At 72.8% G+C, this 55,523-nt stretch carries 53 protein-coding genes, 1 tRNA gene and 1 pseudogene (1 of these 55 running past the window's edge); 31 read left to right on the top strand and 24 right to left on the bottom strand.

What is annotated here, in order from left to right; genetic code table 11:
* The 3 genes in view from AC3ET3_RS25420 to AC3ET3_RS25410 are tightly spaced (at most 36 nt apart) and all read right to left on the bottom strand, a layout consistent with a single transcriptional unit that may run on beyond the window.
* Positions 1 to 127, bottom strand: the 5' end (the start) of a protein-coding gene (locus tag AC3ET3_RS25420; protein WP_432133502.1) for a Dps family protein. Its footprint begins 356 nt before the window's first position; the window shows 127 of its 483 coding nt (coding positions 1–127); its start codon is at positions 125 to 127; the stop codon falls past the left edge of the window.
* The gene (locus AC3ET3_RS25415; RefSeq protein ID WP_432133501.1) at positions 124 to 399 is read right to left on the bottom strand and encodes a WhiB family transcriptional regulator; all 276 of its coding nucleotides are present in this window, start codon (positions 397 to 399) and stop codon (positions 124 to 126) included. The genes AC3ET3_RS25420 and AC3ET3_RS25415 overlap by 4 nt, the downstream gene beginning before the upstream one ends.
* A gap of 36 nt (positions 400 to 435) precedes the next feature.
* On the bottom strand, positions 436 to 1,263 hold the full coding sequence (locus AC3ET3_RS25410) for an alpha/beta hydrolase (RefSeq protein ID WP_432158253.1): 828 nt from the start codon (positions 1,261 to 1,263) through the stop codon (positions 436 to 438).
* A 141-nt stretch (positions 1,264 to 1,404) separates the two neighbouring features.
* Here AC3ET3_RS25410 and AC3ET3_RS25405 point away from each other — a divergent pair, with 141 nt between their 5' ends.
* Positions 1,405 to 2,592, top strand: a complete 1,188-nt coding sequence (locus tag AC3ET3_RS25405) for a thiolase family protein (RefSeq protein ID WP_432158252.1) — start codon at positions 1,405 to 1,407, stop codon at positions 2,590 to 2,592.
* Between the two features lie 219 nt (positions 2,593 to 2,811).
* Complete coding sequence (locus AC3ET3_RS25400; RefSeq protein ID WP_435612958.1) at positions 2,812 to 3,585, top strand: sulfite exporter TauE/SafE family protein; 774 nt, start codon at positions 2,812 to 2,814, stop codon at positions 3,583 to 3,585.
* Between the two features lie 21 nt (positions 3,586 to 3,606).
* Here AC3ET3_RS25400 and AC3ET3_RS25395 read toward each other — a convergent pair whose 3' ends face one another.
* Together AC3ET3_RS25395 and AC3ET3_RS25390 are read right to left on the bottom strand one after the other, a co-directional pair.
* Complete coding sequence (locus AC3ET3_RS25395; protein WP_432158251.1) at positions 3,607 to 4,392, bottom strand: HAD-IIA family hydrolase; 786 nt, start codon at positions 4,390 to 4,392, stop codon at positions 3,607 to 3,609.
* 120 nt (positions 4,393 to 4,512) lie between these two features.
* A complete protein-coding gene (locus AC3ET3_RS25390) occupies positions 4,513 to 5,400 on the bottom strand; it encodes a methylenetetrahydrofolate reductase (RefSeq protein ID WP_432133496.1) in 888 nt (295 codons plus the stop codon).
* A gap of 140 nt (positions 5,401 to 5,540) precedes the next feature.
* Here AC3ET3_RS25390 and AC3ET3_RS25385 point away from each other — a divergent pair, with 140 nt between their 5' ends.
* Positions 5,541 to 6,281: a cobalt-precorrin-6A reductase gene (locus AC3ET3_RS25385; RefSeq protein ID WP_432158249.1), complete on the top strand. Its 741-nt coding sequence runs from the start codon at positions 5,541 to 5,543 to the stop codon at positions 6,279 to 6,281.
* A gap of 57 nt (positions 6,282 to 6,338) precedes the next feature.
* Here the strand turns inward: AC3ET3_RS25385 and cobF are convergent, their stop codons facing one another.
* Positions 6,339 to 7,112, bottom strand: coding sequence for a precorrin-6A synthase (deacetylating) (gene cobF, locus AC3ET3_RS25380; protein ID WP_432133494.1), 774 nt, complete (start codon positions 7,110 to 7,112; stop codon positions 6,339 to 6,341).
* 55 nt (positions 7,113 to 7,167) lie between these two features.
* The gene (locus AC3ET3_RS25375; RefSeq protein ID WP_432158248.1) at positions 7,168 to 7,683 is read right to left on the bottom strand and encodes a DUF309 domain-containing protein; all 516 of its coding nucleotides are present in this window, start codon (positions 7,681 to 7,683) and stop codon (positions 7,168 to 7,170) included.
* A 98-nt stretch (positions 7,684 to 7,781) separates the two neighbouring features.
* On the opposite strand from AC3ET3_RS25375, the gene AC3ET3_RS25370 reads away from it, so the two are divergent.
* Positions 7,782 to 7,855 (top strand) — tRNA-Pro (locus tag AC3ET3_RS25370).
* Between the two features lie 56 nt (positions 7,856 to 7,911).
* Here the strand turns inward: AC3ET3_RS25370 and AC3ET3_RS25365 are convergent.
* A complete protein-coding gene (locus AC3ET3_RS25365; RefSeq protein ID WP_432158247.1) occupies positions 7,912 to 8,328 on the bottom strand; it encodes a hypothetical protein in 417 nt (138 codons plus the stop codon).
* Between the two features lie 574 nt (positions 8,329 to 8,902).
* Between AC3ET3_RS25365 and AC3ET3_RS25360 the strand changes: the two genes are divergently transcribed.
* From AC3ET3_RS25360 to AC3ET3_RS25320, 9 genes are all read left to right on the top strand, one after another.
* A complete protein-coding gene (locus AC3ET3_RS25360; RefSeq protein WP_432158246.1) occupies positions 8,903 to 9,205 on the top strand; it encodes a chorismate mutase family protein in 303 nt (100 codons plus the stop codon).
* Entirely contained in the window at positions 9,202 to 11,358 is a 2,157-nt protein-coding gene (gene pabB, locus AC3ET3_RS25355; protein ID WP_432158245.1) for an aminodeoxychorismate synthase component I, read from the top strand. The genes AC3ET3_RS25360 and pabB overlap by 4 nt, the downstream gene beginning before the upstream one ends.
* A complete protein-coding gene (locus tag AC3ET3_RS25350) occupies positions 11,355 to 12,233 on the top strand; it encodes a prephenate dehydrogenase/arogenate dehydrogenase family protein (protein ID WP_432133489.1) in 879 nt (292 codons plus the stop codon). Before pabB ends, AC3ET3_RS25350 begins: the two co-directional genes overlap by 4 nt.
* A gap of 92 nt (positions 12,234 to 12,325) precedes the next feature.
* On the top strand, positions 12,326 to 14,008 hold the full coding sequence (locus tag AC3ET3_RS25345) for a class I adenylate-forming enzyme family protein (protein ID WP_432133488.1): 1,683 nt from the start codon (positions 12,326 to 12,328) through the stop codon (positions 14,006 to 14,008).
* A complete protein-coding gene (locus tag AC3ET3_RS25340; protein ID WP_432133487.1) occupies positions 14,005 to 14,670 on the top strand; it encodes a mycothiol-dependent nitroreductase Rv2466c family protein in 666 nt (221 codons plus the stop codon). The genes AC3ET3_RS25345 and AC3ET3_RS25340 overlap by 4 nt, the downstream gene beginning before the upstream one ends.
* A gap of 112 nt (positions 14,671 to 14,782) precedes the next feature.
* Positions 14,783 to 17,398, top strand: a complete 2,616-nt coding sequence (locus tag AC3ET3_RS25335) for an ATP-grasp domain-containing protein (protein ID WP_488191839.1) — start codon at positions 14,783 to 14,785, stop codon at positions 17,396 to 17,398.
* Positions 17,395 to 18,657, top strand: a complete 1,263-nt coding sequence (locus AC3ET3_RS25330) for an MFS transporter (protein WP_432133485.1) — start codon at positions 17,395 to 17,397, stop codon at positions 18,655 to 18,657. Before AC3ET3_RS25335 ends, AC3ET3_RS25330 begins: the two co-directional genes overlap by 4 nt.
* Positions 18,654 to 19,937, top strand: coding sequence for an ATP-grasp domain-containing protein (locus AC3ET3_RS25325; protein ID WP_435612956.1), 1,284 nt, complete (start codon positions 18,654 to 18,656; stop codon positions 19,935 to 19,937). Before AC3ET3_RS25330 ends, AC3ET3_RS25325 begins: the two co-directional genes overlap by 4 nt.
* Positions 19,938 to 20,188: 251 nt before the next feature.
* Positions 20,189 to 21,469, top strand: a complete 1,281-nt coding sequence (locus AC3ET3_RS25320; RefSeq protein ID WP_432158242.1) for an MFS transporter — start codon at positions 20,189 to 20,191, stop codon at positions 21,467 to 21,469.
* Positions 21,470 to 21,689: 220 nt separating this feature from the next.
* On the opposite strand, the gene AC3ET3_RS25315 is transcribed toward AC3ET3_RS25320, so the two are convergent.
* Both AC3ET3_RS25315 and AC3ET3_RS25310 read right to left on the bottom strand, forming a co-directional pair.
* Entirely contained in the window at positions 21,690 to 22,811 is a 1,122-nt protein-coding gene (locus AC3ET3_RS25315; RefSeq protein WP_435612955.1) for a histidinol-phosphate transaminase, read from the bottom strand.
* 17 nt (positions 22,812 to 22,828) lie between these two features.
* On the bottom strand, positions 22,829 to 23,773 hold the full coding sequence (locus AC3ET3_RS25310; RefSeq protein WP_435612954.1) for a LuxR family transcriptional regulator: 945 nt from the start codon (positions 23,771 to 23,773) through the stop codon (positions 22,829 to 22,831).
* Between the two features lie 168 nt (positions 23,774 to 23,941).
* Between AC3ET3_RS25310 and AC3ET3_RS25305 the strand changes: the two genes are divergently transcribed.
* The 5 genes from AC3ET3_RS25305 to AC3ET3_RS25285 all read left to right on the top strand — a co-directional run bounded on the left by AC3ET3_RS25305 (position 23,942) and on the right by AC3ET3_RS25285 (position 28,919).
* On the top strand, positions 23,942 to 24,118 hold the full coding sequence (locus AC3ET3_RS25305) for a hypothetical protein (protein WP_432158240.1): 177 nt from the start codon (positions 23,942 to 23,944) through the stop codon (positions 24,116 to 24,118).
* A 208-nt stretch (positions 24,119 to 24,326) separates the two neighbouring features.
* Positions 24,327 to 24,572, top strand: a complete 246-nt coding sequence (locus AC3ET3_RS25300) for a hypothetical protein (RefSeq protein WP_432133480.1) — start codon at positions 24,327 to 24,329, stop codon at positions 24,570 to 24,572.
* 3 nt (positions 24,573 to 24,575) lie between these two features.
* Positions 24,576 to 26,630, top strand: coding sequence for an FAD/NAD(P)-binding protein (locus tag AC3ET3_RS25295; RefSeq protein WP_432133479.1), 2,055 nt, complete (start codon positions 24,576 to 24,578; stop codon positions 26,628 to 26,630).
* On the top strand, positions 26,627 to 28,027 hold the full coding sequence (locus tag AC3ET3_RS25290) for a nitrosuccinate lyase (protein WP_435612953.1): 1,401 nt from the start codon (positions 26,627 to 26,629) through the stop codon (positions 28,025 to 28,027). Before AC3ET3_RS25295 ends, AC3ET3_RS25290 begins: the two co-directional genes overlap by 4 nt.
* A gap of 148 nt (positions 28,028 to 28,175) precedes the next feature.
* Positions 28,176 to 28,919, top strand: coding sequence for an isocitrate lyase/PEP mutase family protein (locus tag AC3ET3_RS25285; protein ID WP_432133477.1), 744 nt, complete (start codon positions 28,176 to 28,178; stop codon positions 28,917 to 28,919).
* A 51-nt stretch (positions 28,920 to 28,970) separates the two neighbouring features.
* Here AC3ET3_RS25285 and metK read toward each other — a convergent pair whose 3' ends face one another.
* The 5 genes from metK to AC3ET3_RS25260 all read right to left on the bottom strand — a co-directional run bounded on the left by metK (position 28,971) and on the right by AC3ET3_RS25260 (position 34,298).
* Positions 28,971 to 30,161, bottom strand: a complete 1,191-nt coding sequence (gene metK, locus AC3ET3_RS25280; RefSeq protein WP_432133476.1) for a methionine adenosyltransferase — start codon at positions 30,159 to 30,161, stop codon at positions 28,971 to 28,973.
* 160 nt (positions 30,162 to 30,321) lie between these two features.
* On the bottom strand, positions 30,322 to 31,293 hold the full coding sequence (locus AC3ET3_RS25275) for an aldo/keto reductase (protein ID WP_432133475.1): 972 nt from the start codon (positions 31,291 to 31,293) through the stop codon (positions 30,322 to 30,324).
* An 81-nt stretch (positions 31,294 to 31,374) separates the two neighbouring features.
* Positions 31,375 to 32,229: an SDR family oxidoreductase gene (locus AC3ET3_RS25270; protein WP_435612952.1), complete on the bottom strand. Its 855-nt coding sequence runs from the start codon at positions 32,227 to 32,229 to the stop codon at positions 31,375 to 31,377.
* An 84-nt stretch (positions 32,230 to 32,313) separates the two neighbouring features.
* Entirely contained in the window at positions 32,314 to 33,288 is a 975-nt protein-coding gene (locus AC3ET3_RS25265) for a ParB/RepB/Spo0J family partition protein (RefSeq protein WP_432133473.1), read from the bottom strand.
* A gap of 644 nt (positions 33,289 to 33,932) precedes the next feature.
* On the bottom strand, positions 33,933 to 34,298 hold the full coding sequence (locus AC3ET3_RS25260; protein WP_432133472.1) for a YybH family protein: 366 nt from the start codon (positions 34,296 to 34,298) through the stop codon (positions 33,933 to 33,935).
* A gap of 102 nt (positions 34,299 to 34,400) precedes the next feature.
* Between AC3ET3_RS25260 and AC3ET3_RS25255 the strand changes: the two genes are divergently transcribed.
* Positions 34,401 to 35,318 carry a LysR family transcriptional regulator gene (locus AC3ET3_RS25255; protein ID WP_432133471.1) on the top strand — a complete coding sequence of 306 codons (918 nt, stop codon included), beginning with the start codon at positions 34,401 to 34,403 and terminating at the stop codon, positions 35,316 to 35,318.
* Positions 35,319 to 35,323: 5 nt separating this feature from the next.
* Here AC3ET3_RS25255 and AC3ET3_RS25250 read toward each other — a convergent pair.
* The 9 genes and pseudogenes from AC3ET3_RS25250 to AC3ET3_RS25210 all read right to left on the bottom strand — a co-directional run.
* Positions 35,324 to 35,686: pseudogene (locus AC3ET3_RS25250) on the bottom strand (IS701 family transposase); the annotation flags it as partial.
* Between the two features lie 192 nt (positions 35,687 to 35,878).
* Positions 35,879 to 37,447: an MFS transporter gene (locus AC3ET3_RS25245; RefSeq protein WP_435612951.1), complete on the bottom strand. Its 1,569-nt coding sequence runs from the start codon at positions 37,445 to 37,447 to the stop codon at positions 35,879 to 35,881.
* Between the two features lie 36 nt (positions 37,448 to 37,483).
* Entirely contained in the window at positions 37,484 to 38,854 is a 1,371-nt protein-coding gene (locus tag AC3ET3_RS25240; RefSeq protein ID WP_435612950.1) for an FAD-binding oxidoreductase, read from the bottom strand.
* A 148-nt stretch (positions 38,855 to 39,002) separates the two neighbouring features.
* Positions 39,003 to 39,629: a 4'-phosphopantetheinyl transferase superfamily protein gene (locus tag AC3ET3_RS25235; protein WP_432133468.1), complete on the bottom strand. Its 627-nt coding sequence runs from the start codon at positions 39,627 to 39,629 to the stop codon at positions 39,003 to 39,005.
* A gap of 94 nt (positions 39,630 to 39,723) precedes the next feature.
* On the bottom strand, positions 39,724 to 40,575 hold the full coding sequence (locus AC3ET3_RS25230; RefSeq protein ID WP_432133467.1) for an alpha/beta fold hydrolase: 852 nt from the start codon (positions 40,573 to 40,575) through the stop codon (positions 39,724 to 39,726).
* Between the two features lie 110 nt (positions 40,576 to 40,685).
* Positions 40,686 to 41,525, bottom strand: a complete 840-nt coding sequence (locus tag AC3ET3_RS25225; protein WP_432133466.1) for a class-II aminoacyl-tRNA synthetase family protein — start codon at positions 41,523 to 41,525, stop codon at positions 40,686 to 40,688.
* On the bottom strand, positions 41,525 to 41,770 hold the full coding sequence (locus AC3ET3_RS25220; protein ID WP_432133465.1) for an acyl carrier protein: 246 nt from the start codon (positions 41,768 to 41,770) through the stop codon (positions 41,525 to 41,527). Before AC3ET3_RS25220 ends, AC3ET3_RS25225 begins: the two co-directional genes overlap by 1 nt.
* A complete protein-coding gene (locus AC3ET3_RS25215; protein WP_432133464.1) occupies positions 41,767 to 42,645 on the bottom strand; it encodes a diiron oxygenase in 879 nt (292 codons plus the stop codon). Before AC3ET3_RS25215 ends, AC3ET3_RS25220 begins: the two co-directional genes overlap by 4 nt.
* Before the next feature lie 88 nt (positions 42,646 to 42,733).
* Positions 42,734 to 43,444, bottom strand: a complete 711-nt coding sequence (locus tag AC3ET3_RS25210) for a class I SAM-dependent methyltransferase (protein WP_432133463.1) — start codon at positions 43,442 to 43,444, stop codon at positions 42,734 to 42,736.
* Between the two features lie 435 nt (positions 43,445 to 43,879).
* On the opposite strand from AC3ET3_RS25210, the gene AC3ET3_RS25205 reads away from it, so the two are divergent.
* The 12 genes from AC3ET3_RS25205 (at position 43,880) to AC3ET3_RS25150 (ending at position 55,356) form a co-directional block, all read left to right on the top strand.
* Positions 43,880 to 45,031, top strand: a complete 1,152-nt coding sequence (locus tag AC3ET3_RS25205) for an acyl-CoA dehydrogenase family protein (protein WP_432133462.1) — start codon at positions 43,880 to 43,882, stop codon at positions 45,029 to 45,031.
* A gap of 194 nt (positions 45,032 to 45,225) precedes the next feature.
* Entirely contained in the window at positions 45,226 to 45,687 is a 462-nt protein-coding gene (locus tag AC3ET3_RS25200) for a PhzA/PhzB family protein (RefSeq protein ID WP_432133461.1), read from the top strand.
* 50 nt (positions 45,688 to 45,737) lie between these two features.
* Complete coding sequence (locus tag AC3ET3_RS25195) at positions 45,738 to 46,910, top strand: 3-deoxy-7-phosphoheptulonate synthase (protein WP_432133460.1); 1,173 nt, start codon at positions 45,738 to 45,740, stop codon at positions 46,908 to 46,910.
* Between the two features lie 107 nt (positions 46,911 to 47,017).
* Positions 47,018 to 47,641, top strand: a complete 624-nt coding sequence (locus AC3ET3_RS25190) for an isochorismatase family protein (protein WP_432133459.1) — start codon at positions 47,018 to 47,020, stop codon at positions 47,639 to 47,641.
* A complete protein-coding gene (locus AC3ET3_RS25185) occupies positions 47,638 to 49,557 on the top strand; it encodes an anthranilate synthase family protein (RefSeq protein WP_432133458.1) in 1,920 nt (639 codons plus the stop codon). The genes AC3ET3_RS25190 and AC3ET3_RS25185 overlap by 4 nt, the downstream gene beginning before the upstream one ends.
* Positions 49,554 to 49,889 (top strand): hypothetical protein, encoded by a 336-nt coding sequence (locus AC3ET3_RS25180; RefSeq protein WP_432133457.1) that lies wholly within the window; start codon positions 49,554 to 49,556, stop codon positions 49,887 to 49,889. The genes AC3ET3_RS25185 and AC3ET3_RS25180 overlap by 4 nt, the downstream gene beginning before the upstream one ends.
* A gap of 34 nt (positions 49,890 to 49,923) precedes the next feature.
* Entirely contained in the window at positions 49,924 to 50,757 is an 834-nt protein-coding gene (locus AC3ET3_RS25175; protein ID WP_432133456.1) for a PhzF family phenazine biosynthesis protein, read from the top strand.
* 38 nt (positions 50,758 to 50,795) lie between these two features.
* Positions 50,796 to 51,434: a phenazine biosynthesis FMN-dependent oxidase PhzG gene (gene phzG / locus AC3ET3_RS25170; protein ID WP_432133455.1), complete on the top strand. Its 639-nt coding sequence runs from the start codon at positions 50,796 to 50,798 to the stop codon at positions 51,432 to 51,434.
* A 67-nt stretch (positions 51,435 to 51,501) separates the two neighbouring features.
* Positions 51,502 to 51,885: a VOC family protein gene (locus tag AC3ET3_RS25165; protein WP_432133454.1), complete on the top strand. Its 384-nt coding sequence runs from the start codon at positions 51,502 to 51,504 to the stop codon at positions 51,883 to 51,885.
* 24 nt (positions 51,886 to 51,909) lie between these two features.
* The gene (locus tag AC3ET3_RS25160; RefSeq protein WP_432133453.1) at positions 51,910 to 53,019 is read left to right on the top strand and encodes a phenazine antibiotic biosynthesis protein; all 1,110 of its coding nucleotides are present in this window, start codon (positions 51,910 to 51,912) and stop codon (positions 53,017 to 53,019) included.
* Entirely contained in the window at positions 53,019 to 54,470 is a 1,452-nt protein-coding gene (locus AC3ET3_RS25155) for an aldehyde dehydrogenase family protein (RefSeq protein WP_435612949.1), read from the top strand. The genes AC3ET3_RS25160 and AC3ET3_RS25155 overlap by 1 nt, the downstream gene beginning before the upstream one ends.
* Positions 54,471 to 54,531: 61 nt before the next feature.
* Positions 54,532 to 55,356: a class I SAM-dependent methyltransferase gene (locus tag AC3ET3_RS25150; RefSeq protein WP_432133451.1), complete on the top strand. Its 825-nt coding sequence runs from the start codon at positions 54,532 to 54,534 to the stop codon at positions 55,354 to 55,356.
* Positions 55,357 to 55,523: the final 167 nt, after the last annotated feature.

The following is a 55,523-nucleotide window of genomic DNA, read 5'->3' as shown; positions in this document are numbered from 1 at the left end:
CGACGATGTTCCAGTGCGCCTGCTTCCCGACCAGCGACAGTCCGATCAGGTCCACCAGCGTGCTCTGCAGGGCGTCGAAGGTGACCTGGCGGGCCGACTCGGGCAGCGGACTCTTCACGACAGTCATACGGTGCCTTTCCTTCTCACACGGTCCCGGGGGGTGCGGAGCAGACGCGCGCGCTCCTCCTCGCAGGTCCCGCCCCACACCCCCGAGCGCTGACCGCTGGTGAGGGCGTAGGCGAGGCACTCCGCGGTGACCGGGCAGCGGGCGCAGACCTGTTTGGCGGCCGCGATGTCCCGCAGGGCCGGTCCGGTCGTGCCCACGGGGAAGAACAGTTCGGGATCCTCGTCCAGGCAGGCGGCACGGCGCATCCACTCCATGAGCGCGCGGGTGCCCATGGCCGACCGGGGCAAACACGGCGCCCGGCGGCGGGATCAGCAGCCCGACACCCGGTCCAGAAAGCGCGTGAGCTCCGCGAACACCTCCGCTCTGACCGTCTCGTGGAACAGCTCGTGCCGGGCCCCGGGCCAGACCCGCTCGGTCAGGTCCACCCCGCTCAGCCGCTCCACGCCGACCCGGCTGCCCGGCAGCGGGACCAGCCGGTCGTCGTCGCCGTGCAGCCACAGCACCGGCAGCCGGCCGACGTCGCCGCCCTCGTCGACCGCCGCCAGCGCGCGGACGAACGCCTCCAGCGTCGGCCGCTTCATCGGCCCGTGCCACACCAGCGGATCGGCCGCGTACGCCGCGCCGACGGCGGGGTCGCGGGAGAGTGCCGCGGGGCTGATCGGGATGTCCGGGATCTCCTCGTGGGAGAGGAGCCGGGCCGGTGTCTCCCAGGCGCCGATCACCGGTCCGGACAGCACCAGGGCGGCGAGTCCGTCGCCGTACCGCTGGGCGTAGCGCGCGGCGATCAGCCCGCCCATCGAGTGGCCGACGAGCACCAGCGGCAGCCCGGGATGTCCGGCCCGCGCGCGGTCCGCGACGGTGTGCAGGTCCGTGACGACGTCCTCGAAGTCCTCGATCACCACCCGTTCACCGCCGGACCGGCCGTGCCCGATGTGGTCGGGGCCGAGGACGGCCGCGCCGTGCGCTGCGAGGACGGCGGCGAGTTCCTCGTAGCGGCCGGTGTGCTCGCCGTAGCCGTGCACGAGGAGGACGATGGAGCGGGCGCGGTCGCCGGGCCACTCGCGGACGAAGACCCGGCCCCGGGTGCCGGTGAAGACGTACTCACGCTGCTCACGGTGTGCGTAGGCGTCGGCCATCGGTTACCTCCGGCTGCGTCGGCTGCGGCTCGCGCCGATCTTCCCAGGGGCGCGGGGAACTTCCCAGCGGGCCGGGCAGGGGCTATAGTCCGAGGACCAAAACTAGCAGTGGTAATTAACGCGTCGGTCAGGAGTTCTGTCGTGCGTCCCGTCCACTTCGCGGCCGCTCGCCGCACCCCCATCGGCAGACTGCGCGGAGCACTGTCCTCCGTACGGCCCGACGACCTCGCCGCCACCGTGATCCGCGGCCTGGTCGCCGATGTGCCCGCGCTCGACCCGGCCCGCGTGGACGACGTCTACTGGGGGGCAGCCAACCAGGCCGGCGAGGACAACCGCAACGTCGCCCGGATGGCCGCCCTCCTCGCCGGCCTGCCCGAGTCGGTTCCCGGCGCCACGGTCAACCGCCTGTGCGCCTCCGGCCTGGAGGCCGTCACCACCGCGGCCCGCGCCATCGCGGCCGGCGAGGCGGACATCGTGGTGGCCGGCGGCAGCGAGTCGATGAGCCGCGCGCCCTTCGTCCTGCCCCGGCCCGACGACGCCCTGCCGCACCGCATGGAGACCTTCGACACCCGGCTCGGCTGGCGCCTGGTGAATCCGGCGATGAAGGAGCTGCACGGTCTGCTCTCGATGGGGGAGACGGCCGAGGAGGTCGCCGAGCGGTACGGCATCGAGCGGGAGCGGCAGGACCACTTCGCGCTGCGCAGCCACCGACGCGCCGCCCTCGCCCGCAAGAACGGTCACTTCGACGACGAGATCCTGCCCGTCGAGCGCCCCGACGGCGTGGTCGTCGACAGCGACGAGTCCATCCGCGAGGACACCTCCTACGACAGACTCGCCGCCCTCAAGCCGGTCTTCCGCCAGGGTGGCACCGTCACCGCGGGGAACGCCTCGCCGATGAACGACGGTGCCGCCGGGCTCCTTCTCGTCAGCGAGGAGGCCCTCAACGAGCTGGGGCTGGAGTCCCTGGGCCGCTACGTCGCCGGCGCCTCCGCCGGAGTCCATCCCGACGTCATGGGCATCGGACCGGTCCCCGCCACCCGCAAGGCGCTCGCCCGCGCCGAGTGGACGATCGGCGACCTCCAGGAGGCCGAGTTCAACGAGGCGTTCGCCGCGCAGGCCCTGGCGTGCGTGGACCAGCTGGGCATCGACCCCGAGCTGGTCAACCCCAGCGGCGGCGCCATCGCCCTCGGCCACCCCCTCGGCAGCTCCGGCGCCCGCATCCTCACCACCCTCCTGCACCGCATGCGCCGCACCGGCGCGGAACGCGGCCTCGCGACGATGTGCGTCGGGGTGGGGCAGGGGAGCGCGGTGCTGGTGGAGCGGCACTGAGCGGCAGGCCGGCCGGGCGGCGCCGCGCCCGAACCCGCCCGACGGACCCGCACGGCGTGGCGGGCTCACAAGGCGTGACGTCCCCAGGGCGTGGCGGGCCCACGAGGTGGGACGCCGCGTGACGTCCCAAGAGCACGGCGGGCACGCAGGCTATGACGGGCCCAGCAGGCGAGACGGTGCTGACCGGGGCGGGCGCGGGCGCATAGCATCGGCGTCCGCATGAACACCACGACCCTCTGGCACATCACCGGCTGGGAGTTCGCCGCCCTCGCCTTCGCGGCCCTGCTCGTCGGTTTCTCGAAAACGGCCGTGAGCGGGGCCAACACCGTCAGCCTCGCCGTCTTCGCAGCCGTCCTGCCCGCCCGCGCCTCCACCGGAGTGCTGCTGCCGATCCTGATCGCCGGAGACGTCCTCGCCGTCCTCACCTACCGCCGCCACGCCCACTGGCCCACGCTGTGGCGGCTGTTCCCGGCGGTCGCGGCCGGCGTCGTCGCCGGGACCCTGTTCCTGATGTGGGCCGACGACACGACCGTCCGGACCTCGATCGGCGCCATCCTGCTGCTGATGGCGGGCGTCACCCTGTGGCGGCGGCGCGCGGCCGACCGGACCGACGAGCCCGACGCCGTCGTCACCCACGCCGGCCGGATCAAGGCGCGCTCCTACGGTGTGCTCGGCGGCTTCACCACGATGGTCGCCAACGCGGGCGGCCCCGTGATGTCGCTGTACCTGCTCTCCGCCGGCTTCCGCAAACTCGGCTTCCTCGGGACCTCGGCGTTCTTCTTCCTCATCGTCAACGTCTCGAAGGTGCCGTTCAGCGCGGGCCTCGGCCTGATCGACGGCCGCTCGCTCCTCCTGGACGCCGCCCTGGTCGTGTTCGTCGTCCCCGGCGCACTGCTCGGCGCCTGGGCCGTCCACCGCATCAACCAGCGCCTGTTCGAGCAACTCGTCATCGCGGCGACGGTGCTCGGCGCACTCCAACTGCTCCTGCGTTGAGGCGTTGCGCACGGCGATCCGTCAGCAGGGCCGCAGCCCCGGCAAGCCCGGGACGTCCGCGAACGAGTCGACCACGTGGTCGGGCGTGCCGCTCGCCGACTCCAGCGTCTCCGGCAGGAACTTCCCGGTCCGCACCAGCACCCCGGTCAGCCCCGCCCGCTGCGCCGCCAGGACGTCCGACTCGACGTCGTCGCCCACCATCAGCGCCTGTCCCGCCTCCACCGCGAGGTGCCGCAGGGCCGCCGCGAAGAACGCCGGTGACGGCTTGCCCGTCACCTCCGCCGTCACCCCCGCCGCCGCCTCCAGACCGGCCACGAACGCGCCCGCGTCCAGCCGCAGTCCGTCCTCGGTACGCCAGTACAGGTTGCGGTGCATCGCCACCAGCCGCGCCCCCCGCCGCAGCCGGCCGAAGGCCCGGTCCAGCGCCGCGTAGCCGAACTCCGGCCCGGCCCCGCCGAGCAGGACCACGTCGACGTCACCGTCCTCCACCACCGTCACACCGGTGAGGTCCTCGCGTACGTCACCGCTGTTCAGCAGCGCGCACCGCGCACCTGGGTAGCGCGCGGCCAGGTGCGCCGCGGTGGCGGCGGGCGCGGTGAGGATGTCGTCGGCCGTCACCGGAAACCCCGACCCGGCCAGCGTCCGCGCGATCGAAGCGCGGGTGCGGGACGTCGTGTTGGTCACCAGGACCACCCCGAGTCCGGCCTCCCGCACCGCACGCAGCGCCTCCACCGCGCCCGGCAGCGGCCGCCAGGAGACGGTCAGCACTCCGTCGATGTCGATCAGCACGCCACGCACCGCGCCCATACCGCCGACTGTAACGACCCTGTCCGGGCGCCGCCGCCTGACCGCCGGCCGTCAGCCGCCGGCCGTCAGCTGTCAGCCACCTGGCCGTCGGCCGCCTGGCCGTCGGCAGTCCGCCGTCAGTCAGTCGTCAGCCGGCCGTTCCGACCGGAAGGCGGTGGCCCAGTCCGACGCGGCACGCAGGCCGCCGAAGGTGTACAGGTGCAGGCCCAGATCGCCGTGGCGCGTCACGTCGTGGCGCTCGGCCAGGGCGCGCACGAACCGGTCGGGGCCCGCCGTCCCCATCAGGTTGGTGAGCGAGAAGCCGTACTTCCTCGCGATGCCCGCGCTGGTGCCGACGCCGAAGCGGCGCGCGTAGCCGAGCAGCCGCCGGACCCCCGCCGGGCCCGGCACCCCGACCCGCACCGGCAGGTCCACCCCCCGCTCGCGCGCGGACTCGACCCACCTCAGCACCGCGTCGACGTCGAAGCCGAACTGGGTGATGACACTGCCCCGCAGGCCCTCCGCGCGCAGCACGGCGGCCTTCTCCTCCAGCGCCGACCACAGCACCGGCTCGCCGATCGCCGGATGGCCCTCCGGGTAGCCGCCGACCCCGACGTGCCGTACGCCGTACTCGTGCAGCAGCCCGGAGCGCAGCACGGCGAGCGAGTCCTCGTACGGGCCGAGCGGCGCCGCCGGATCGCCGGCGACGACGAACACCTCGCGCACCGCGTCCGCCTCCCGCAGGGCGGCCAGGAACTCCGCCAGCTCCCCCCGGGAACGCAGCCGCCGCGCGGAGAGGTGCGGCACCGGCACGAAGCCGAGCCGCCGCACGGCACGGGCCGCCGCCACCCGCGTCTCCAGGTCCTCGTTGCCGAGGAAGGTGACGTTGACCCGGGTGCCGGCGGGGATCGCACCGTGCGCCTCTTCGAGGCCGGCGACATCCTTGCCGGTCATCTCCAGCGAGAAGCCGTCGAGCAGTCCGGGCCGGTCCTCCGGGGGTGTGACGGGCAGGGCGGGGACGAGATCCATGGGGTGCGGTGCCTGCCTCTCGTATGCCTGTGTTCCCTGCGAGCCTTGGAAATGAAGGCGTGAGCCGGATGGCCGGCGACAAGCCATGGTAGACGGGGCTCGGGGCCGGTCGGGAGCGGGGGCTCTCGTACCCTCGACGCATGTCCCGCCACGTCCTCGTCCTCGGCGGCACCGCCGAGGCCCGCGAGCTGGCCGCCGCCCTGGCGGCCCGGCCGGGCGTCCACGTCACCAGCTCGCTCGCCGGCCGGGTCTCCCGCCCCGGGGCGCTCGCCGGGGACGTACGGGTCGGCGGCTTCGGCGGGGCCGACGGGCTGGCGGGGTGGCTGCGGGAGCACGACGTGGCCGCGACGGTGGACGCCACCCACCCCTTCGCCGCCGGCATCACCGCCAACGCGGCGCGGGCGGCGGACGCCACCGGGGTTCCGCTGGTGGTGCTGCGCCGGCCCGGCTGGAGCGCCGGTCCCGGCGACCGGTGGCACGAGGTGCCCTCGCTGGACGCGGCGGCCCGGCTGCTGCCGTCCGTCGGCAGCCGTGTCTTCCTCACCACCGGCCGTCTGGGTCTGGCCGCCTTCGCCGGGCTGACGGACCTGCACTTCGTCGTGCGGTCGGTCGAACCGCCGGAGCCGCCGATGCCGCCGGACGCGGAACTCCTCCTCGCCCGCGGCCCCTTCACCGTCGCCGACGAGATCGCGCTGCTGCGCGAACACCGGCTCGACGTCCTGGTCACCAAGGACAGCGGGGGAGCGGCGACGGAGGCGAAGCTCACCGCCGCCCGCCGCCTCGGCCTGCCGGTGCTGCTGGTACGACGCCCCCCGCTGCCCCCGGGCGTCACCCCGGTCCCCGACGTGGCGAGCGCGCTGGCCCGGCTGGGGCTCGCCTAGCGTCCGCCGCGCCCGCGCCCGCGTCCACGCCCTGTCCGGCGGGTGTCCCCCGGCCTCTCAGGCGTTCTTCGGGTGGCGTCGCAGCAAGTACGTGTCCATGATCCAGCCCTTGCGCTCCCGGGCCTCGGCGCGCAGCCGCTCGATGCGGGGGCCGGCCTCGGCGATCGGGCCGGAGACGAGGATCTCGTCCGGGGTGCCGAGGTAGGCGCCCCAGTAGATGTCCACGTCCTGGTCGGCGTAGCGCCGGAAGGCCTGGTGGGCGTCCAGCATCACCACCACGTCGTCCACGTCGTCCGGGAAACCCTCCGCCAGCCGCCGGCCGGTGGTGATCTGGACCGGCCGGGCCACCCGGTTCAGCCCGGTGCGGTGCCGGGCGGCGAGCGCGGAGACGCTGCTGATGCCGGGCACCACCTCGTACTCGAACGCCACGGTGCCCCGCGCCAGCACCTCCCGCAGGATGCCGAGCGTGCTGTCGTACAACGCCGGGTCCCCCCACACGAGGAACGCACCGGTGCCGTCCTCGCCCAACTCCTCGCCGATCAGCCGCTCGTAGATGTCGGCGCGGGCGCTGCGCCAGTCGTCCACGGCGGGCGAGTACGCCGCGCCCGCCGCCCGGCGGTCCCGCTCCGGGTCGCCGGCCTCGACCACGCGGTAGCCGCCCTCCGGTATGTGGGTGCGGAGCATGTCGTGGCGCAGCCGCGTCAGGTCGCTCTTCACCTCGCCCTTGTCGAGGACGAAGAACACGTCCGTGCTCCGCAGCGCCCTGACCGCCTGCAGGGTCAGCTGGTCCGGGTCGCCCGCGCCGATGCCGATGACATGAATCTTTCGCACCCCACGAGTCTGCCGCACCCCACCGGCAGCGACGGCACCGGCACCGGGAGCACGCTCAGAGTCGGGGCGCGCGGGCGCCCGGATCAACGGGGGAGGTGTCCCGTTCGACCTCGTCCGCCAGATCCCGCGCCCACGCGGCCAGAGCGGCGACGTCCATGCCGTAGGGCCGCCACCGGCCGGTCACGGCCGCCCACTCCTCGGTGGCCCCGGCACCCCGGCGCAGCAGCCGGGGGCCGCCCGTGGTGTTGCCGCGCGCCGCGTGGGTGAGGCCGACGGCGAGCTGGGCCAGCCCGCGCCACAGCGGGCGCTCCTCCCGTGGGCCCGACTTCCAGGCGTCCTCGAACACCTCGTGCGCGTGGAACGGCTTGCCCGCCGCGAGCAGCGCCCGCGCCTCGGCGACGGTGTCCTGCGGCGAGCGCACCACACCCTCCGGCTGCCGCGCCACGCCCGGCGTGCCGTGGGGCAGCGGCCGCCCCAGCCCGTCCCGGGGCCGCGCGTTGCGCGCCCGCCCCTCGTCGTCCCGGTCCCGTCCGGCCGCCGCACGGTCGCTCTCCCGCCCACTGCTGCCCATACGGCGATTGTCCCGCGGGGGTGCCCTTTCGGCGCACCGCCCGGTGTGCGGTAGAGTTCTGCACGCACGATCACGCGGGGCACCGCACGGTCGGGCACCGGGACGTGGCGCAGCTTGGTAGCGCACTTGACTGGGGGTCAAGGGGTCGCAGGTTCAAATCCTGTCGTCCCGACTGGAGACAGTCGCAGGTCAGGGCCGGTTTCGGAGGCATCCGAAACCGGCCCTTGATCATTTTTGGGGACCAGCGGGGGACCGGCGCCCGTGACCGGGGTCACCGCGCTGGACGACGAAGTCGCTGCGCGGGACGGCGGTGGAGACGCGTCCACCGCGCGGGCCGGTGAACAGGCGGGCACCGGGATTCGGGCCGGCGGACAGGGCACACGGAGCGACTGGGGGACGGATCTCCTCGACGATGGGAGCCCTGCGAGCCCGCTCGCCCTTGGAGCCCTTGTCGGTCGGCCCGCCGGGCGCCGGTGCGGTCCGGCCCCGTACCGTCCGGATCCACTGGTCGGCGTCGATGTCCCCTACGCGGCAGCCTGAGACCTCGCCGATCCACGCGGCAGTGCACGCGGCGAGTACGACCACGTCTCCCCAGCCGCGGGACCGGTGGTGGGAGGCGGCGACGAGCGCGTCGGCCACCTGCAACGCAGACGGATGCACCGGTGGGGAGCTGTCGGGATCTGTGGCCTTGCTCGGCGCCGGAGCCGGTGAGGCGCGACGAGCGGGGCCGGCGGGGAGCGCGGAGCGTGCGGCACGCTCAGGCGCGCCGAGAGCGCCGCGCCGGCGGGCCGGTGATCGTGTGCACCGGGGCGGCCGGTGGAGGCGGTGCACCGCTGGCTGGATGCGGTGGCGAGCGAAGTGCCCGTGGCGGACGTCCGGGCTGGACGAGGCGCCGACGCCAGTATGTGCGCCGCCGTTCGAGACGACCGCCGGCCGACCCCGTCGCCCCCCTCCCGCACCGCCGTACCGGCGATTTCGGCCGTGCCGCCACCCGCGTGTTCCAGCCACGCGACCGCTACCGAGTGTTTCGGCCACCCGCGTGCTCGACGACCGCCGCGCAGCCGGACCCTGGCTGAATGTCAGCCGTCGGAATGTCCCGCTTGTCCGCGTATCGATCCCCGCATTGTCTGCACTGCGTTGATACGAGCTATCGGGCATGTGGCGGCGCGAGGGAGCGGACGGGCACATTCGAACGGTGAACAGGCGGGGAGGGACAGCCATGGGGGACAGGCCGACGACCGGCGTCACCATCGAGGACCTTCGAGCGGAACTCGACGCGATCGACGAAAGACTGCTGGAACAACTGCGCGCCCGCATCGAGAAGTGCGTGGAGATCGGGCACTTCAAACGGGAGCACGACGTGCCGATGATGCAGCCGCACCGCATCGGCGTCGTGCACGAACGTGCCGCCCGGTACGGCGAGCGGCACGGCATCGACCAGACGTTCCTGCGCAGGCTCTACGACCTCGTCATCGAGGAGACGTGCCGGGTAGAGGACCAGGTGATCGGGAGGTCCTCGTGAGGACCTTGCTCATCGACAACTACGACTCGTTCACCTTCAACCTCTACCAGTTGCTCGGCGAGGTGAACGGACAGCCACCGGTCGTCGTCAGAAACGCCGCCGACTGGTCGTCGCTGCGGCTCGACGAGTTCGACGCCATCGTCATCTCGCCCGGTCCCGGCCGCCCCGACCGCGAGCGGGACTTCGGCATCAGCGCCCGGGCCATCCTGGACAGCGGACTGCCCGTCCTCGGCGTGTGCCTCGGCCACCAGGGCATCACCCATCTGTTCGGCGGTACCGTCGGGCTGGCCGCCGAACCCATGCACGGGCGGATCTCCGCCGTGCACCACAACGGCGCCGACCTGTTCGCCGGGCTGCCGAGCCCGTTCGACGTGGTGCGCTACCACTCCCTCGCCGCCGTCAGCCTCCCCGAAGAACTGGAGGCCGTCGCCTGGACCGAGGACGGCGTCATCATGGGCGTTCAGCACGTGTCCCGGCCGATCTGGGGGGTCCAGTTCCACCCCGAGTCGATCAGCAGCGAGTACGGGCGCGAACTGCTGGAGAACTTCCGCCGCTTGGCCCTCGCTCACGGCGCCGCCGACCGCTCGCGCTACACCGTGCACGTGCGCCGGGTGGACGTCGAGCCCGACACCGAGACCGCCTACCGCACCCTCTTCGACGGGGGCACCCACGGCTTCTGGCTGGACAGTGGCGCGGTCATCGAGGGCCTGTCCCGCTTCTCCTTCCTCGGCGACGGCAGGGGCCCCCTGGCCGAGTACGTCAGCTACCGGGTGTCGGACGGCGGCGTCACCGTGCGCAGCCCCGGCCGCGACGGCGACGAGGGCGAGATCGTCGAGCAGGGCTTCTTCGAGTACCTCGACCGGCAGATCCGCTCGCGTGCCGTGCCGGTGCCGCACGGCCTGCCGTTCGAGTTCAACCTCGGCTACGTCGGCTACCTCGGCTACGAACTCAAGGCCGAGACGGGCGGGCAGGCGGTGCACAAGTCGGCCACCCCGGACGCGGCGGTGCTCTTCGCCGACCGCATGCTCGCCGTCGACCACGCCGAGGGCGTCAGCTATCTGCTGGCCCTGTCCGCCGACGGCGACGACCACGACGCCCTGCGCTGGCTGACGGAGACCGAGAACCGGCTGCGCGCCCTGCCCGTCCCGGACGCCGGGCGGCCGGAGACGGCCCCCTTCCGCGGCGTCGGCATGATCGACCCGGTCGCCGCCGGTGTCGTCCGCCTCCGCCACGACAAGGACGCCTACCTCGACCGGATCCGGCAGTGCCTGGAGGAGATACGCCAGGGCGAGACCTACGAGGTCTGCCTGACCAACTCCGTCGTCATGGACGTCCGCATCGACCCGCTGACCACCTATGCCCAACTGCGCCGGCTGAGCCCCGTGCCTTACGGCGCGCTGCTCGACTTCCCGGGCGTCGCCGTGCTCAGCGCCTCCCCGGAGCGGTTCGTCACGGTCGGCACCGACCGGGTCACCGAGTCCAAGCCGATCAAGGGCACCCGGCCGCGCGGGGCGACTCCCGAGGAGGACGAGGCGCTGCGCCAGGACCTCCTCAGCCAGGAGAAGGACCGGTCCGAGAACCTGATGATCGTCGACCTGATCCGCAACGACCTCAATGTCGTCTCCGAGGTCGGGTCCGTGCACGTGCCGAGCCTGTTCCAGGTGGAGACCTACGCGCCCGTCCATCAGCTGGTGTCCACCATCCGCGGCACGCTGCGACCCCAGGAGACTGCCGTCTCCTGCGTCCGGGCAGCCTTCCCCGGCGGCTCGATGACCGGGGCGCCCAAGCTGCGCACCATGGAGATCATCGACCGGCTCGAGGAGGGACCGCGAGGCGTCTACTCCGGGTCCCTGGGCTGGTTCGCGCTCAGCGGGGCCGCCGACCTCAACATCGTCATCCGTACCCTGGTCGCCACCCCCGACCGCGTCGCCTTCGGCGTCGGCGGGGCCATCGTGGCACTGTCCGACGCCGAGGAGGAGTTCGAGGAGACCGTCGTCAAGTCCCGCGCGATGGTCACCGCGGTCCTCGCCACCGCGCTCGAACCCGACCTGACGCCACCGACGGGTTACCCGGCCCCGACGGGCGGCGCGACCGCCCCGGCCTCGTCGGCTTCCCCGGGTTCGTTCGCCGCACCGGTCGGGGGCCTGCCGTGATCGGGCGCGCCGTCGTCGTCGGCGGTGCCGGAGCCGTGGGCCGGTTGTTCACCGAGCGGCTGATCGGCGCGGACGTCGAGGTGACCGTCGTGGACCCCGCCCTCGGTCCCGGCGCCGAGCCGGAAGCGGCCCGCCGGGTGCAGGGCGACATCACCGCCGTGGACCCGGCGCTCGCCGCCGAACTCGGCCGGGCCGACCTGGTCGTCCTCGCGGTCCCCGAACCGGTGGCGCTCGCCGCGCTGCCCGGCCTGGCCGTGGCACTGCGGCCCGGCGCGGTGCTCGCCGACACGCTGTCCGTGAAACAGGCCGTGGCCCGGGCCGTACGCGAACACGCCCCCGGCGTGCAGGCGGTCGGCCTCAACCCGATGTTCGCCCCCGCGCTCGGCTTCACCGGCCGGCCCGTGGCCGCCGTCGTCGTCCACGACGGACCCGGCGTCACCGAACTGCTCGGGCTGGTCGAGGACTGGGGCGCCACCGTGGAGCGCGTCGACGCGGCCCAGCACGACCGGCTGGCCGCCGCTTCCCAGGCGCTGACCCACGCCGCCGTGCTCGGCTTCGGGCTCGCCCTGGCCGGGACGGGCGTACCGGCCGCGGAGCTTCGCCCCATCGCACCGCCGCCCGCGACCACCCTGCTGGCGCTGCTCGCCCGCGTCGTCGGCGGGACCCCGGAGGTGTACTGGGACGTCCAGTACGCCAACGCCGAGGCGCCCGCGGCCCGCAAGGCACTGGCCGCCGCCATCCACCGGCTCGCCGAGACAGTGGAGCACGGCACCGAGGCCGGCTTCGCCGCCCTCCTCGGCGAACTGCGGGACTACCTGGGCGACGACCTCGCTCACCACCAGGACGCCTGCGCCCGGCTCTTCGCACGGGACTGACGCGTCATACGCGATCGGCCGGCCGCGGCCGGGAGACACCGACGGCGGCGATCCCACCGCACACTGCCCGACCCCTGTCCGAGAGGCTGCCCATGACCACCTTCGCCCCCACCGTCCTCACCCCCGAGCAGCGCTCCGCGCTCGCCGCCGATCCCACCGTGGGCGGGGGGAACCTGCTGCGTTCGGCGCTCGCCGCCAACCCGCACCCCGACCTGCCGTTCCTGCGCTCCAGCCGTCCGATAGCCACGCCGGACGGCGAGTTGCGGGAGGAGTTCAGCCTTGCCGAGTTCGACGCGCTGGCGCAGAGCTGGTCGGCCTGGTACCTGGCGCAGGGCGTGCAGACCCGGGACCGTGTCGCCGTCTGGTTCGAGGACTCCCTCGGCTACTCCCTGCACTTCTACGCGCTCGCCCAGATCGGCGCGGTGGCCCTGCTGATCAACTCCAACGCCTCGCAGGCCATCGCGACGTCGCTGATCCAGCAGACCACGCCGGTCGGCCTGTACGCCGACCAGGCCCGCCTCGACCGTCTCGGCTCCACCGCCGACCTCGGCCTGAGCTGGACCGTCAGCGTCGAGGAGCTGCCCGCCCCGCCCGCGGCGACCCTGCCGTCCGACGCCTACTGGCACCACCACGACGACGACCCGGTCACCATCCTGCACTCGTCCGGGACCACCGGCCGTCCCAAGCCCACCATCCACACCCACAAGTCGATCGTCTCCGGGCCCAAGTTCCGCCTGGTCGACCACACCGAGCACCCCGGCGCGCTGATGATGACGGCGCTGCCCCAGTCGCACCTCGGCTGCATCGCGTACACCGTCTACGCGGTGCTCGGCGGCACTCCGATCGTCGCGCTCAGCGACCGCAGCGGACCCGGTCTCGCCGGTGCGGTGGCGAAGTACCGGCCGACCTCCGTGATGTCCTTCGCCCACGCCTATGCCGAACTCGCCAACATCGAACCGGAGCCCGGCACGCTGGACTCCGTCCAGGCCTGGGTGTCCATCGGCGACGCCGTGCACCAGGCGCACATCACCAAGGTGCTGTCCATGCGCAGCCCGGGCCTGGCACCCGCCGCCTTCCTGGACCGCCTCGGCACCACCGAACTCGGCTGGGGCGTCCTGCTGAAGGCCCGCACCCTGGACAGCAAGCGCAACGACCGCTGTGCCGGCAAGCCGGTCGGCGTCGCCGAGGTCACCATCCTCCGCAAGGACGGCAGCCACGCGGACGACGGCGAGGTCGGCTACCTGGCCGCCAAGGGACCCGCGATCACGCCCGGTTACTGGGGTGACTCCGAGACCACCTACCGCTTCCGGCTGTCCGGCTACTGGATGCCCGGCGACATGGCCTACCGCGACGCCGAAGGCGACTTCTTCCTGGTCGACCGCGCCGCCGACGCGATCGAGACGGAGCAGGGCACCGGCTACTCCGTCTTCATGGAGGAGGTCATCCTCAACGAGGTGCCGGACACCGGGGACGTCGCCGTGGTGGCGGGCCGCCGCGACGGCAAGGCGGTGCCCGTGGCCGTCGTCACCGTCGCACAGTCCGTCGCCGACCCCGACCCGGAGAAGCTGCTCCGCCAGGCCAACGACGCCCTCCGGGCCGCAGGCCACCCGCTGCTCGGACTGCTGGAGATCGTTCCGGAGGAGCCCGGTCTGCCCGTGGGAGTCACCGGTAAGGTCCTCAAGCGGCAACTGCGCGAGCAGTACGCCGACTTGACCGCCTACGTCCGGGACGGCGACGGCGCGTCCGTCGCGGTCCACGAGGAGCCCACCGCATGACCGCACAGACGCCCGCCACCGCGAGCACCCCCACCGTGCCGGCCTCCGGCGCAGGTACGGACACCGCCAAGGTCGACTTCTACTTCGATCCGGCCTGTCCCTTCGCCTGGATCACCTCGCGCTGGATCCTGGAGGTGCAGCAGCACCGCCCGCTCGACCTGCGGTTCCGGCTGATGAGCCTGTTCGTCCTCAACGAGGGACGGGAACTGCCCGACTGGTACCGCACCATGGTGGACAACTCGCTCGCCCTCAACCGGATCTGCGCCGCGTCGGCGCACCACCACGGCGAAGAGGTCTACCCCGCCCTGTACCAGGAGATGGGCACGAGGATCCACAACGGCGGCAACAAGGACTACCTCGCCGTCGCCGCGGAGGCGCTCGCCGCCTGCGGCCTGCCCGACACGCTGCTGGCCGCCGCCGACACCGACATCTACGACGAGGAACTGCGCAAGAGCCATCACGAGGGCATGGACCCGGTCGGGGAGGACGTCGGCACGCCCACCATCCACATCGACGGCGTCGCCTTCTTCGGCCCGGTGCTCAACTCCATCCCGCGCGGCGAGGAGGCCGCTCGGATCTTCGACGGAGCCCGCGCACTCGCCAACTACCCGGACTTCTTCGAGCTGAAGAGGACCCGGACGGGCAGTCTCCGCTTCGACTGAGACGCCCCGCGCGGCCTTGGGCCGCTCCCGTCGGTGCGGGAGCGGCCCGGCCGCCGCCGGACGCGTGCCGCCCAGGCACCCACATCGTGAACAACACTCGGGGGAGACGGAGATGGACGACCCGCAGCACGGAAGACAGAGACCGGCCGCCTTTGTACTGGCGGGATCATTCCTGGTCGTGTGCCGGTCACCCGCCTATCTGGACGAGCTGGTCCGTCGAGGCCTGAAGATCCTTCTCATCACGCCCGCGGCCGGACGGGAAGAGGCCCTGGCGAAGGCCGCCGAGGCCGGCCATCCCGCCACCGCCATCGACGACTTCGCGTTCGTCGACGGCGACCCCGCCGTCGACAACTCCTTCCTGCCGGGCGCCGTGGCCGCCGCCCGCCGCTGGCGCGAGGAGTACGACATCGTCGGCGCCTGCGCCGTCGGCGAGACCCAGGTCGAGCCGATCGGGCTGCTCGCGGACGCCCTCGGCGTGCCCAGCCCCGGACTGCGCGCCACCCGTGCCTGCCGCAGCAAGTACCTCCAGCGCTGGTACCTGCCCGAGTGCAGCCCGGCGGCCGTCATCGTGCCGCCCGGCGAACGGGACCGCGTCGACGCGACGGCCCTGCGCTATCCGGTCGTGTTCAAGCCGGCCGGACGGCACTCCAGCTCCGGGGTGGAGAGCGTCGCCGGCCCCGGCCGGCTCCGCGACCTGCTGGCCGGACATCCCCCGCACGAGACCGTACTGATCGAGGAGCAGGCCACCGGGCAGGAGTATTCGGTGGAGTCCCTGGTCCAGGACGGCGGGATCGTCTTCGCCTCCGTCACCCGCAAGGACACCACGGACACACACGCCGCCACCTTCGTCGAGCTGTCCCACACCGTGCCAGCTGACCGCCCGGCCGACGAGGCGGCGCTGCTGGCCGCCAACGCGAGGATGCTGCGGACGCTGGGCTTCCGAGACGGCGTCGCGCACGCCGAGTGGCGGGTCGGCGAGGACCACCGGCCCGTGCTGATGGAGGTCGCCGCACGGCCCCCGGGCGACGGCCTGTGCGTGCTGTACGAGCTGGCCAGCGGGGCCTCGCTGGAGCGGCAGATCATCCGGATCGCGCTCGGCGAGCCCGCCGCCTATCCCGCTCCGGTGCGCGTCGCCCGGCAGGTGTACCTGGAGCACACACCCGGCGTCCTGCGCGACGTCACCGTGACGGGCTTCGACGTCGCGCCCGCCTGGGTCGGCGAACGCGGCCTGTGGCCGCGCACCGAGCCCGGCGCCGCCGACGACCCGCCCACCCTGCGCGCGATCCTGGTCCACCAGGACCGGGGCGCCCGCCTGGGCGCACTGCGCAGCTCCGAGGACCGGGCCGTGTCCTTCCTCGTCGACGCGCCGACCGTGGCGGAACTGGACGTTCTGGAGGCCGAGGTGCGCGCCGCCGTCAGCATCGACACCGTTCCCGACGAGTCCCCGGTGCCCGGCTCCGTCACCCATGTCCTCGTGGGCCACAGCCCCGTCATGCTCGGCAAGCTGGACGGCCTGCTGCCGGCCGACTCCGTGCTGGTCCTGGAGGAGCCCGAGGTCATCGCGGCCCGGGAACTCGCCGGGCTCGCCGAGCGGCACGCCTGCGTGGCCGCCCTGCTGCCCGCCGCCACCCAGGACGAGACGCACCCCGAGCGCGTCGTGGCGGCCGTCCCGCGCCCGCCACAGGTCCGCGCGGTCGTCCCGGTCGTCGAGTACGCGGTGGTCACCGCCGCGGCGCTCGCCGAGGAGTGGGGACTGCCCGGCGCGGGCACCAAGGCGGCCGTCGTCCTGCGCGACAAAGCCCTGCTGCGGGCCACTGTGGCCGGCGCCGACATCGCCCAGCCGGCCTGGGCGAGCGCCGACGGCCCCGACGACGTGACCGCCTTCCGCGCCGCGCACGGCGGCGAGGTCGTCCTCAAACCCGCGAACCGGCAGGCCAGTCTGGGCGTGCAGCTCCTCGGCCCGGACGACGACGTGACCGCGGCGTGGGCGCACACCACGGCGGCCGACGAGCCGACCTTGCGCGCCCACCACGGTGAGCCCGCCCGCCACCTCGTCGAACAGCGGCTGCGCGGGCCCGAGGTGAGCGTCGAGGCCGTCGTCCACGAAGGGATCGTCGGCTTCGTCAACGTCACCGCCAAGTACTCCCAGGAAACCCGCCATCCGGTCGAGACCGGCCACACCGTGCCCGCCCCGCTGCCCGAGACCACCACGTCCGCGCTGCGCGACGTGCTCGTCCGGCTCGCCGAGACCGTTGGCTTCCGCTCCGGGATCCTGCACTCGGAATGGATCCTCGCGGAGCCCGACGGCCGCCCGCACCTGATCGAGTGCGCGGGCCGGATGCCCGGCGGCGGCATCACCGTACTGATCGACGAGGCGTACGGCATCGACATCCTCGGCTGCCTGCTGCACGTACTGGAGGGCCGTGGCCCGGTCGAGCCGCGGCAGGCCCGCCGTGGTGCCGCCGTAAGGTTCCTGACCCCGCCGCCCGGAAGGGTCACGGCGGTGCCGGGCATCGACAGGGCGCGCACCGCCCACGGCGTGCTCCAGGTGCACCTCGCCGTAGCGCCGGGCGCCACCGTCCGCCCCGTCACCAGTTCCTGGGAACGGGCCGGCTTCGTCATCGCCACCGCCGAGGACGCGCCGACCGCCGCACGACAGGCGAAGGACGCGGCCGGCCTGATCGACGTCATCACCGTGGCCGAACCGCCGACGGGGGCGGAGCGATGACCCGCTCCGTGTGGCGCGCCTACATACCGGCCACCGCCAACGGCCGTGCCTTCGCGGTGATCTCACTGGTCAACGCCATCGGCACCGGCCTGTATCTGGCAGCGTCCGCGGTGTTCTTCGTGCGCTCCGTGGGGCTGACGGCTGCCGAGGTCGGCACCGGGCTCGCCATCTCCGGTGTGGTCGGGTTCCTGACCACCGTGCCGATCGGCGCGGCCGGGGACCGCTTCGGCGCCCGGCGCACGCTCATCGCCCTCCAGGCGTGGCGGGCCGGCGGCTTCGCCGTACTCTGTCTCGTCCACGGCCTGGTGGGGTTCACCCTCGTCTCCTGCGCACTGGCCGCCGCGGAGGCGGCGACCCAGCCGATGACCCAGGCGGTGGCGTCCGCAACGGTCGCGGGCACCGACCGCACCCGCACCATGGCCATCATCCGCACCGTGCGCAACGCCGGTTTCTCCGTGGGGGCGTTGCTGGCCGCGCCGCTGTTGACCGCCGACAGCGTGTGGCCGTACCGCGTCATCGTCCTCGGCACGGCGGCCGCCTTCCTCGTCTCGGCCCTCATGCTGACCCGGCTGCGACTGGACGGCGCCGACACCGTCCAGCGCAAGGTCGGTCCGCTCAGCGCGGTACGCCGGTTCCGGGACTGGCGCTACGGACTGCTGACCGTCCTCAACGGCGTCCTCAACCTGCATGTGACGATCCTGTCGGTGGGACTCCCGCTGTGGGCTCTCGAAGCCACCGAGATGCCCGCCGGGGCGCTGCCCTTCCTGGTGCTGGTCAACACCCTGATGTCGATCGCACTGCAGGTCCCGATCGCCCGGATCGCCGAGCGGGAGGACGGCGCCGCCCGCTCCTTGCGCCTCGGCGGCATCGCGCTCGCCCTGTGCTGTCTCGCCCTGGCGGCGGCCGGCGGCCCCGGCTCACCCTGGGCCGCCGCGGCCGTCCTCGCCGTGGGCTGCGTCCTGCTGACGCTCGGGGAGATGTGGCAGGCCACCGGCGGCTGGGAGTTGAGCTACGCCTGGGCCCCCGAGGACCGGAAGGGCGTCTACCTCTCGGTGTTCAGCCTCGGCGGCACCGGTCAGCGCATAGTCGGCCCGGCGCTGATCGCCTCCGTGGTGATCGCCGCGGGACCGGCCGGCTGGGTCGGTCTCGCTGCGGCGTTCTGCCTGGCCGCCCTGCTCGTCACACCCGTCACCCGCCTGCTGCGCACAGCCCCGCCCGCCGCCGAACCGGCGGCACCCGCCGAGAGGATCCGCCCGTGAGCGCCGAGCCCGCCGTCCCGGCCTCCGCCGCCGCACCGCAGCCCGCGGAACTGCTGTTGGCCGGCGTCGGCACGATGGGCCGCCCCTACCTGGAGGCCGCCGCCCGGCTGGGCCTGCGGGCCCGCGCCGTGGAGTCCGGGGCCACCTGGGACAACCGGCCGACGGACCTCGCCGAGCGCTTCCACCGAGTGGCCGGTGACCGCGAGGAGTCCTGGGCCGGCTCGGTCGCGGCCGCCGTCGCCGAGCGGGTGCCCGACGGCCTGATCGGCTTCGCCGAACCGCAGGTCGTCGCGGCGGCTTTGGCCCAGGAGCGGTACGGCCTGCGCGGGCCGTCCCTGCACGCGGCCGTCGTCTCCCGCAACAAGGCACTGCAACGCTCCCTGTTCGGCGCGCACGGTGTGCCTCAGCCCGCCCATCGGCACGTGGCCCGGATCGGCGACGCGCGCGCGTGGATGCTCGAACGGCTGCCGGTGGTGGTCAAACCGCTGAACCTGTCGGGCAGTGAAGGCGTGGAACTGGTCCGCACCCCCGAGGCCGTCGAGGAGGTCGTCGCCCGCCGCGCCGGTGAGGGCCAGCTCCTGGTCGAGGAGGCGGTGGACGGCCCCGAGTACAGTTGGGAGGCGCTGGTCCGCGAGGGCGAGGTGCTCTTCGAGAACCTCACCGCCAAGGAGACAACACCGCCCCCGTACTTCGTCGAGCTCGTCCACCGTTGCGGCCACGACCCGGACCCCGCGGCGGCGGCCCGGATCCGCGAGCTGACGTCGGGGGTCCTGCGCGCCATCGGTATGCGCACCGGCCTGGTGCACCTGGAGTTCCGGATGAGCACGACGGGCCCGGTGCTCATGGAGGTCGCGGTGCGCACCCCGGGCGACTACCTGCCCGACGCGATCGGGCTGACCTACGGCTTCGACCTGTACGAGGCCGTGGTGCGGCTGTCGCTCGGGCTGCCGCTGCCGGACCTGCCGCGACGGCCCGTGTCCTACGCGGCCACGGTCTTTCCCACCGCCCCGCCCGGCACCATCACCGGCATCACCGGCACGGAACGGGTCACCGCCCATCCGGCGGTGGTCCGGGTCCGGCTGCGCAGGCGGCCGGGCGACACGGTGCGCCCGCTCACCTCGTCCGGACAGCGCATGGGCCATGTCCTGATCGCCGCGGGCTCCCCGGTCGAACGGGACGACGCGGTGCGCTTCGTCCGCGAGACCTTGCGCGTCGAGGTCATACCCGCCGGGCCCGTCCCTTCGGGCCGGCCGGAACTGTTCGACGGAAAGGGCGCCTGAGCCGTTCGCCGGCCGGTTCCGGCCGAGTGCCTCGCCGTGCGCGGTCTGCTTCCCGGCCGTTCGGGCGCGGACCGCGGCAGCCGCTTCGTCAACTTCCGGCGTCTTTGCCTCCTTATGTGATCCTTCCCAAGTCGGCAGCTCCCAGACACGAACCCTCGTCGGGGTGGTGCGGCACCCGCGAGCCGGAAAGACTTCGGTGAGTACGCCATCGGGGTGCCTGTGCCGGACACGGGCCGCGCGGAAGGAAGCGAATGGGCCTCGGCAGGATCATCCCCCCTCAAGGGCCCCCACGGACCCTGGCTCTGGCACAGCTGACCAACTCGGTGGGGGACGGCGCCTACTACGTCTGTTCCGTGCTGTACTTCAGCCGCGTCATCGGGCTGTCGCCGACGCAGATCGGCGCGGCGCTCACCGTCGGCTGGGCGCTCGGCGCGGTCGCCGGCGTCCCGGTCGGCCATCTCGCCGACCGGCGCGGACCGCGCGGCATCGCCATCATCATGTCGCTGGCGACGGGAGCCGCCATCGCCTCCCTCCTCTTCGTCCGCGGCTACCCCGCGTTCCTGGCCGCGGTGTGCCTGTACACGTGCTGCCAGTGCGGTCTCGCGGCGGCCCGGCAGGCCCTGCTGGCAGCGCTGGTGGAGCCCGCCCGGCGCACCGAGACGCGGGCGTACCTGCAGTCGACGGTCAACGCGGGCCTGGCGCTCGGAGCGGCGCTCGGCGGCATCGCGCTGGAGCTCGACAGCGAGGCCGCGTATCTGACCGCGCTGGCGGTGGACGCGCTGTCCTTCGTCCTGGCGGCCGGTGTGCTGTTGCGGCTGCCGGTGCCGACCGGGCGGACCGGGACCGACGACCGCCCGGCGGGTTCCGGTCTGACCGTGCTGCGGGACCGCCCCTACGCTCTGGTCTCGCTGCTCAACATGGTCATGCTGCTGTACATGCCGCTGCTGAGCGTCGTACTGCCGTTGTGGATCGTGGAGCGCACCGCGGCACCGGGCTGGACCGTGTCCGCCCTGCTCGTGCTCAACACGCTCGCCGTGGTCCTCTTCCAGGTGCGTATGGCGTCCCGTGTCTCCGGCCTCCGGTCGGCGTCACGCGCGGTGCGGCACGCGGGCGTCGTGATGCTGCTTGCCTGCCTGTGCTTCGCGCTGTCCGCGGCCGGCGGATCGGCCTGGCTGCCGCTGCTGGTGCTGCTGGTCGCGGCGTGCGCGCAGGTCTTCGGCGAGATGCTGCTGGGCTCGGGTTCCTGGGAAATCGGCTTCGCGCTCGCCCCGGCCGACCAACAGGGGCAGTACCAGGGCTTCTACGGCGCCGGAACGGCTGTGGCGCGGCTCATCGGACCGCTGCTGCTGACCGCCCTCGTCCTGTCCTGGGGCACCGGCGGCTGGCTGGTTCTCGGTGCGCTGTTCCTCGCCGCGGGAGTCGCGATGGAACCGGCCGTCCGATGGGCGGCGGCCGGCCGCGTGGACGGGTCCGGGAAGCTCACGGGCACCGAGCCGTGGCCGGCGCGAGGGAAGAGCCGGATCGGCGACTGAGCCGCGACGGCACCGTGCGCACCTGTTGCACTCGCCTTGCGGATGCCGGTGCGGGCCGGCTGTCGGTGCCGGTGCCGCCCGGGTCCACCGAGTGCCGCCCGGGCCCACCCGGGCGCAGGACGGTTTCGCTGTCCGGCACCCCGGTGCCGGACAGCGCGGGCGCCCGGTCGGACGGGTCCGCCAGGCCCGTACCCTGGCGCCCGGCGGCCGAGCCGACCCGTCAGCGCGCCTTGGGCACGAACCGTGCCGCGATCCGCAGGACGGCGTCGTTCGCCTCCGGCTCGCCCACCGTGATCCGCGTTCCCTCGCCGGGAAAGGCGCGCACGGCCGCCCCCGCCGCGGCACATGCCTCGGCGAACGCCGTCGTGCGCTCGCCCAGCCGCAGCCAGACGAAGTTGGCCTCCGACGTCGCCACGGGCACGTCAGGTCCCAGGGCGCGCAGCGCGCCGGTCAGCCGGTCGCGTTCCTTGACGACGGCCTCCACCCGCTCCAGCAGCTCGTCCTCGGCGGCCAGCGACGCGAGCGCGGCCGACTGGGCGAGCCCGTTCACCCCGAACGGCACCGCGGCGTGCCGGATCCGGGCTGCCTGCTCCTCCTGCGCCACGGCGTAGCCGACCCGCAGACCGGCCAGGCCGTACGCCTTGGAGAAGGTCCGCAGCACGATCAGCCCCGGCCGGTTCCGGTACAGCTCGATGCCGTCCGGGACCTCGGGATCGCGTACGAACTCCCGGTATGCCTCGTCCAGCAGCACCGGGACGCCGTCCGGCACCCGGTCCAGGAAGGACTCCAACTCCGCGGCGGTCACGGCGGTGCCGGTGGGGTTGTTGGGATTGCAGACGATCACCAGCGCGGTGCGCGGGGTGATCGCGTCGGCCATCGCCGCCAGGTCGTGCCGCTCCGCCCGCAGCGGCACCCGCACGGACGTGCCCCGGCACAACTCGGTGAGATGCGGATACGCCTCGAACGACGGCCACGCGTAGACCACTTCGTCGCCCTCGCGCAGCGCGGAGTGCAACAGGTGCTGGGTCACCCCGACCGACCCGGCACCCGTCGCGATGTGCTCGGACGGTACGCCGTGCCGGGCGGCGATCGCCGCGGTCAGCGCGGCGACCGAACGGTCCGGATAACGGTTGACCGTGCCGCTCGCCGCCGCGAGTGCCGCGCGTACCGACGGCAGGGGCGGGAAGGGGTTCTCGTTCGCGGCGAGCGCGTAGCGTGACATGGGCGTGCTTCTCCTGGGAATTCGGTGCCGCGCGGCGAAGGGGCGGCCAAAGTGAAACGGTGAGCAGCTGCTCGGTGACGGTTCCGCCCACGGTGCGCGCCGCCTCCAGCCCCGCGGCACATTCCGGTTTCCAGGCGCTAGGAATCACCGGAACCCGGCTCGCCCGGCATTTGGTCGCTCAGCGCCATGAGATACCCGAGCTGGAGCCGGTGCTGCGCCCCGTAATCGTCCTTAAAACGCGCCACATGCGTCTGGAGCGAACGCAGGCTCAATCCGAGCCGACGGGCGATCTCCTTGTCCGAGCGCCCTTCGATGAGCAGTTTCCGGATCGTTTCGCGCATGTCCGGCATGACGTCCCCGGCTGCTTCCGCGGCCCGCACCGGAACGAACGGAAAAGGCTCGGCCCGGTCCCACTGCCGTGTGAAGACGTCGGTGAGGAAGCCGACCAGTGCCGGTTCCCGGACCAGCACGGCGGTCCTGCGGTCCCGGCTGCCCGGAATGAACGCGACCGTCCGGTCGATGATGATGAGCCGCTCGAAGAACTCGGGCAGCGTGCGCACCTGGACACCGAACTCCGTCACCGCCTTGACGTATTGCTTGGTCGGTTCGTCGAACCGCGTGCTGTGCTGGTAGAGCGTCCGCATGGCCACGCCGGCGGCCAGCTGCCGGCGCACCGCGGCGAGTGCGTCCCGCAGCACGGCGTGCGGGCGCGATCCGTCCGGCTGGGCGGTGAGGATCTCGCTGCGGGCCCCGTCCAGCTCATTCTGTATCGCGCTATTGATGTCCGGAAGGCCGTACAGATAGCGAAAAGCGGAATGTGCGGTGCCGCTTCCCGTGGGGAGGGGGCGGACGCCGGGTTCCGGTCGCGGGGCCGTCGGTGCCCAGTCCGCCTGCTCCGCGACCGCGCGCGACAGGCCGCTGAGCGCCTCGGCGACATTCCGCATGGTGGTGCGGTAGTCCGCGCCTTTATGTGTGAGCCTGTCCGAACAGGCGGCTATTGCCTCCTCGATCGCGTTGACCCCCTTCGGCCGCGAGGTCATCCCTGCGATTCCCGTGCCCGTTTTACGCTGAGCTGTTTCCATTTCAATCCTTCGCTTCACGGCAGTGCGCCGACCCGAAGCATGTTAGGTCTTCTTTGTTCCCTTCCGGGCCGCGACGGTTGTTCTGTCGGGGGACCGGCGGGGCATGCGCTTGCTCGCCCAGTTCCGTAATCCGTGTTGTCCGATGTCTTTAGGTAGTGGAGGCGAGTCATGTACGGCGGCATTACCGGTTGCCACACCCTGACGGAGGCCCGGCCCGGCTCTTCGCGGCCGGCCGCCACCGAACCGCTGCGGGACGACGACGTCGGCTGGAACCGGTTCGGCACGGCCCCCACGGCCGGGCCCGGCCGGCCCGGCTCCGGTCCGCGAGTGCTCGCTCTGGCCTGACGGGAGGCCATGCGAGTCCGCTCCTCCTGGCCGGCGCGGACCGTCGGGCCCGCTCCTGCCAGGAGTACCCGGGGGCTGCCGACGGCCGTACCCGGCCGACCGCGGCGGGACTGACCCCGTGGGCCGAGGTCCGGCACTCCGGACCGCACGATCTCGGCCGCGCCCCGCCCCTCGTCGACCTCCCCCGCTCGACTGCCGCCCGGAGCCGATGTTGCCCGCGCTCGCCGTCCTGGAACGGCGGATGCGGCCCGGCGTGATCGTCCTCGCCCTGGGCTCCACGGGCCCCTGCCCCGACCGGGTTTCCGACGGCGAGGACCACTACTCGGTGCCCCTGCCGGTCGGCTCGGGGCGGGAAGTCTCCATCCGCCTCACCCCGGCCCCCGGCAGTTCCCGGCCCGGCACGCCTCCCGCCGCCGGCCCCGCCACGCCCACGCCACAGTCCAGCGGAGAGTGACCCTTGAACAGCACACACTCGGAGATCTGCGTCGTCGGGGCGGGACCCCGCAGCGTGTCCGTCCTGGAACGGCTGCTCGCCCAGGAACGCAAGTCGCCCTCACGGGAGCGCATCACCGTGCACGTCGTCGACCCCTCGCCGCCCGGACCGGGACGGGTCTGGCGCACCACGCAGTCCGAGCACCTGCTCATGAACACGGTGGCATCCCAGGTCACCGTGTTCACCGACAGCAGCGTCAGCATCTCCGGCCCGGTCGAGGACGGCCCCAGCCTGTACGAGTGGGCGCGCCGCCTCGCGGACGCCACCCTCACCCCGCCCGTTCCCGACGGCCCGGACGAGCGGATCCTCGCCGAGGCACGCGCGCTGGGACCGGACTCCTACCCCACCCGCGCCTTCTACGGCCACTACCTGCGCTGGGTTTTCCGGCTGCTGGTCGCCACCGCCCCGGACCACATCACCGTCCGCGTGCACATCGCGCTGGCCGTCGCCCTCGACGACGCCGGTCCCGGCCCGGACGCACCGCAGACCGTGCTGCTCGACGACGGCACCCGGCTGACCGGACTGGACGCCGTGGTGCTGGCCCAGGGGCACCTGCCCGAGCTGCCCACCGCCGAGACACGGCGGTTCGCCGACTTCGCCGCCACGCACGGGCTGACGTATCTCGGACCCGCCAACCCCGCCGACCACGACCTGTCCGGCATCGCCCCCGGCCGGCCCGTGCTGCTGCGCGGCCTCGGCCTCAACTTCTTCGACCACCTGGCCCTGTTCACGCTCGGCCGCGGCGGTTCCTTCACCCGGGTCGACGGCCGGCTCGTCTACACCGCGTCCGGCGAGGAGCCCCGGCTCTTCGCCGGCTCCCGGCGCGGCGTGCCCTACCACGCCCGCGGCGAGAACGAGAAGGGGCCCCACGGCCGCCACGAGCCCCGGCTTCTCGACCCGTTGCGGGTCGCGGCGCTGCGCGAACGCGCACGGCGCGGCGACCGGGTCTCCTTCCGAACCGACTTGTGGCCCCTCGTCGCCAGGGAGGTGCAGGGCGTCTACTACGCGGCCCTGCTGGCCGCCCGCGGAGAGGACCCGACGGCGTTCGCCGACGCCTACGCGCGCCTCGCCGACGACCAGGAGGAGGAGTTCCTGAGCGCCGCGGGCATCGGGCAGGGGGACCGCTGGGACTGGGAGCGCATCTCCCGGCCCTACGGCGACCGCGAGTTCACCTCCGTGGCCGACTACCGCGCCTGGCTGCTCGGGCATCTGCGCCGGGACGTGGCCGAGGCCAGGGCGGGCAACGTCAGCGGGCCGCTGAAGGCCGCCCTCGACGTGCTGCGCGACCTGCGCAACGAGATCCGGCTCGTGGTGGACCACGCCGGCATCGAGGGCAACTCCTACCGGGACGACCTGCAGGGCTGGTACACCCCGCTCAACGCCTTCCTGTCCATCGGGCCGCCCGTCTCCCGCATCGAGGAGCTGATCGCCCTCGTCGAGGCCGGCGTCGTCGAGATCCTGCCGCCGGGGCTGCGGGTGGACGCCGTGGCCGACGGGCCGGCCGGTCCCGCCTTCGTGGTGGGCGCCGGGCCGGCGGCGGGCGGGACTCCGCCGTTCACCGCGCTCGTCGAGGCCCGGCTGCCCGAGCCCGACCTGCGCCGCACCGGCGACCCCCTGCTGCGCCACCTGCTGCGCACCGGCCAGTGCCGCCCGCACCGGATACCCGGCGCCGGGGGAACCGGCTACGAGACCGGCGGACTCGACGTCACGGAGCGCCCGTACCGTCTCGTGGACGCCGCCGGCCGGGCCCACCCGCGGCGCTTCGCCTACGGCGTGCCCACCGAGGCCGTGCACTGGGTGACGGCGGCCGGTATCCGTCCGGGCGTGGGCTCGGTGACCCTGGAGGACGCCGACGCCATCGCCCACGCCGTACTGTCGCTGCCGGCCCGGACCGCGGACGCGACGCCGCGAGTGGCCGACGGGGGACCGGTGGAGGTGGCGCCGCAAGTGACCGGCGCGGGACCGGCGGACGCGACCGCGCGGGTAGCCGGCGCGGGACCGGCGGAGGTGACCGCATGACGCGCGGCGCCCTCGGCCTCGACTGCGGCCTGCTGTCCCCGGTGCGGGCCGGCACCCCGGTGGAGGAGGCGACCGGGGACCGGGCCTGGCTGCAGGCCATGCTGGACGCGGAGGCCGCGCTGGCGCGGGCCCAGGCCGGGCTTGGGGCCCTGCCCGCCGCGGCCGCCGCCGCCATCACCGAGGCAGCCGACGCCGACCTGCTCGATGCCCGCGCGCTCGCTCTGGCGGCCCGCGAGACGGCCAACCCGGTGGTCGGACTGGTACGCGCGTTCACCGCCGTGGTGGCCGAGGCGGACCCGGCCGCCGCCGAGTACGTGCACCGCGGATCCACCAGCCAGGACATCCTGGACACCGGGACCATGCTGGTCGCGGCCCGCGCGCTGGGCCTCGTCGTCGCCGATCTGCGCACCACCGCCGAGGAGTTGGGCCGCCTCGCCGGGGCGCACCGGAACACCGTCATGGCCGGCCGCACCCTGGCCCTGCACGCGGTGCCCACCACGTTCGGGCTCAAGGCGGCGGGCTGGCGGTCCCTGGTCCTGGACGCCGCCGAACGGCTTGAGCGGATCCTGGACCACGGGCTCCCGGTGGCGCTGGGCGGCGCCGCAGGCACCCTCGCCGGATACTTGGAGTACGCCCACCTGGACGGTGCGCCGGGGGCCGCCGACCCGGGCGGCTACGCCGACGCGCTGGCCGCCGCCTTCGCGGAGGAGACCGGTCTGGCCCGGCCGGTGCTGCCCTGGCACGCGCTGCGCACCCCGGTCGCCGACCTCGGTAACGCGCTCGCGCACACCGCGGCCGGCCTCGGCAAGATGGCGGCGGACGTGCAGGTGCTGACTCGTACCGAGATCGGCGAGGTGGCCGAGCCCGCCCCGGCCGGCCGGGGCGCCTCCTCCGCGATGCCGCACAAGCGCAACCCGGTGCTCGCCACCCTGATCCGTTCGGCCGCCCTCCAGGTCCCGGTGCTGGCCGCCGGGCTGACCCAGTGCCTGACCACCGAGGACGAGCGGTCCGCCGGTGCCTGGCACGCCGAGTGGACTCTGCTGCGGGAGGCCCTGCGCCTGGCGGGTGGCGCCGCGCACACGGCGGTGGATCTCGCCCGCCGCCTGACCGTGCACGCCGACCGGATGCGGGCCAATCTCGACCTGACGGGCGGCCAGATCGTCTCCGAGCGGCTCGCCGCGGTCCTCGCGCCCCGGCTAGGCAAGGCACCGGCCCGGCAACTGCTGACCGACGCCTCCGCGCGGGCCGCGGCCGACGGAACACCACTCGCCGACGTCCTGGCGACCCTGCCGGAGCTGGCCGGGGTCCTCGGCCCGGACGAACTGACCGCGCTCCTCGACCCGGCCCACTACACCGGTGCCGCGGCCGACTTGGTGAGCCGTGCTCTGAAACGCTAGAACACCCACGGACCGGCCCCGGCCGGTCCGGGCCGCCCGCGCGGCCACCGTACCCACCCCGCCGACCGCCGGGTGGACGCGTCTTTCCCGTCGCCCCGGGCCGGACAGCCCGGCGCGGCGGCCTTCACCCAGCCCCAGGAGACAGCCCATGACCACCCCCACCACCCGTACCGACCTCTTCCGCGACCTGCACGAGCGGACCGACCCGGCCGATCCCTTGGTGATCCCCAACGTCTGGGACGCGGTGAGCGCCCGCGTGTTCGCGGAGGCCGGGTACGCGGCGCTGGCCAGCTCCAGCGCCGCGGTCGCCGCCGTGCTCGGGTACCGCGACGGCGGCGAGACCCCGGCCGGCGAGATGTTCGACGCGCTCGCCCGGGTCGTGCGTGCCGTCGACGTCCCGGTCACCGTGGACGTCGAGGACGGGTACGGGCTGCCGCCCGCGGAACTGGTGGAGCGGCTGCTCGCCGTCGGAGCCGTCGGCTGCAACCTGGAGGACACCGACCACCGCACGGGCACGCTCAAGGACGCCCGCGCGCACGCCGACTGGCTGGCGGAGGTCACGGCCGTGGCCGGCGGCCGGCTCGTGGTCAACGCCCGGGTGGACAGCTACCTGCACGGCGACCAGGGCACCGAGCAGGCGATCGGCCGCGCCCTGCTGTACACGGAGGCCGGCGCGGACGTGGTGTACCCGATCCTGGCCCCGGTGCCGCTGCTGCCCGAACTCGCCGGCGCCGTCGCCGTCCCGCTCAACGCCCTGCACCGGCCCGGCGGTCCGGACCCCGCCGAACTGGGCCGGCTCGGCGTCACGCGCGTCACCTTCGGAGAGGGACTGCACCGGCGCGCCACCGCCGCCCTGCACGACATCGCCCGGTCCCTGACCGGTAACGGCTGAGCGGCCGTCCCGGGCACGCACCGCGTGCCCGGGACGGCCGCTCAGGCCGTGTCACAGTCCGACGAGGGCCCGCAGGTCGGCGGCGCGGTCGGTGCGTTCCCAGGTGAACTCGGGCAGTTCCCGGCCGAAGTGGCCGTACGCGGCGGTCCGGGCGTAGATCGGGCGGAGCAGGTCGAGGTCGCGGATGATCGCGGCCGGGCGCAGGTCGAAGACCTCGTCGATCGCCTTCCCGATCACCTCGGGGCCGACCGTGTGGGTGCCGAAGGTCTCGATGAACAGGCCGACGGGCTCGGCCTTGCCGATCGCGTACGCGACCTGGACCTCGCAGCGCGTGGCCAGCCCCGCCGCCACGACGTTCTTCGCGACCCAGCGCATCGCGTACGCGGCCGAGCGGTCCACCTTGGAGGGGTCCTTGCCGGAGAACGCGCCGCCGCCGTGCCGGGCCATGCCCCCGTACGTATCGATGATGATCTTCCGGCCGGTCAGCCCCGCGTCGCCCATCGGACCTCCGATGTGGAACCGGCCGGTGGGGTTGACCAGCAACCGGCACCCGTCCGTGTCGATGCCGATGCCGTCCTCGGCCAGCCGCGCCAGCTCCACGTCGACGACGTTCCGGCGAATCTCGGGCACCAGCAGGTCCATGGCGACGTCCGACGCGTGCTGCGCGGAGACCACGACCGTGTCGAGGCGGACCGCGCGGTCGCCGTCGTACTCGACGGTGACCTGCGTCTTGCCGTCCGGCCGCAGGTAGGGCATGTTCCCGTCGCGGCGGACCCCGGCCAGGCGCTGGGCCAGCCGGTGGGCGAGCCGGATCGGCAGCGGCATCAGTTCCGGTGTCTCGTCCGTCGCGTATCCGAACATCAGGCCCTGGTCGCCGGCGCCCTGTGCGGCCAGCGGATCGGCGTCCGCGTCCTCGGTGTCGACACCGCGCGCGATGTCGGGGGACTGGGCGCCGATGGAGACCGAGATACCGCAGGAGGCACCGTCGAAGCCCTTCGCCGACGCGTCGTAGCCGATGTCGAGCACGGCGTCGCGGACGAGGCCGGGCACGTCCGCGTAGGCGCTGCTGGTCACTTCACCGGCCACGTGCACCTGGCCGGTGGTGAGAAGCGTCTCCACGGCCACGCGCGAGCGCGGGTCCCGCGCCAGGAGCGCGTCGAGGACCGCGTCGCTGATCCGGTCGGCCATCTTGTCGGGATGGCCCTCGGTGACGGACTCCGAAGTGAACAGGCGGCGGGGCATGGGACTCCCTCGGGTTCGCAGCGGCTGCTGACGGTCTGTACGAAGCGGAGCGGGACGGGACGCCGGAGCACTACGGAGCGGGGCGGCCCGAAGCAGATCGGACCGAACCGGGCGGTGCGGGGCCGTCCTGTACGGCGGAGACCGGTGCGGGACCGGCCGGTCACCAGGCGTACGCCTCGGGGGCGGGCCGGTGGCCGGGGAAGATCTCGTCGAGCCGGGCCAGGGCCTTCGGTTCCAGCACCACGTCCAGCGCTCCCAGCGCGCCGTGCAGCTGGTCGAGCGTGCGGGGGCCTACGACGGGCGCGGTGACGGCCGGGCAGGCGAGCAGCCAGGCCAGCGCGACGTGGCCCGGCTCCTCGCCCAGTTCGGCGGCGAAGTCCTCGTACTCCTGGATCTGCGGGCGCCGCGTCGCGAGCGCGGCGGCGGCGCGGGCGGCTGTGCGCCTGACCCCGCGCCGCTCGTCCCGCAGCACCCCGGCGAGCAGGCCGCTGTGCAGCGGTGACCAGGGCAGCAGGCCGATCCCGTAGCGCTGCGCGGCCGGTACGACCTCCAGTTCGACGGTGCGTTCGAGGAGGTTGTAGTGCGACTGCTCGCTGACCAGTCCGGGCAGGTGCCTCGCGCGGGCCGACTCCTGCGCCTCGGCCAGGTGCCAGCCGGCGAAGTTGCTGGATCCGACATAGACGATCTTGCCCTGGGCCACCAGGACCTCCATCGCCTGCCAGATCTCCTCCCAGGGCGTGGACCGGTCGACGTGGTGCATCTGGTAGAGGTCGATGTGGTCGGTGCGCAGCCGGCGCAGGCTGGCCTCGACGGCACGGCGGATGTGCAGGGCGGAGAGCCCGCCCTCGTTGGGCCAGGAGCCCATGTCCGAGTACACCTTGGTGGCGAGCACGGTCCGTTCGCGGCGGCCGCCGCCCCGCGCGAGCCAGTTGCCGATGACCGTCTCCGTCAGGCCGGGGTGCTCCGGCCAGCCGTAGAGGTCGGCGGTGTCCACGAAGTTGACGCCCGCGTCGAGCGCGGCGTCCAGGATGCGGTGCGCCTCGGACTCCTCGGTGTGCACACCGAAGTTCATCGTGCCCAGGCAGAGCCGGGAGACACGCAGTCCGCTGCGGCCGAGGTGGGTGTACTCCATGACCGTCCTTTCGGGCCGGGGTCGCAGGCCGGGGATGGCGATCCGGCGGCTGCATGGCGAAGGCGGGGGAGCGGGCCGGTCTCAGCCGAAGGCGCGGGCGTGATCGGCGGCCCACTGGGTGAAGGTACGGGCTGGCCGGCCCGTCAGGTCCGGCACGGCCGAGGTGACCGGCAGGGCGGTGGCCGGGTCGCGCTCCGTCTCGGACCACTCGCCGAGCAGGTCGCCGACGATGCCCGGCCGCAGGAACCGTTCGGCCTCGGACCGCCAGGTCGCCGGCTCGATGCGCGCCACGCGCAGCGGGCGACCCGTCGCCTGCCCGATGGCCGCCACCTGCTCGGCCTGCGAGACGAGCGCGGGTCCGGTGACGGTGTAGTGCCTGCCGTGGTGCCCGTCCGTGAGGAGGGCGCGGACGGCCGCCGCGGCGAGGTCGGCCTCATGGATCACTGGGCAGACGGCGTCCGGGTGCGGTAGCCGCACCACGCCGTCTGCCCGTGCGCCAGGGGCCCACCACAGCGCGTTGGTGGCGAACGGAGCCGGTCGCAGTACCGTCCACTCTTCGGGACCGTTCTCGGCGAGTGCCGCCTCGGCGGCCCGGTATCGCGGGTAGACCCAGGAGCCGCGGTCCCGGGCGGTGAGCCCCGCCGCCCAGGCCCCGGTGAACAGCACCACCCGGCGTACCCCGGCACGCTTCGCCGTCTCGGCGAATGCCGGGATGGCGTCGAGAACGGGGAAAAGAAAAGCGGAAGTCACTCCGTCGAGCGCTGCGTGCAGACTTTCCGGCGCGGTCAGATCACCACGCACGACCGTCACCCCGGACGGCACGTCGGCCTCTTCCGGATGACGGGTCAGAATGCGTACTTCGGCTCCCGCGGAAATGAGTTCCCGCACCACATGACGGCCTGTCTTGCCGGTGGCCCCGGTCACCAGAATTGTCATGTGCAGAGCATAGGCACTTCTTCTCGATTCCACGAGGGCCGCTGAATTCGACGGCCGCGGCGAGGGATTCCGCAGGCCGTGGAATCAGGCGACCGTGTTCGTCGGTCCCCGGCCGTCGACCGCGCGGGCCCGCTCCTCCAGTTGCTGCGCCGCATCCCCCCACGACGCCGCGCACTCGCGCGCCGCGGCAGCCACCTTGGCGGCGCAGTGGGCGGGTATTCGGTTCACGAGTTCCTCCCACCGTCGGTTGGCCAGGGCGTGGGTGTCCAGGAGCCGCAGCAGGAACCGCCCATGCTCGGTCAGCCGGATCGAGGGGTCCCGCTTCAGCATCATCAGGGTCTCCGCCAGGGCGAAGTCGGGGACCGCGGACCCGGAGTCCCGCGCGGGGGCCACCGGGGGCGCCGCCGGTGTGCCCCCGGTCTTTCTGGGAAGAGTGGGACTCACGCCGTCCTGCACGCGCTGGCGCACGTCGCGCGCGGTGGCCAGGGACAGGCCGCTCTCCCGGGCGATCTCGCGCAGGCTGGCCTGCGGATGAGCGCGGGCGTACTCGCCGGCCAGCCGACGCTGCTCGGAATTGTCGACCAGCCGGGACCGGCCGTCGCGCCCGATGCGGGCGTTCAACTGAGGAATCGCGTCACTTGAACGCCGGCGGATGGCGCCCACGGTCTTCGGCGACAGCCCGGTGGCGACGGCGATCATGCGGTCCGACCAGTCGGGGTGCGAGCGGATGATGCGCAGCGCTGCGGCGTTGCGGTCGGCGCGGGTGAGCGGCAGGCCGTGGCGGGCGTTGCGCTCCACCGCGAGCAGGAAGGCCTCCTTGGCGTCTCCGTCGAAGAACTGGACGTCGATGTGGGTCCGGCCGTTGAGGCGTGCGGCGCGCAGCCGGTGCACGCCGTCTATGACGCGGCGGGTCGCGCGGTGGACGATGATCGGCGGCAGCGGCGCTTCACACTGGGCGAGATGGCGGATGTGCTCCTCGTTCTCACCGGAAACGCGCGGGGAGTCATCGGTGGACAACGAGTCGATGGGTGCCCGCTCGACCGGCAGACTGTCCGCCAAAGCGTTCCAGAGTTCCGCCGTTTCGCAGATTGCGGGGTCTGCGGGGCGGGCCGCTCGGAAATCAGTCACAGTCATTCTCAATCTCCTATTCCGATGTGCCTGCGAAATAAACAAAGATGAGAGATTGACGCGCGTGTCAGGGTCGGGTCAGCGGCGGATGCCGCCCCGGAGGTGAGATCTCCGCCGGAGACGGTGGTCGCGAGCGGTCGTCTCCCGCGGCCGGAACGCCGGTGGCGGGAACGGGGCGGTGACACGCGAAAGCCCGGCCGCCGATGCGGCGCCGCGGCGAAAGCCATCGCGGGCCGAGCGGGCCGGGTTGAGGAAGGCGGATCGCGACAACGGTCCGCCGGGCGACAATAACAGGCCGCTGGATGGCGGAAATGGGTCGTCGGGCCGGAAAATGGAGCCATGCAGAACTGACCACTGCGTAGAGCCTCCCCCGTGTGGCCCCAAACCTGCCGCCGTGCACCTTAAATCCGGTGAATGTGTGACGTCAACGCGTGACGAGCACGTCACGCAGACGAATGTCGTGTCCCGGTCGGGACAACATGCTTTTCGGCCGGAGACGAGATCCTTCCGGACGCTGGGCGCCTGCCGCTACGGCCGGTGGCGCCCAGGCGCGGATGGCCGGAACCGTTGGGCCGTCAGCTCGTCGGCGGACGGAACTCCGGCTGGTCGATGACGCGCTGCCAACTGCCGTCGGCCTGCCGCCTGACCACCTGAGCGCGGGCGCCTGCGCCGTCCTTCGGCGGCGTGGAGGTCAGTGCGATGTCACCGCAGACCAGGGTCGGGAGGGGCTCCTCCGGCTCGAAGCGCGGAGCGTTGGCCAGCACCTTCTCCCACAGTTGGCGGATGGCTTCCCGGCCAACCGTGACGCTGCCCGGCGGGTAGGCCATCACCGCCTCCTCCTCGTACAGCGCGGCGAGGCCGGCGGCGTCGCCCGCGTTGGCGCGCTCCACGAAGAGGCGGGTGATGTCCTCCGGCTTCATGGCCTTCTCGTTCTCGGACACAGTCATCCTTTCCTGCTGGTCAGGTACCAACGTGGCAATTTTCCATCGTTGGCCGAGAACAAGTCCAATTGCTTGTGGCGATCGGTGTTATAACTTGGGGTTATGGAGATCAGGCAGCTGAGGTACTTCATCGCCGTGGCGCAGGAAGCCAATTTCACGAGGGCCGCGGAGCTGGTCCATATCAGCCAACCAGGGATCAGTGCGCAGATCCGCCAGCTCGAAAACGATCTCGGGGCCACGCTGATCGACCGCTCCGGCCGCAATGTCGCCTTGACCGCCGTCGGCGAGGTGGTGCTGGCCCACGCGAAGGCCGTGTTGTCCTCGATGGAGTCGCTGCGGCACGCGGTGGACGAGATGAACGGCCTCGTGCGCGGCAGGCTCGTGGTCGGAATGGTCACGGCCTGCACGGTCCAGCCGTTGTTCGATGCTCTGTCGAGCTTCCACCTCGCCCACCCGGGTGTCGAGATCAGCCTGCTCGAGGAGGACTCCGGCAAGCTGGTCGACTACGTCCGTGAGGGCAGCGTCGACCTGGCCCTGATCGGGGCGGCCCACCGGGCGCCGGAGGATCTGGACGGCTGGCAGGTGATCAGCGAGCCGATCGTCGCCGCCGTGCCGGTGAGTCATCCACTGGCCGGAAAGAGCGGTATCACGCTCGCCGAACTCAGCACCTACCCGATCATCTGCCTGCCCGAGGGGACCGGCATCCGGGCGACGCTCGACCAGGTGTCCGCCTCGCTCGGTCTGACCCCGACCATCGCCCTTCAGGCCAGCGCCCCCGGGGCGGTGATGAACCTCGCCGAGCGCGGCCTCGGTGTGGCGGTGCTCTCCGAGTCCATGACCGCCGGGCAGCCGGGGCTGCAGACCGTGGCCATCACCGACGCCGACGTGCCCGCGGTGCTCGCCCTGGTCTCCGCGCCGAACAAGAGCCCGGCCCTGCGCGAACTGCTCCTGCACTGCCGCCAGTCCTTCGGCGACACCACCGTGGCCCAGCCCGTCGCCTCGATGAGCGGGGCCCAGTAGGACTCCGTCAGGTTGCGTCCCTCGAAGTGGTCCAGGCCGAGGCCGTGCTCGAGTTCGCGGCAGTCGTGCTCGATGCGCCGGTGGGTCTTGGCGAGGAGGACCGGTTCGGCGAACGGGGTGTTGTCGGCGGGCAGGTCGGAGAGCCAGTAGTCGGTGGGCTCTTCGGCGCCTTGGGGCCATTCGAGCAGCGGCGTGACCTCGGACGGGACACCGTCCCAGAAGCCCTCCCGTGCGGTGGCGGCGGCCTCGGCCGGACGGCGGGCCCGGACGCCGGCCGTCCGCACCCGCAGTGCCACACAGTGTGAGCGCATCGGCCCGCGGAAGCCTTCGCGCCGGCTTACGACGGTGAACGCCTGCCGTTCGCGGCCGGCGCAGTCCTACCAGAGGGTCTGCCGTCACATTTCCGTCGTCGCCCGAAGGGGGCACCGCGCCGTCCGGTGCGGGCCAGGCGTCGGGGGCGGAGGGGAATGTGAGGGCGGACCCTGGCGGACCCTTGGACATGACGTCGGGGCCCGTCGCCGCCACGGCGTCGGGCCCCGACATCATGTGGTCGGCCCGCGTCAGCTCTCCGCGGCCACCGGGGACTGGCCGGGCGCGTCCGTCGCGGCGGGCTGGGGCTGCTGAGCCGCCTGGAAGTCGGCGGGCCGGATCAACACCAGCGACAGCACACCGCCCAGCAGGGCCAGCCCGGCGGAGATCCCGAGCAGGGTGTTGAGTCCGTCCACGAACCCGGTCGTGGCGATGTCCTGCACCTTCTCCGCGTACTGCCCGGGCACCGCGCGCACCGCCTGCGCGGTCTCGCCACCACGGGTCAGGGTGGCCAGCTGGTCACTGCGGCCCGCCAGCTCCGGCACTTCGCGCAACCCGTCGTGGAAGCGGTTGCTGATGATGCTCGCGAAGGTGGAGCCGAGCACCGCGACGCCGGCGCTCACCCCGAGCTGACGGAACGTGCCGTTGACACCCGAGGCCATGCCGGAGCGGGAGAAGTCCACCACGCCCACGGCGGTGGAGGCGAGCGGCGGGTTGACCAGTCCGGCGCCGAGGCCGCCCAGCACCAGACCGGGAATGAAGTGCTCCCAGCCGGTCGACTCGTTGATCCCGCCCATCAGCAGCAGCGCTGCACCCACCAGCACCAGGCCGCCGCCGATCATGTAGCGGGGCTGGATCTTCGCGCTGAGCCGGCCGGCGATCAGGGAGGCGACCAGCATCGAGAGCGAGGCCGTGAGCAGCCGCAGACCGGTCTCCAGGGAGGAGTAGTCCAGGGCCTCCTGGAAGTAGATGGCCAGGAACAGGAACATCGCGAACAGCGAGCCGTTCATCGCGAACGCGGCGATGGAGCCGCCGACGAAGGTGGGGATGCGGAACAGCCGCAGGTCGAACATGGGCTCCGCGGAGCGTCCCTCGACGACCAGGAAGGCGATCAGCAGCACACCGCCGAGGGTCAGTCCGGTCACCGCACGGGAGTCGCTCCACGCGGTCTCGCCGGCGCGGATGAGGCCGTAGATGAGGGTGGCGAGGCCGCCGGTGAGCAGGACGAAGCCGGGCCAGTCCAGCCGTCGGGCGAAGGGCGACTTCGACTCGTCGACGCGCAGGGCGATGATCAGGGAGACCACCACGCCGATCGGCACGTTGATCAGGAAGATGCCGCGCCAGCTGATGCCGCTGGAGATCAGACCGCCGGCCACCGGGCCGATGGCGGAGGCCAGACCGGTGATCATGCCCCACACGCCGAACGCCATGCCGCGTTCCTTGCCCTGGAAGCTGCCCGCGAGCAGGGCGAGTCCGGTGGCGAACATGATCGATCCGCCGATGCCCTGCAGCACCCGGGACAGGATCAGCATCAGGGGGGACTGCGCCACACCGCAGAGCAGGGAGGCGAGGGTGAACACACCCACGCCGAGGGCGTAGAGACGTTTGCGGCCGAACCGGTCGGCCAGTGTGCCGCTGGTCAGCAGGAAGGCGGCGAGGGCCAGCGCGTACCCGTCGATCACCCACTGGAGATCGGCGAAGCTCGCTTCCAGGTCCTGCTGCACGTCGGGCATGACGACGTAGACGATGGTGGTGTCCAGCAGGAGCATGAACGTCCCGCCGCACACCCCCAACAGGGTCCACCATTTCTTTTCCATCATCGTTCCTTCTGCTGTCCGAGCGGTCGGGGCGGTCTGCTACCGCGGGGCGGGAGCGGGGGGGATGTTGTGGTTCAACCGGAAGAGGTTTCCGGGGTCGTATGCGGCCTTGATCCGGCGGAGCCGCAGGTAGTCGTCGGGTGTGTAGGCGAGCCTGACCTCGTCGGCGGTGGCGTTGGCGCCGTAGAGGAAGTTCAGGCAGCGCCCGGTGGTGAGCGAGGACAGGGCGTCCATGAGCCCGCTGTGCGCCGCCCGCACGGCGTCGGCGTCGTCCTCGGTGACCCGGTCGAGCACCGCGAGCAGATAGCCGGCCTCGCGGTTGCCGACGCAGTTCGCCTCCCGCGGCACCCGCGCGAGCGCGCCGCCGAGGTGACGCACCTCCACCACGCTGGTGATCGGCGCGTCCGGCCCGGCGAGTGCGAGAACGGTGCCGACCGTCTCCTCGTCGAGGTCCCTGAGCATGGCGTTGGTGCCGACGTAGGCCGCGGGAGGGACGGGGTCGTTGTGGATCGTGCCGGACTCCGTGTACGGCAGCTCGCGCACCGAGTCGGCCAGGCGCGGGCCGAGGGCACGCAGCGGGGCGATCAGGTGCTCCCCGGCCGCCGGGTCGCCGAGGAAGGCGATCCGCACGTGCACCACGTACCGGCCGCGCAGGGGAGGGGGCAGCGAGGGCAGGTCCGGCAGCGGGACCAGTGCCAGGGAGGAGGTCATCTCCTCCGGCACCGTCCTGGTCCAGCGGAGATAGGCGCCGAGGATCTCCCGCGCGGCGGCGCCGTCGAAGTAGAGACCGCCGCCGTACAGGCGCTCGACCGGGACCAGGTCGACCTCCAGGGCGGTGACGACGCCGAAGTTGTCCCGGCCGCCGCGCAGCGCCCAGAAGAGGTCCGGTTCACCGTCCGCGGTGACGTCCCGCAGCCTGCCGTCCGCGGTGACGACCTCGATCCGGCGGACATGGTCGGCCGCGTAGCCGTACTTCCGCGCCAGCAGCCCGATTCCGCCGCCGAGGGTGTAGCCGACCGCGCCGACGTTCGGGGCACTGCCGTTGAGCGGGGCCAGCCCGTGCACGGCGGCGGCCTCGACCACCTGCTGCCAGGCCACTCCCGCGCCCAGGCGCGCCGTCCGGGCCCCGGCGTCGATGCGTACCTCGTCCATGCGGCGGGTGCTGACCAGGACGCCGGTGCCGGCCGGCAGCGCGGGGCAGTGACCGGTGGCCTGTACGCCCACGGGAAGGCCGTGCGCGGCGCCGAACTCCACCGCCAGCTGGACGTCCTTCGGCTCGGCCGCGCCGACGACGACCGCCGGGCGGTGCGGCCGGTGGGTCTGGTAGCGGGCGCGCTCCTCGTCGTAGCCGTCCGAGGCCGCCGTGAACAGCGGTCCCCTGACACTCGCGGCCAGCCGGTCGGCGGCCACGGCCAAGTCCTCCTGAGAGGGGCGAGGTTCGAGGACAGGGGGCACCATCCGTTCCTTTCGTGTGAGGACGACAGTGCCGCTGACGGGGGTTTGCAGCGGCACCGTCGTCACCTTCATGTTTCCGGCGATGCGATCAGAAGTCCAAGACCTAGTTTTTTGGGGAGACCGAACTTTTGGTTATGGTTCGGGGTGGTCGGGCGGGTACTGCTCCGAAGCGGCGCTGCGGCCGGGCGTCCGGCAGACCGGGTGGCGGGTCGGCGCCGACGGCCACCGCGAACGCGAACAGGGGCGTCACCAGGTCCTCGACCAGCGCGAAACGGTCACCGGCCCGCGCCCACAGCCGGTCCTCCTGGGCGTACAGGCGAACCCGCCAGAACAGCCCACCATGGGCCCGGTGGCAGTCAGTCAGCGCCTTGAAAGCGGCCTCTTTGGCGGCGAACAACCGCCGCAGACCGGCCGGATCGCCGTCCGGCCACAGAGACTCCCGTTCCCGGTCGTCGAGCAGGAACCGGTGCAGCCGTACATCGGGGCAGCGCGGCTCCAGGTCGACGCCGACGCCGTGGGCGCCCGGCGCGACGGCGGCGACCGCGAGGGTCGTGGTGTGGGTGACGGAGGCGGGGAAGCCGACGGGGCCGACGGGCGCGCCGCTGCGCCGCCGGCCCACCGCCGTCACCGGGCTGCCCGCGCGCCGCAGCGCCCTGCCCACCGCGACCCGGCCGGCGCGGTGCTGCGCGGCGACGGAGCCCGTCGGTTCGACCGCGACGCTCTCCAGCACGACCTGCCGGTAACGCCCGGGGCTCCCGAGCAGCCATGTGCGCGGGAGCCCCGGATGCGGGGGCCCCGGCCGGCGTGACCCCGATGGCGTCGACTCAGCCACCCGGACCGGTCACCCGCTCGACGAACGAGACGACCTCCCGCTGGAACCACTCGGGTTCTTCGAGGAAGGCCAGGTGTCCACCGTGCGGCACGGTCACGGTGGTGGCGTCCGGCAGCAGTCCGACCAGTTCCTGTACCGCGTGGGCGCTCAGCGAGAAGTCGTCGCCGCCGACGAAGAGCAGCGTCGGCTGCCGCACTTCGGTCGTGATCTGCGGATCGAGCGGGGCCTTCACCGACACCGCGAGCCCGGCGCGCAGGGACTCCACGGTGTGGATGCCGAGGAAGTTCTGCTTGCGGCCCAGGAACCCGATCGGCCCCGCCGACTCCACGGCCAGGTCACCCGAGACGAGCGGGTACAACTGCTCGTAGAGGACGCCCAGTCCGGAGGTGTCCAGCGTCTTCAGCCAGGACTTGGTGATCCGGCGCAGGCGCTGCGGGCCGTGCGGGCTCATCGCCGGGCCGGCCAGGATCAGGCCCTGCACGCGGTCCGGGTGGGCCACGGCGAAGTCCCGGCAGATCAGCGTCGAGAACGACGTGCCCAGCAGGATGGCCTTCTCCAGCCCCAGCGTGTCGAACAGGGCTTTCAGGTCGCTGATGTGGTCCTCCCACACCGGTTCCCCGGGGTGGGGGCTCGAGTCGCCCTGGCCGCGCAGGTCGTACGCGGTGAGCCGGGCCGTCGAGGCCAAGTTCGCGGTGTACGACCGCCAGGACTTGCGGTCCATGAAGAAGTTGTTGACGAGGACGATGTCGGGTCCGGATCCGCGTCGCTCGTAGGCGATGTGGATGTCGTCGGTCACCTGGACCGTGCCGGTCTCCAGGGCGTCGTCGACGGTCGTGTCGGTCATCGGCTCACTTTCGACGGGAGGCGGGCGGGGAGGGGGAGGGAGCCGGCCGGCACGTGAGGACCGGCCGGCTCGGCCCGCGGCCCTGATGCGGCGCCGCGGGCAGGCGGGGCTCAGACGGCGTCGAGGACAGCCTCGGCGGCCGACCGGGCGTCCCCGAACCGGGCGGTCAACACGTGCACCCACCGCTCCAGGCCGAAGGCGAGGCAGCTGGTGGAGGCGGGCGAGCCGTCCGGCAGGGAGATCGCGCAGCGCTCCCCGAAGAAGTTGCGGTGGTAGTTCACCGACCCGATGGCCAGGCCGTCCACCACGAACTCCTCCTTCACCGGGAACAGCCGCTGCATCGTGGCCCGCGAGCCGTTCCGGTCGAAGAAGGGGTCGGTGGCCACCTCGGTCGACATCGCCAGACCGAGCCGGTCGGCCAGGCCCAGCACCTGCTCCTTGGCCCGCTTGAGGTGCTCCTGGGCACCGTCGGCCGAACCGACGAACACGATCTCCCGCATGCTGAAGCCGAGCAGCCGGCGCAGCCCCTCGTAGTGCGTCTCGTTGCGGAAGCAGGTGGCCACCGTGGTGAATCGGTTCTCCGCCGCGGTCAGGGTCTGGTCCCGCAGATGGAAGTACACCGAATAACAGGCGGCGGACGGCAGGGCCAGTGACGCGTCGCCGAGAACGCCGGCCGGCAACTGCTCCAGCGGGGACTGCGCCCCGGCCCGCAGCGCCGTGAGCCGCTCGGGGTCGGCGGCGACCGCGGCCAGGCCCAGGTGCGGGAAGTTCTCGTAGTAGTCGATGGCCTCCAGGTCGCGCGGGCTCAGCAGGAACGGGTACCGGCGCTCCTGGGCTTCCCACTGGTGCGCCCAGGACAATGCCAGCGAGTCGAACGCGCGCAGCAGTCGCAGCTCGTCCGCGCCGAGAACCCCGAGACCGTTGTCGGTCGTCCCGGTGGCGGTCCCCATCAGTTCGCCGCCCCCTGCAGGAAGCGCTTGTCGATGGCCCGCAGGGTGCGGAAGTCCTGGACGTCGATCTCCTCCGGGTCGATCTGCTCACCGCTCAATTCCTCGAGCAAGTAAAGGAATTCGACGAAGGCCAGTGAGTCGACCGCCCGGCGGTCGATCAGGTCGTCGTCCAGGTTCAGCTCGCCCACCTCCGGATTGCGCTGGTGGATGAAGGTGAGGATCCTGGTCATCTTGTCGTCGCTCATGCCGTGGCTCCCTGAACCTGAAGGCCGTTGCGGGCGAGAAACTTCCGGGTGCGGTTGAGGATGTCGTTGTGCGCCGCCTGGCGGGCCGGGTGCTCCAGCAGTCGGCGGCGCAGTTCCAGCGGTTGTTCGAGACCGGCGTCGCGGTAGACAGCGGGGTTGTACAGACTGCGGACGCTGTACTCGAGGTACGTCTCCAGGTACTTGGCGAGCACCGGGATGTCCTCCGGCCGGCTCTCCTTGACCTGGTCGAGGAGCTGGGTGAACAGGTGCCGCCCGAAGGCGACGTGCCGGCTCTCGTCCTGGTGGTGGACCCGGTTGATCTCCCGCGCGATGGGCGGCAGCGCCTGGTCCGTGGCCATCCGGGCGTTGAAGTAGTCGACCAGCTCTTCGAAGATCAGGATGCGGGCGAAGATGATCAGCTCGATCGCGGCCTCGCCCACCCCCTCGACCACGCCCGGGCCGACCTGCGGGACCGCCGGGTACACCTTGCCGCCGTACTTGAGGCAGAAGGTCCCGAAGAACCACATGTGCTCGTTCTCCTCCCCGATGAAGTGGTGGAGGAACTCCGAGGCGTCCGCGTAGGTCTTGGTGTGGATGCGCAGCACGACCTCGCTGAGCAGCTCGCGGATACCGTGCACGTTGAGGCTGAAGAAGTGCACCGCCTCGTGGCGGGTCAGGGCGAGCTGCTGCTCACGCGACAGCGCTTCCCACTCCTCGGTCCCGGCCAGCGTGACCAGGTCCTCGCTCATCCAGGGCCGGTCCGTTCCGAGGGTCTCGGGCCAGTCGAAGATCGTGTACGGGTTGTAGTAGTCGGACTCCGCCATCGCTTCCAGCCGGGCCAGATCCAGCTTGACGGGCTTGACGGTCGTCGTCATCGGCAGACCTTCTTTCGTGAAGAGTGCGGGGCGACGGGCGGGCCGGCGGGCCACCCGCCGGGTCCGGGCCGCGCCCCCGGCCGGGGGATCAGGAGCGTTCAGCCAGCACGGACCAGACCGGCAGCAGGGTGCGTCCCTTGTCGTCGATCTCCACCTGGGTGCCGGTCTTCGCCAGGAAGGTCCGGGTGGCCTCGGCCACACCCCAGTAGACTGCCTGGGTCAGCTCCGTCACCGTCCAGCCTGCGTCGGTCAGGACTTGACGGACCGTCTGTTCGCTGACGGACAGCGGTTCGGGCATGCCACCGGGGACCGCCGCGAAGCACAGCATGTCCAGCCAGGCGCCGGGCCGGCCGGCCCGGTGCAGCGCGGCGGCGTAGCGCCGTCGGCCGTCCGCATCGAGCGTGTGGAACAGGGCGCTGTCCAGCAGGGTGTCGAAGCGGCCCGTGTACTCGGTCAGACTGGTGGCGTCGGCCACGGCGAAGTCGATGTCCGTTCCGCCGGGCCGGCCGGCCGCCCGCTCGACGGCCCGCTCGATCGCCGTGGACGCGGCGTCCACCGCGGTCACACGATAGCCGCGGGCGGCCAGGAAGACGGCGTTGTCACCGAGGCCGCAGCCGGCGTCGAGCACGTCACCGCGAATTCGCCCGCGCCGCTCGAATTCAATCACACCGGGCTGGGGTTCGCCGACGTCCCAGGGCACTCGGGTGATGCCGGCGTCTCCGAGGAGTTCACCCCCGCGATATATGGCGTTGAAGTCGGCGGTCGCGTAATCGTAGGACTTCTGGGCACTCTCACTCATGCCAGTCTCCTGGTGGATGGGCCGGGCGTACGGTCCTGCCGGACCAAAGGAATTACCACAGCGCCGGGAACCGCGTAAGGCGTGCGGGCCTGCGACGCCGTGTGTTCAACCGAGGAATCTCCTCGGTTGAACACGGGCCGCACCGGACCAGCGGGCGGGGCCGTGGGTGTGAATTATGTATTCCGCTTATCTCTGTGGGCCGATGCCGCAGCGACCGGGAAGCGGAATGCAGACTATCGGAACGTCGCTCCCTCGTATTCGCCGGGGGTGGCTGTGTTGAACGGGCCCACGTACGATGCCTGGGCGGCCGGAGGAAACGGACCGCCAATCGTCCGGAGCGACATCCGCACCGGGGCTTCAGTGTCCCGATAATCCGGAAGGAAAAAGAAATTGCGCGGTTCAGGGAATAACGTAGACGCGCAGGCAGCCGAGTTGGTGAAACGGTCCGCCGGACTCCGCGAGGAACTCTGGAAACACGCGGCGGAGAGCGACCGGGCCCGTCGGCTGTCCGACGAGGTCATGGCCGAGATCACCGGCGCCGGCCTGACCCGGCTCCTGGTGCCCGGGAGCCACGGCGGCCACGAGACCGCCGTACGGACGCTGCTGGAGGTCTGTACCGAGCTGGGCCGCGGCTGCGTCTCGGCCTCCTGGGTCACCGGGGTGCTGAACGTCGGCAACTTCGTGGTCGCGCTCTTCCCCGACCGCACACGCACGGAGGTCTGGGGCGATGACCCCGACGCCCGCACCGCGCTCATCCTGGGCGCGCCCGTGCGGACCGTGGAGCGGGTGGACGGCGGAATCCGCGTCACCGGCGAATGGCCCTACGCCTCCGGCTCGTTGCACGCGGAGTGGACGTGCGGACTGGTCCTGACGGACACCGGCGGCGGCCTCCAGCCGCACTTCGCGCTGATGCCCGCCGCCGATGTGACGGTGCGCGACACCTGGCACTACGTCGGGATGCGCGGCACCGGCAGCAACACGGTGGTGGCCGACCGCGTCTTCGTCCCGGACCACCGGCTGCTTCCCTACAAGCCCCTGCTCGACGGTGAGACCGACGGACTGGTCCCCCCGGACCGGCTCTACCGCAACAGCCTGACCGGCGTCTTCATGGTCGGTCTGATCGGTTCGCTCCTCGGCGGCGCCGACGCCGCCCTGAACTACGCCCTGGAACACGCCGGCACCCGCCGGGTGGCGGGCACCACCTACGCCAACCAGGCGGAGTCGCCCACCGCCCGGCTCGCCCTGGCCGGTGCGGCCACCCGGCTGGACACCGCCCGGCTCCACGCGCGCCGGATGGCCGACGGGGTCGACGATCACGCCCTGGCCGGCGAGAATCCGGGCCTGCTCACCCGGGCCCGGAACCGCATGGACGCCACCCACGTCGTACAGCAGTGCCGCGAGGCCGTCGACGACATCGTCACGCTCTACGGCTCCTCCGCGCTCGAGGCGTCCAACCCGCTCCAGCGACTGTGGCGCGACATCCACGTCGGCAGCCGGCACGCCGGCTTCGGCATGGGCGTCCCCGAACAGGTCTATGGCAGCGCCCTGGTCGGCCAGGACCCGCGCGGCATCAGCATGATGGTCTGACGCGGCCCGCCTGTACTGCTGCCGCTCGGCACTTCCCGAACCGAACACTGCCGTCCCGTACTCCCCGCACCGAACACCTCCCGTTGTGATGCGTTCCGGGCCTGCTCCACGACCAGGGCCCGCCCCCGCGACCCCCGCGCGAGCAGGGTGACCGCGGCGGCACCACCTTCCAGTGACGGAAAGCGAGACGAGGCATGTCCGACGAGCACGAGACACGCGAACACAACCGCGCCGTCGTCGCGCGGTACATGAACACACGCGGTCAGGACCGGCTGGAGCGGCACCTGCTGTTCACCGAGGACGGCACCGGCGGTCTGTGGACCACGGAGACCGGCGAACCCATCGTCATCAACGGCCGGGACCGGCTCGGCGAGCACGCCGTCTGGTCGCTCAAGTGCTTCCCCGACTGGGTCTGGACCAATGTCGAGATCTTCGACACCCAGGACCCCGACCGGTTCTGGGTCGAGTGCGACGGCGAGGGTCAGATCCTCTTCCCCGGCTATCCGCCCGGCCACTACACCAATCACTTCCTGCACTCCTTCCTGTTCGAGAACGGGAAGATCAAGCAGCAGCGCGAATTCATGAACCCCTGCCGGCAGTTCCGGGCCCTGGGCATCGAGGTTCCCACGGTGCGCCGAGACGGAATTCCGACCTGACGCCAGCCGACCGCCCGTCGATCCCCGACTCGACCTCGCAAAGGGAAGCCGTGCGCACCACAGCCCAGGACACCCAAGCGTCTCTCGCCCTGCAGCAACCCCAGTGGGAGGACGCCCGCCCCGTGGAACGGGTGCGCGACGCCCTCGGTACCTGTCCGCCGCTGGTCACCGCCGACTCCGCCGAGCGACTGCGCGTGCTGCTCGCCGACGTCGCGGCCGGCCGGGCCCACCTGCTCCAGGCCGGGGACTGCGCCGAGGACCCGGCCGAGTCCACCCCCCGGCACGTACGGAGCAAGACGCAGCTGCTCGACCTGCTCGCCGAGACCGTCGGCGCGGTCACCGGCAAACCCGTCCTGCGGATCGGCCGGATCGCCGGTCAGTTCGCCAAGCCGCGCTCCAAGCCGGTCGAGCTGGTCGACGGGGTCACCCTGCCCGTGTTCCGCGGACACATGGTCAACGGCCCCGAACCCGACCCGGACCAGCGGCGGGCCGACCCCGAGCGCATCCTCACGTGCTACCACGCGGCCCAGGACGTCGTGCGGGAGCTGACCGCCGTCAACGAGGGCCGGCCCGCCGCCGAACAGGTGTGGACCAGCCACGAGGCACTGCTGCTCGACTACGAACTGCCCATGCTGCGGCGGGCGTCCGGCGGTGGTCAGTACCTCGGCTCCGCGCACCTGCCCTGGATCGGGGAGCGGACCCGCCAGCCCGACGGGGCCCATGTGCGGCTGCTCGCCGGCATCACCAACCCCGTCGCCTGCAAGATCGGCCCCGGCACCACCGCCGAGGACATCACCGCCCTGGCCGACCGGCTCGACCCGCACCGCCTGCCGGGCCGGCTGGTACTCGTCGCCCGGATGGGCACCGGCTTCGTCTCCAGCCGGCTGCCCGCGCTGGTGGCGGCCGTTCGGGCGGCCGGGCACCCGGCGATCTGGCTGTGCGACCCGATGCATGGCAACACCATCACCAGCCCCACCGGCCACAAGACCCGGCTGGTGGACGCGATGCTGGCGGAGATCCAGGACTTCGGCGCGGTGCAGGCCGAGGCGGGCGGGGTGAACGGCGGGCTGCACCTGGAGACCACCCCGGACGACGTCACCGAGTGCGCCGCCGACGTCTCCGAACTCGGCAGCGTGGGGGACCGGCACACCACCTTCTGCGACCCGCGGCTCAATCCGCGGCAGGCGCTACGCCTGGTCACCGGCTGGGCGCGCACGCTCTGAACCGCAGGCTGCCGGCCAACCGCCCATCGCACCCCCCGCCGCTCCGGGGCGGCCCGCGCGAGCGGCCGCGCCCGGGCCCCATCCTCCCGCCCGAAAGGAACCGACTGGTGGTCGGTATACCCCCCATCGCCCCCTACGCCCTGCCGACGCCGGACAGCCTGCCGGCGAACGTGGTCGACTGGACGCCGGACCCGCGGCGCGCGGCCCTGGTCGTCCACGACATGCAGCACTTCTTCCTGCGCCCGTTTCCCGAACCGCTACGCTCCCACCTCGTCGACAACGCGGCGCTGTTGCGCAAACGGGCCGCGAGCCTCGGAGTGCCGGTCGCCTACACCGCGCAGCCGGGCGGCATGACGGAGGCGGAGCGCGGACTGCTCAAGCACTTCTGGGGACCGGGAATGCGCACCGCGCCCGCCGACCGGGAGGTGGTGCCCGAGTTGGCGCCGGAACCCGGCGACTGGACCCTGACCAAGTACCGCTACAGCGCCTTCTACTCCTCCGACCTGTTGCAGCGGATGCGTTCCGCGGGCCGCGACCAGATCGTGCTGTGCGGGGTCTACGCCCACATCGGAGTGCTGGCCACGGCCATCGAGGCTTTCAGTCACGACTTCCAGGTCTTCCTGGCTGCCGACGCCATCGCGGACTTCTCCGCCGAGCAGCACCGCATCACCCTCGACTACGTGGTCGAGTGCTGCGGGGCGGTCACGCCGAGCGTGGAGGTGTTCCGGTGAGCCCGCCCCACCCCGACCTGCTCGACCGGGTGCTGACCGCTTCCCGGCCGCCCGACTTCGCGCTGCTGCACCGTCCGGAGAGCGGCACGCCCGGCACCGTCGACGTGCTGCTGGGCGAGGTCTCCCACCCCGCCTCGCTGGCCGGCCTGCCGCTGCCCGACCTCACGGCCGCCGCCGACGGCCCGGCCCACGAGGCGCTGGTCCTGGTGCCCTACCGCCAGCTCGTCGAGCGGAACTTCGCCGCCCCCGACGACGGGGCGCCGCTGGTCGCCCTCACCGTCTCCGAGCAGGCGGCGCTGCCGCTCGCGGACGCCCTGGAGCGGCTGCCCGACGTGCCCGTCGCCCTGTCCGGACAGCGCTTCGACCTGTCCGACGACGAGTACGCCGAAAAGGTGCGGCGCGTGGTCGCCGACGAGATCGGCACCGGCGAGGGCGCCAACTTCGTACTGCGCCGCACCCTGCTCGCGGACCTCGAAGGCTACGGGCCGCACACCGCGCTGGCCGTCTTCCGGCGGCTGACCGCACTGGAGGCGAGCGCCTACTGGACCTTCGTCATCCACGTGGACGGCCGCGTCCTGGTCGGCGCCACCCCGGAACGGCACATCTCGGTGCGGCAGGGCCAGGCCGTGATGAACCCCATCAGCGGCACCTACCGCTACCCTTCCGGCGGTCCGGACCTGGCCGGTCTCACCGCCTTCCTGCGCGACCGGAAGGAGACCGACGAGCTGTACATGGTCCTCGACGAGGAACTGAAGATGATGTCCCGGATCTGCGAGCCCGGCGTCCGGGTCACCGGGCCCCGGCTCAAGGAGATGGCGCGGCTGGCCCACACCGAGTACTTCATCGAGGGCCACACCCGCAGCGACGTCCGCGACATCCTGCGCGAGACGCTGTTCGCGCCGACTGTCACAGGCAGCCCGGTGGAGAGCGCGGCCCGCGTCATCCAACGCCACGAACCGGAGGGCCGCGGCTACTACAGCGGCGTCGCCGCGCTGATCAGCCGTGAGGCGTCCGGCGGCCGGTCGATGGACTCCGCCATCCTGATCCGCACCGCGGACATCGCGCCGGACGGCCGGCTGGCCCTCGCGGTCGGCGCCACCCTGGTGCGCCACTCCTCTCCCGAGGCCGAGGCCGCCGAGACCCGGGCCAAGGCCGCAGGGCTGCTTCAGGCACTGGGCGGAGAGCCGGGCCCGGCACCGGCCGGACCCGCGGCCCCCGCCGCCCCCCGCTTCACAGACCATCCCGGAATCCGGGAAGCGTTGCGCGGACGCAACGCCGGCATCGCCGGCTTCTGGCTGGCCGGCACACCGCCCGAGAACCTGCGGGTGCCGGAACTGAAGGGGCTGAAGATCCTCGTGGTGGACGCCGAGGACACCTTCACCGCGATGATCGTGCAGCAGCTCGAAGCGCTCGGGCCCACCGCCGAGGTCGTCCGCTACGACCACCTGTACGGCCTGGACCGCTTCGACGCGGTCGTCATGGGCCCCGGCCCCGGCGACCCGCAAGCCGCCGCCGACCCGAAGATCGCGGCACTCGACGCGGCCCTCTCCCAACTCCTGGACGACCGCCGCCCCTTCCTCGCGGTCTGCCTGAGCCACCAGGTACTCAGCCGCCGGCTGGGTTTCCCCCTGATCCGGCGGGCCGAACCCAACCAGGGCGTGCAGCGCACCATCGACCTGTTCGGACGGCGCGAACGCGTCGGCTACTACAACACGTTCGCCGCCGTCAGCCCCGCCGACCACCGCGAGGTGCCCGGCGTCGGAGCGGTCGAGGTCAGCCGTGACCCGGCCACCGGCGAGGTGGACGCACTGCGCGGCCCGCACTTCGCCTCCTTCCAGTTCCACGCCGAGTCGGTGCTCACCGTCGACGGACCGCGGCTGCTCGGTGAGGCGCTGCGGACGGTGCTCACCCGATGAAACTGGAGATCGCCTGGTGGGACCTGGACGGTTCGCCCCAGGACGTCGAGTCGCTGCGCGCGCACCTGCGAGACGGGGTGACCGACGACTGGGCCGAAGTCCCCGGCCTGCGCGTGAAGTTCTGGATCGCCGACACCGACCGCAACCGCTGGGGAGCGGTCATGGTGTGGGAGACCGACCGGCCCGCCGACCGCCCGCTGCCCGCCAACCGGGCCGCCGACCTGATCGGCAGGCCCCCCGACCACCGCATGCGCTGCGACGTCGAAGCCGTTGCCGAAGGCCTGCACACCCTGCCCGTCCTGCACGGGCTGGGTGCCGCACTGGTCCGCTGAACCCCCTCGTCCCCGTCCCTCAGGAGCCTCGCTGATGCACGAGTACGTGCTGGTCGACGCCTTCTCCCGGAGGCCGCTCTACGGCAACCCGGTCGCCGTCTTCCTCGACGCCGGTGATCTGACGGCCGAGACGATGCAGCGCATCGCCCGGGAGATGAACCTCTCCGAGACCACCTTCGTGCGACCCGCCCGCCAGGACGGCGACGCGCACATCCGGATCTTCACACCGGTCAACGAACTGCCCTTCGCCGGGCACCCGCTGCTCGGCACCGCGGTCGCGCTCGGCGCGGAACTGAAGCGGGACGGGCTGCGCCTGGAGACGGCCATGGGCACCATCCCCGTCGAACTCGGCGACGACGAGGGCGCCACCATCGTCCGCATGCAGCAACCGCACCCCGTCTGGGAACCGTACGAGCACGCCGCGGAACTGCTCGCCGCGCTGGGCGTCGACTCCTCCACCGCACCGGTGCAGATCTACCGCAACGGGCCCCGGCACGTCTTCGTCGGCCTGGAGAGCGTCGCCGAGCTGTCCGCGCTGCGCCCGGACCACCGCGCCCTGTCCCGCTTCCCCGACATGGCGGCCAACTGCTTCGCCGGGGAAGGCCTGCACTGGCGGACCCGGATGTTCTCCCCGGCCTACGGCGTGGTGGAGGACGCCGCGACCGGCTCGGCGGCGGGCCCGCTCGCCGTCCACCTCGCCCGCCACGGCCTGGCCGGCTACGGACAGCCCCTGCAGATCCTGCAGGGCGTGGAAATGGGCCGGCCCTCGCTGATGCTCGCCACCGCCGAAGGCGCCGGGGACGACGTCACCTCCGTCCAGGTCGGCGGCCACGGCGTCCTGGTGGGACGCGGCACCCTCTACGTCTAGACGCGCCCGACGGGCACCGGCGGCCAGGAAGGCATGGCATGAACACCAGCAAGTACGAGAGCCTCACCGGGCGGATCGACCGCCAGTTCCCGGAGTACGACGACCCGCCGCGGGAGCCGATGGGCCTGGTCCGCTCCTGGCTGGCGCAGGCCGCCGAACTGGGCGTGCGTGAACCACGGGCGCTCGCCCTGGCCACCGCCGACAAGCGGGGCAGGCCGTCCACCCGGGTGGTGGTGTTCGGCGCCGTCGACGACGAGGGCCTGCTGTTCACCACCCACAGCACCAGCCGCAAGAGCCGGGACATCGCCGAGACCGGCTGGGCGTCCGGGCTGCTGTACTGGCGGGAGACCGGCCAGCAGATCAGCCTGAGCGGGCCGGCCGTCCCGATCGGGGAGGCGGAGGCGGACGCCCTGTGGCACAGCCGGCCCGTCCCGCTGCACGCCATGTCCGCGGCGTCCCGGCAGAGCGAGCCGCTCACCGACCCGGCCGAACTGCGCTTTGCCGCCGAGTCCCTGGCCGCGACCGGGATGGCGCTGGAGCGCCCGGACCGCTTCGTCGGCTACCGGCTGCGGCCGCACGAGGTGGAGTTCTGGTGCGCGCGGCCTGATCGGCTGCACCACCGCCTGCGCTACGAACGGGACGGAGACACCTGGCAGGTCTCCCGCCTCCAGCCGTAGCCCGGACAACGCCGAGCGGACGACCGCCGCACCGACCACCCCCGACCCCCCCAGGAGTCAACCGCCCATGCAGGAACGCGCGTTTCCCCTGATCTTCGCCGAACGGGTTTCGGCCACCGCCGAGTTCTACGAGCGGCTCGGCTTCACCCGGATGCGGCAGGACCCGTCGGAGGGCACACCGACGTACATCAGCCTGCGGCGCGGCACGGCGGAACTGGCCGTGGTCCCCACCGCCTGGCCCGACACCCAGTACGGCACCCCGGCCGGCCAGGGACCGCGCTTCGAGATGTTCGTCCTGGTCGACGACCTGGACAGCACGCTGAAGGACCTCGCCGACGCCTCCGTCCCGCTGCTGCGTGCCGCCGTGGAGATGCCGTGGGGCGAGCGGATCGCCTACGTCGCCGACCCGGACGGCAACCCCGTGGCGCTCGCCGCCGGACCCCACTCCTGATCACACACTGACCTGGGACGCACCATGACGCTGGACATCGCCGAGATCACCCGCATCCTCGAACCGCCGCACGGTACCCGGCCCGACCCGGACGCGTTCGTACAGGCCGCCATGGCATGGCACTTCGACCCCGACACCGGATCGCCGTTCTGGCTGAAGCGAGCCGCCACCCTCGACTTCGACCCCCGCAGCGACGTCCGCACCCACGCCGACCTCGCCCTCTTCCCCAACGTCGCCGGCGAACTGCGCGACGTGCCCGCCGCCGCCCTCGTCCCGCGCGGCTACGGGGACCGGGCGGACGTCGTGGGCGTCTACGAGAGCGGCGGCACCACCGGCGCCCCCAAGCGCGTGGTGCTGCTGCGCGAGTGGATGGAGCGCACCCTCACCTGGAGCAACGCCGCCCTGGACGCCCACGGCTTCCCGCGCGGTGTGGACTGGCTCGGCCTGGTCCCCGGCGGCCCGCACATCGTGGGTGAGTACTTCCGGCGCTCCGCCGCCACGCACGGCCGGCACGGCTTCTGCGTCGACCTGGACCCCCGCTGGGTGAAGCGGACCATCGCCGAGGGCCGCGGCGCCGAGGCGTCCGCCTACGCCGAACACGTCATCGACCAGGCCGCCGAGGTGCTGCGCACCCAGGACATCGGTGTGATGACCATCACCCCGCCACTGCTGGAGCGGCTTGCCCGCCGCGACGAACTCGTCGACCTGGTCAACGAGAAGGTCCGCGCCATTCGCTGGGGCGGCACACAGCTCGACGCCGACTCCCGCCACCTGTACCGCACGGAGATCTTCCCGAACACGGTCCTCAGCGGAAACTACGGCAGCACGATGATCCTGGGCTTCGCAGGGGAGCGCCCGAACCTCCCCGACGACGCGCCCTGCGTCTTCGACACCCTCGACCCGTACGTCACCTTCGCCGTCGTCGACCCCGAGACCCGCCGGCCCGTCGAGCACGGGGAGCGCGGACGGGTCGTGGCCCATCACGTCAGCAGGTCCTTCCTGCTGCCCAACAACCTGGAACGCGACCTGGCCACCCGTATCGCGCCGCCCGAGGGCGGCATCGGGGACTCCGTCGCCGACATCACGCCCGTGGACACCTTCGAGGACGAGAAGGTCATCGAGGGGGTCTACTGATGACGCCCGCACCGGGCGCGCCCGCCCCGGCCGCAGCCCTCGCCACCGGGGCCCCCGCAACCTCCGGGTCCGCCGGGAACGCGCAGCCGCCCCAGCTCGACGCGCTCGGGCCCAAGGGCCCCTACCGCGCCCGCAACCGCCTCACCGTCACCGACGTGACCGGCGCTCCTGCGGCCGAACTCAGCATGGTGCCCGGCGTGTTCGTGCACCGCACGCTGACCGCGCTGCGCCGCGCCGCGCCCCTGAGCCCCGACGAACGCGCCGCCGCGCTGGTGCGTGCCGCTGAGCTGTTCAGCACCGGCACGGTGGCCGGCCGGTCCGTCGCCGAGCACGAGCACCTCGTCAGCCGGGTGGGCGGAGTGCCCATCGGCGTCGTACGCACCGCGACCCAGGCGATCGCCACCCGGCTCGCCGCCGCCTACGACAGCGCCCGGCGGGCGCGGCCGCAGGGTGCCGCCGACGACTGGCGCGACCCGCTCACCCGGGCCGGCCGCGCGGTGTGGGCTCGGCGCGGCGAGGTTTTCGCCGTGAACGCCGCCGGCAACCACCCCGGCACCCACAGCCTGTGGCCCGAGGCGCTGGCGCTCGGCTTCCGGGTCGCGGTCCGCCCCTCGCGCCGCGAGCCGTTCACCCCGCACCGCCTCATCACCGCGCTGCGCTCGGCCGGCTTCGGCCCGGACCAGGTGGCGTTGCTGCCCACCGGTCACGACCTCGCCGGCGAGCTGCTGAACGGCGCCGACCTCGGCATGGTCTACGGCGGTGACGACGTGGTCCGGCGCCACCACGCCGAGCGTACGGTGCTGACCCAGGGCCCGGGCCGCTCCAAGATCCTTCTCACCGCGGACGTCGACTGGCGTGACCACCTCGACACCATCGTCGACTCGGTGAGCCACCACGGCGGCACCGGCTGCGTCAACGCCACCGCGGTCCTCGTCGAGGGCGATCCGGAGCCGCTGTGCGAGGCGCTCGCCGAGCGCCTCGGCCACCTGCCAGCCCTCGCCCCGGACCACGACGAGGCCGTGCTCCCCGTCCAGCCGGTCGCCACCGCACGCGCGTTCGCCACGCACCTGGCGGGCCGGGCGGCCGGCACCCGGCCCTGGTTGGGGGCCGACGGCGTGGTGGCGGAACTCGGTGACGGCAGCGCCGCGTTGCGCCCCGCCGTGCACCAGACGGACCGCCCCGACGCACCCCAACTGGGCGTCGAACTCCCCTTCCCCTGCGTGTGGGTCGCGCCCTGGACGCCCGACGCGGGGGTGGCCGTGTTGCGGCACAGCCTCGTCCTGACCGTACTGACCCGCCAGGAGGAGCTGATCGACAGGCTGCTGGACGAACCCACCATCGGCAACGTGTACGTCGGTGACGTGCCGACGTACCGGATCGCGCCCGGGTTGCCGCACGACGGCTTCCTCGGCGACTTCCTGATGCGGACCAAGGCGGTCGTGCGGACCTGAGCCGTCGCTGCGCCCGCATCACCCACCACACCCGAGCACCTCTCGAAGGGACCACCAACCCATGCACGCCGTTTCGTACACCGCCCAGTGGATGGCCGCGGCCCGCGCCCTGGAGTCCGAGCGCGAGGACGCCCTTTACGTCGATCCCCTGGCCCGGTCCCTGGCCGAGCCCAAGGGCTTCGAACTCATCGACCGCTATGCCGGCGGCGGACTGCTGCCGTTCATCTCCATCCGCACCCGCTTCCTCGACGACGCCATCCGCGACCTGCTCGCCGACGGCACCATCGGCCAGGTCGTTCTGATCGCCGCCGGCATGGACACCCGGGCCTTCCGGCTGGACTGGCCGGACGACGTCGACGTGTACGAGGTCGACCACGCCCCGCTCATCGCGGAGAAGCGCCGCCGTCTGGACGCCCTGGGCGCCAAGCCCGCCGTGCGGCGCCACGAGGTCTCCGCCGACCTGACCCAGGAGTGGCTGCCCTCGCTGGAGCAGGCCGGCTTCGACAGGACGCGGCCCACCCTGTGGATCGCCGAGGCGCTGACGTTCTTCCTCACGGAGGAGCAGGCGGCCGGGCTGCTGCGCCTGCTGGCGTCGGCGTCCGCCCCCGGCAGCCACCTCGCCTTCGACATCCTCGGCCGGGCCCTGCTGCGCAGCCCGTTCTCCAAGTCGTTCCTCGACCGGCTCGCCGACGACGGCACCCCCTGGATCTTCGGCACCGACGAGCCGGAGTCGTTCCTGACCGCCAACGGCTGGGACGTCGACACGCTGAAGGAGCCGGGCCAGCCCGGCGCGGGGGAGGGCCGCTGGCCCTACGAGGTGCAGCCCCGCGACCGCCGTCACGCCAACCGTCTGTGGCTGATCCGGGCGCGCCTCGCCGCACGGTGACACCAGGCATCCGGGACGGCAGCGGGGGGGGGGGGGGGGGGGGGGGGGGGGGGGGGGGGGGGGGGGGGGGGGGGGGGGGGGGGGGGGGGGGGGGGGGGGGGGGGGGGGTGGGGGGGGGGGGGGGGGGGGAGGGGGGGGGGGGGGGGGGGGGGGGGGGGGGGGGGGGG

Source organism: Streptomyces sp. bgisy159 (assembly GCF_057707805.1).
The sequence above is the reverse complement of the archived record's forward strand: the minus strand, read 5'-3'. Positions and strand labels throughout refer to the sequence as shown.

Bases quoted from the DNA above. Each gene is read 5' to 3' on its own strand.
- AC3ET3_RS25290 (WP_435612953.1), top strand. From the start codon at position 26,627: ATGACGCGCGGCGCCCTCGGCCTCGACTGCGGCCTGCTGTCCCCGGTG.
- AC3ET3_RS25390 (WP_432133496.1), bottom strand. From the start codon at position 5,400: ATGGATCTCGTCCCCGCCCTGCCCGTCACACCCCCGGAGGACCGGCCC.
- AC3ET3_RS25400 (WP_435612958.1), top strand. From the start codon at position 2,812: ATGAACACCACGACCCTCTGGCACATCACCGGCTGGGAGTTCGCCGCC.
- AC3ET3_RS25330 (WP_432133485.1), top strand. From the start codon at position 17,395: ATGACCCGCTCCGTGTGGCGCGCCTACATACCGGCCACCGCCAACGGC.
- AC3ET3_RS25320 (WP_432158242.1), top strand. From the start codon at position 20,189: ATGGGCCTCGGCAGGATCATCCCCCCTCAAGGGCCCCCACGGACCCTG.
- AC3ET3_RS25415 (WP_432133501.1), bottom strand. From the start codon at position 399: ATGGGCACCCGCGCGCTCATGGAGTGGATGCGCCGTGCCGCCTGCCTG.
- AC3ET3_RS25275 (WP_432133475.1), bottom strand. From the start codon at position 31,293: ATGGAGTACACCCACCTCGGCCGCAGCGGACTGCGTGTCTCCCGGCTC.
- AC3ET3_RS25285 (WP_432133477.1), top strand. From the start codon at position 28,176: ATGACCACCCCCACCACCCGTACCGACCTCTTCCGCGACCTGCACGAG.
- AC3ET3_RS25385 (WP_432158249.1), top strand. From the start codon at position 5,541: ATGTCCCGCCACGTCCTCGTCCTCGGCGGCACCGCCGAGGCCCGCGAG.
- AC3ET3_RS25270 (WP_435612952.1), bottom strand. From the start codon at position 32,229: ATGACAATTCTGGTGACCGGGGCCACCGGCAAGACAGGCCGTCATGTG.
- AC3ET3_RS25395 (WP_432158251.1), bottom strand. From the start codon at position 4,392: ATGGGCGCGGTGCGTGGCGTGCTGATCGACATCGACGGAGTGCTGACC.
- AC3ET3_RS25305 (WP_432158240.1), top strand. From the start codon at position 23,942: ATGTACGGCGGCATTACCGGTTGCCACACCCTGACGGAGGCCCGGCCC.
- AC3ET3_RS25225 (WP_432133466.1), bottom strand. From the start codon at position 41,525: ATGGGGACCGCCACCGGGACGACCGACAACGGTCTCGGGGTTCTCGGC.
- AC3ET3_RS25220 (WP_432133465.1), bottom strand. From the start codon at position 41,770: ATGAGCGACGACAAGATGACCAGGATCCTCACCTTCATCCACCAGCGC.
- AC3ET3_RS25175 (WP_432133456.1), top strand. From the start codon at position 49,924: ATGCACGAGTACGTGCTGGTCGACGCCTTCTCCCGGAGGCCGCTCTAC.
- AC3ET3_RS25310 (WP_435612954.1), bottom strand. From the start codon at position 23,773: ATGGAAACAGCTCAGCGTAAAACGGGCACGGGAATCGCAGGGATGACC.
- AC3ET3_RS25410 (WP_432158253.1), bottom strand. From the start codon at position 1,263: ATGGCCGACGCCTACGCACACCGTGAGCAGCGTGAGTACGTCTTCACC.
- AC3ET3_RS25180 (WP_432133457.1), top strand. From the start codon at position 49,554: ATGAAACTGGAGATCGCCTGGTGGGACCTGGACGGTTCGCCCCAGGAC.
- AC3ET3_RS25335 (WP_488191839.1), top strand. From the start codon at position 14,783: ATGGACGACCCGCAGCACGGAAGACAGAGACCGGCCGCCTTTGTACTG.
- metK (WP_432133476.1), bottom strand. From the start codon at position 30,161: ATGCCCCGCCGCCTGTTCACTTCGGAGTCCGTCACCGAGGGCCATCCC.
- phzG (WP_432133455.1), top strand. From the start codon at position 50,796: ATGAACACCAGCAAGTACGAGAGCCTCACCGGGCGGATCGACCGCCAG.
- AC3ET3_RS25255 (WP_432133471.1), top strand. From the start codon at position 34,401: ATGGAGATCAGGCAGCTGAGGTACTTCATCGCCGTGGCGCAGGAAGCC.
- AC3ET3_RS25375 (WP_432158248.1), bottom strand. From the start codon at position 7,683: ATGGGCAGCAGTGGGCGGGAGAGCGACCGTGCGGCGGCCGGACGGGAC.
- AC3ET3_RS25155 (WP_435612949.1), top strand. From the start codon at position 53,019: ATGACGCCCGCACCGGGCGCGCCCGCCCCGGCCGCAGCCCTCGCCACC.
- AC3ET3_RS25340 (WP_432133487.1), top strand. From the start codon at position 14,005: ATGACCGCACAGACGCCCGCCACCGCGAGCACCCCCACCGTGCCGGCC.
- AC3ET3_RS25345 (WP_432133488.1), top strand. From the start codon at position 12,326: ATGACCACCTTCGCCCCCACCGTCCTCACCCCCGAGCAGCGCTCCGCG.
- AC3ET3_RS25230 (WP_432133467.1), bottom strand. From the start codon at position 40,575: ATGACCGACACGACCGTCGACGACGCCCTGGAGACCGGCACGGTCCAG.
- AC3ET3_RS25150 (WP_432133451.1), top strand. From the start codon at position 54,532: ATGCACGCCGTTTCGTACACCGCCCAGTGGATGGCCGCGGCCCGCGCC.
- AC3ET3_RS25245 (WP_435612951.1), bottom strand. From the start codon at position 37,447: ATGATGGAAAAGAAATGGTGGACCCTGTTGGGGGTGTGCGGCGGGACG.
- AC3ET3_RS25300 (WP_432133480.1), top strand. From the start codon at position 24,327: ATGTTGCCCGCGCTCGCCGTCCTGGAACGGCGGATGCGGCCCGGCGTG.
- AC3ET3_RS25200 (WP_432133461.1), top strand. From the start codon at position 45,226: ATGTCCGACGAGCACGAGACACGCGAACACAACCGCGCCGTCGTCGCG.
- AC3ET3_RS25215 (WP_432133464.1), bottom strand. From the start codon at position 42,645: ATGACGACGACCGTCAAGCCCGTCAAGCTGGATCTGGCCCGGCTGGAA.
- AC3ET3_RS25360 (WP_432158246.1), top strand. From the start codon at position 8,903: ATGGGGGACAGGCCGACGACCGGCGTCACCATCGAGGACCTTCGAGCG.
- AC3ET3_RS25160 (WP_432133453.1), top strand. From the start codon at position 51,910: ATGACGCTGGACATCGCCGAGATCACCCGCATCCTCGAACCGCCGCAC.
- AC3ET3_RS25210 (WP_432133463.1), bottom strand. From the start codon at position 43,444: ATGAGTGAGAGTGCCCAGAAGTCCTACGATTACGCGACCGCCGACTTC.
- AC3ET3_RS25165 (WP_432133454.1), top strand. From the start codon at position 51,502: ATGCAGGAACGCGCGTTTCCCCTGATCTTCGCCGAACGGGTTTCGGCC.